Raw genomic sequence first — 57,671 nt, 5'->3', positions numbered from 1 at the left:
AACGGGGCAGCAAGGCTTTATGTAACAGAACTAGTGGATAGTTTCCGTATCTGGGCTGGGAACAATATCAGCCAAGAGGTGAGCCTGAACTCAGCACAGACCCAAGTTGGCCGCTTAATGGCTAGAGTAGGCGTTCAGGTATTGGGTAGATCTGACAGAGGGGGCGGAAAGTATTACGAGATTGACCCTAGCAAGTTGAGAGTCGGATTGGCTGAAGCTATGGGGCAGAAAGAGGGGGATCTTTTCTAGGTTTAGCTTTCGCCATAAAAACAAAAAAACATCGATGTAAATTGATATTTATGCGATGATGAAGATATCTTTATTTGTGGTAAAAATCGCTGTTTTTAGGAGAAGTGGTGTTGGAGCGTCCGATAATAAATGCTGTGGATCTGTTCTGCGGAGCTGGTGGATTAACTCACGGACTACAGAGAGCTGGCATTAATGTTGTAGCAGGTTACGATGTAGAAGAGTCCTGCCGGTTCGCTTATGAGCACAACAACCAATCTAACTTTATCAACCAAGATGTAACCGAGCTTCAAAAAGAAGAGGTTGAGGCACACCTACATGGAGCTGATTACACCTTGCTCGCGGGGTGCGCTCCTTGTCAGCCATTCTCGACGTACTCTAGAACCACCAATACTACTGGACAGAAAGATAAACGTTGGGGGCTATTGAATAGTTTTGGTCGATTAGTCTCTGAGATTCGCCCAGATTTTGTAACCATGGAGAACGTACCTGGACTAGTAAGCCAACCAGTGTTTGTTGATTTCCTTCAGCAATTATCTGGAGCTGGTTACCAATATGACTACCAAGTGGTTTTCTGTCCTGACTACGGAATGGCACAAACTCGCAAGCGCTTGATGTTGCTGGCCTCAAGAACAAAAGAGGTTCGCTTGCCAAAACCTACACATGTGCCCGATCAATACATGACGGTAGCCGATGTGATTGCTGGATTGCCGCCTTTAATTGCTGGGCAGACTCTTGCAGAGGACCGTTTGCATCGAGCTTCCATCTTAAGCCCTATCAACCTGAGACGAATTCAGGCATCCACGCCTGGAGGCTCTTGGTTGGATTGGCCGGAAGAGCTGCGAGCGTCTTGCCATCGAAAAGATAGCGGCAAGACCTTTCCGAGCGTTTATGGCAGGATGTCGTGGGACAAGCCTTCCCCTACCATTACTACGCAATGTAATGGCTATGGAAACGGTCGTTTTGGCCACCCAGAGCAAGACCGTGCCATTAGCCTTCGCGAAGCTGCCCTGTTGCAATCCTTCCCAAAGAGTTATCAGTTTGCCCCTCAGGGAGAAAAGCGCTCTATCGCCGCTCTAGCGAAAATGATTGGTAATGCAGTTCCAGTAAGGCTGGGTGAAATGGTGGGCCGAAGTGTCTGGGAAGCTTTGGCCTAGTATGACGAAAAACTACTCTTCTTCTGGATCAGTAGAAAGATAATGCCCGTTATCGATGTATTGTTCATAGGCATTCATTAAATGCTCTAGGTATTCTTTCACAATGTCGATGAGAGTGCGAAATTCACTATATACGTGTCCAGTTCCGCAATCGGCAAAGGAAATACTTCCATGGCCTAGGTTATTGCGAACTTCTTTTATATAACGTAATGGCCCTTTATCGTTTCGATAAGGGCGATTTAGTTTTTCTCTGACCGGGGCTGGTAGTGTCAGGTCCACTCCTATTCGGTTATTTAATCGATTTATTTCGATCATATCCCAATTACCGCCACCACCTCGTGGAATGGTGATTTCTACCGATTCGACACCGACGGCTTGATGTAACAGTTTCAGGGCTCGCTGAAGACGTTTCTCCGGTGTTAGGTTGTCCTCTGGTGGAATCATGTGCTTTAGGTACAAATCACGAATTTTATCTGAGAGTTTTGTTAGATCACCGCTTATCCCACTTTGGCTGTGTCGTCCTACAGCACTCAGTAATTGGTTTACTGTCGATTCCACTAGGTTGTACAGTTGTAAATACGTGCTGGAAAATAGAATTCTTTGCTGTTGAATAGTGATAGTGTAATGACTGCCATTTACTGGAAATCGAGCACCGCCGCTGCCGATAGCATCGCTGATATTTTTAATAAGCTCAAAGTGTGCCTCAATGTCACTAACCCTTTCGTCATAGGTGGCTCTGACTAATTGCAAACTAAGCGTCCTCTAACAATGCATTTTTCATCACTACAATTCTGCCAACCAGTTTACTTTTGACGTTGGCTCCATCTGAGGTGACCTTTTTCAAAAACTCTTTGCTCTTAACGATGGCTTCGGTTTGCTCTTGGGTAACGGTTAGGTTGGGGTTGACTTGCAAAGCTTCATAAGCGCCAATGGCGATAGATTCAAAGCGAGCTCGAGGAGTAGTTTTTGCTCCAGCAGACTTTCTAAATCCAAGAGTGAAGGACTGTTCAACAAAGTCCAATACCCTTGCTAATCGCTGACGATATTCGTTGGCTAGTTCTGGGCGAGCTTCAAAAGCACTATTCATATTGCGAGTGTAGGCAAACAAGAATTCTTTAACTCTATCCTTATACTCATCCAACCCATCGGTGTAGGCAAAAAAGCGCAACGCTAGTTCTTCTCGTTCTCTAGTAGCTTTCTGGCTGGTGGTTACAGTTGCGAGACGAGTAAATTGTTCGTCTTTTGCCACATCAATGATGAAGTCCATAAAGGGACCGCGCAGGGCTCCACGGCGAACCTCTGCGGGGTTGGCGACTTTGCTTCCCGTATTTATTCGTTCAAATAGGTCTATACGGGATTCAAGGTCAGTTTTGTCTGACAATACCACTGCCCGGATAGATTGGTTTTGGAACTTGCGTTGCCGAGGTAAGATTAAATCCTCAAACTTGGTGCCATTAAGTCGGCTCAGTCGGTCTAGCCCATCTAGCTGTAACCGGTTGTTCATGTATTCTTCAAGAGTTCGTAAGCGCTGCGAGCCATCAACAATTTCCAGTTGTCCCGTTTGGTCATTCATCCAAAGGAATACAAATGGGATGGGTAGCCCCATCAGCAAAGACTCAATAAATCGGCACTTTCGCTCTGGCTCCCAGGTAAATTCACGCTGGTAATCAGGAACCCCAAAATCCTCATTGGCCACTTTTTGAGCCAGTATCTCAATAGTGTATTCTGAAGTGTAAAAATCGATCTTCTTGCTAAACTCCTGTAATTGAAGTTCGGCTTGTTGTTGCTCTTCTTGCGTCATACTTTATATCCCTACGGGTCAGTTTCAGAACGGCTCAGCACGATAGATAATACTAGAAGACCGCAAGCTCTGCTATCTAGAGTAAAGCTGAAAAAACACTTAGTTAGGTAGCAGTTTGTGAATTATGACAAAGGCACTAGGTTATAATTTGTCCCATTCATAGGTGCAGATTTCTTCAGCTGTTCCTCCTTGGGAGGGCATTACTATTTCAGGGTGCTAGGCAAGATCGAGTGTGAGTTATAACTAAGGCCGTAGCTTGGTTTGTATTTCCTTATGTGCATCTGCAAATTGCATTATCACTGCGAAAATGAGAGCACCTGTACCCTTGGGTATAGATAACCGGTACAGATGGGAAAAAGTATCTATACCCCCAGAAACCTTCATAAATAAACGGTTATGAGTGAGTGGTACAGATGGTACAGGTGAAATCCCCCTTTTCTTTCAAAGCAAATCTGGAGTGACATACATCACGGTTTACTGTAATAGAGAATGATTCCTGTCCCTCCAGTCCAATAGCAAGAGCATCTTCACTTTAAACAATCTATGTTAATCGAGTAGTGCTGCTCTGACCTGACCTGACCTGACCTGACCTGACCTGACCTGACCTGACCTTTATAGGCACTTATATAAATGAGCCCGTAAGCTAAAGTAGGCACCGAACTTCGATAAAGGGATGGCATTACCCGGAACGATACTGTATTTGCGAATAAATGAGGGACGGATTTAACTACATAGTGTAATCCTTGAAAGCGGGACAGGGGGTAAAGCTAAAAATGCGATTTAGCCCACATCGAGAGCAAAGTGAGCCAGTTCACAAATAGTTAATGAAATGGTGCTGTAACATTCGATAGTATTCATAAAATTTGTAAGACCTATATCTTTTCTTTTCTCGTCATAGACATAGCTTCAAAGGGAAGTTAATCTTCTTGCCTTGTTTCATAAGAAAGGTTGATCAATGGCGCTACAATTTCATCCTAACCCAGGCACTATTTTGATGTGCGACTTTAATGGTGGTTTTAAAACACCAGAAATGGTGAAAAGGCGGCCAGTTATTGTTGTGTCCCCAAAGATGAAGAACTGTACTGGCTTGGTAACCGTTGTACCTGTTAGTACAAGAATGCCTGAGCCTGTAGAAAGTTATCACTACAAGATCCCTAACCAAAGTTTGCCTCAGACGAATTACTTTCAACGTGCTGAGTCATGGGTAAAGTGCGATATGATTTATCGAGTTGGTTTTGATCGGCTGAATTTGATTCATATTGGAAAGGATCGTGCGACAGGTAAGCGACTCTATTACAAAAATGTTTTGGGGCGTGGGCAGATGAATTCCATTAGGGCTGGCATGCTTCATTCACTTCAGATGGGTCACTTGGCTGAACATCTTTAATGTGAAGTGTATTAAAAAAGTTTGAATTTTTCTTGCTGAAAATCACTTATTAGTCATATACTAATCGTGTTCCTGCGCTGCTTCGGCATCAGGCTTTTGAGACTGTCTTCGGGCAGCTAGCTGTGGAATGGGCGATGACAAGCTATCTGCGGCTACAGATGGGCTCCTTCAAGGAGCCCTTGTCATATCTAGCGTCTGCTCACCCTCTAACCATACTCACCGGTTAGATACACCAGCTAAAGTAGCTTACCCTTGTTTTTTACTACATTGCACAGACTAGATGTGCGGTTTCTCTGAGAACCGTTGAACTTTTTATTTACTTTTGCTGCTTTAGTTAAGATTGGAAATTGCTACTAAGTTATACCCGAGTGGTTACAAAAGTGGTTACAGAAATAAATTTTCCTTTTTTTTATTAATTTAATTTGTTGATTTGAACTGATTATTTGTTTTGGTTTCGTGGCTACATGACGGACATGAAGCGCATCGCGGTAGGCGGCTAATCCCCCAACACGGCAAACATGAAAAAGCCCGGATGATAATCCGGGCTTTTTATTGGGGTTTTTAGCAAGGGAATTTATTCTTGCTCGGTATCCGCTTTTGGCGCCATTCGGCTTTCTAGCTCGTCAAGCTTCTGCTCAAGTGCTGACAGCTTCTGGCGGGTACGCAACAGCACCTGGGTCTGTACATCAAATTCTTCGCGGCTGACCACGTCCAATTTACCAAGCTGTGCTTGGATCACCTGGCGAACTTTCTGTTCAACATCATTGCCTAGCTCTTTCACTGGCTGAGGCATCGCGTCCTGGATCTGCTTGGCCACTTGCTCAAGTTTCTTTGGATCAAACATAGCTTAGTTAACTCCGTAACGGCATTTCATCTGTTGTCGTTATTTTATTCAAATATAACAGGATTGTCGTTGCTGTTGGTACAAAATAAAAGAGGCCGTTAAAAACGGCCTCTTTTTTCCTTTTTCTTAGCTATCGCTTGCTTCTTTCAGAGCATTGCGAGCCTCATCAGCACGCTTGAGCTTTTCCAGATCTTTGTCCTCAAGGAAGACCGGTAGCGGCTTGTGGATGCTGGCTAGATAAGTGTAAATCACCGGCAGCACAAACAAGGTGAACACCGTACCAATCGCCAGGCCGGCAACGATAACAATACCGATGCTGAAACGCTGGGCGGCACCGGCCCCGGTCGCGTATAGCAGCGGGATCAGACCGGCAATCATCGCAGCCGTGGTCATCAGGATCGGACGCAGACGAATTTTCGCCGCTTCCATCACTGCCGCCATGCGATCCTTCTTGTGGTGTAGCTGCTCTTCTTTGGCTACCTCACAAATCAAGATACCGTGCTTGGTAATAAGACCTATCAGGGTGATCAGGCCGACCTGCGAGTAGATATTCATCGAGGCTGCGCCCCACGCCAGGGCGATCAGGGCACCACAAATGGCAAGCGGGACCGAGACCATGATTACCAACGGATCGCGCAGCGATTCGAACTGGATAGCCAGAACCAGGAAGATGATCGCCAGTGCCAGGGCAAAGGTGGTGTACAGCGCGTTACCTTCGGTCACGAACTGGCGGGCCTCACCCATGAAGTCATACTGGTAACCGGCTGGAAGTGTACTGGCCGCTTCGCTCTGGAACCAACTGATGGCATCACCCATAGCGACACCCGGTGCCGGAACCGCACCCACTGTTGCCGAGTTTAGCTGGTTGAAGTGTGGCAGCGAGCGTGGCTCGGAGACAACTTCAATTGTTACCAGGCTGCCCAGCGGGATAGCCTTGCCGTCAGCGGCACGGACATAGTAACCCTTGAGTGATTCCGGGTTGAGGCGGTACTTACGCTCTACCTGCGGGATCACCTCGTAGGAGCGGCCGTTGAGGTCGATGCGGTTGACGTAACCGTCCGCCATCATGGTACTCAGGGTGATACCGATATCTTGCATGGTCACGCCGTAGGCGCCGGCCTTGTCCTTGTCGATCTTGATCTTCATCGTTGCCGAGTCGTAGTTCAGATCGAGATCCGAGTAGACAAACATCGGGTTGGTTTTTACCTTGCCCAGGATATCGCTACTGATCTGGAATAGGCTCTCGAAGCTGTTCGGCGTGGTGATCACGAACTGGATCGGCAGGCCTGAACCCGCCCCTGGTAGCTCTGGCATCTGGAATGCCGTTACCGCCATCTCCGGTACGTCTTTCACCAGATCGGTGACGCGCTTAACTACTTCTGCCTGGCTCGCTTCACGCTCGCTCCACGGCACCATGGAAGCAATACCGAAAGCCTGGTTGGAGTTAGGCACACCAGAGAATACCTGGGCAAAGGCTACCTCAGGCTGCTCGACCAGAATACGGTTTACCTCAGCCATGGTGTTCTCGATGTAATCAAGGTTGGCATTCGACGGCGCGGTACCCATCATCACCAGTACGCCCTTATCTTCCGACGGTGCCAGTTCACTTGGGATGAACTTAAATAGCAGCGGCAGGGTACCGAATACGATCAAGGCGAACACAATCACTACCGGACGCATTTTCATGATCCCGCCCAGCATTTTCTCGTAGCGGTTGGTCATGCGATCGAGGAAGTGGTGCACCGTGGTTTCGAACTTGCTTGGCTTTTCGTTGGCCTTGAGCATCTTCGAACACATCATCGGTGATAGCGTCAGGGCGATGATCCCCGAGACAAATACCGAACCGGCCAGGGTCAGGGCGAACTCCTTGAACAGCGAGCCGGTGATCCCGCCCATCATGGCGATAGGCGCATATACCGCACCCAGGGTCAGGGTCATGGCGATAACCGGAACCGCGATTTCACGGGTACCGATAATCGCTGCGCGGAACGGGGATTCCCCTTCTTTGATATGACGGTCAACGTTTTCCAACACCACGATGGCGTCATCCACCACCAGGCCGATGGCCAGTACCATTGCGAGCAGGGTCATCAGGTTCCACGAGAAGCCGAACGACTGCATCACCATGGCTACACCGATCAGCGATAGCGGGATGGTGACAATCGGGATGATAACCGCACGCAGCGAGCCGAGGAACAGGGTGATCACCACCAATACAATCAATGCCGCTTCGGCAATCGTCTTGATAACTTCATTGATCGACTCGTTAATCGCAATAGTCGAGTCATACATGATGTTCATCGAGATGTTACTTGGCATGTTGCGCTGAAGTTCAGGCAACAGTTCGTAGACATCGGCAGCAATGTTGATCGGGTTGGCGCTCGGTGCCGCGTTGATGGCTGCGACAACGGCCTCTTCGCCGTTGGCCGAGGCACGGTAAACATCGTGGCTCTTCTCTAGGGTGACCTTGGCAATATCCCCAAGACGGATCACCTGGCCTTTCTGGGTGGAGACCACCAGTTTTTCCAGCTCGTCGGTATTGCTCACCTGGGTGTCGGCGGTACCGTTGTAGAGCACGAACTCGCCGGTCGCCTGGCCGGTTGCCGACTGGTAGTTGTTGGCATTCAGCACGTTCATCACGTCTGCAGCGGTCAGGTTGTAAGCCGCCATCTTGGCCGGATCCAGCCATACGCGCAGGGCGTATTTCATCCCGCCGTACAGGTCAACCTTGGAGACACCGTTGACGGTAAATAGCTGCGGGTTGATCACTCGCTCGAGGTAGTCGGTGATCTGGCTCGAGGCCAGCTCGTCACTGGTAAAGCCGATGTACATGACCGCGGTGGTCGAACCGGTCGACATGGTGACGGTCGGGTCTTCGGCTTCCTTAGGCAGTTGCGAACGGACCGAGTTGGTCTTGGCCAGAATGTCGGCCAATGCCGCGTTCGGGTCGGTGTTCAGCTTCATGGTGACCGTGATGGTCGACGAGCCCAGTACCGATGACGAGGTCATGTAATCGATATTGTCAGCCTGTGCGATAGCTTGCTCCAGCGGCTGGGTAATAAAGCCCTGGATCAGATCGGCACTGGCACCGTAGTAGCTGGTCGTTACCGTGACCACGGTATTGGTCATGTCAGGGTATTCCCTGACCTGCATCTTGAAGATTGCCTGCAGGCCAAGAAGGGCGATCAAAAAGCTGATCGATACCGCTAACACAGGACGTTTAATGAAAACATCTGTAAAGCGCATGTCTCCTCCGGATCACAGCATTGGGGTTTCCGCTGGGGCTTCCAGCGAGTTGCTTTCTACCACACGGACTTTGGCATGGTTGCTCAGGCGCACCTGGCCTGAAGTGACCACGGTATCACCCGCTTTCACTCCGTCGAGGATATGGACGTTGTTCCCTTTGCGCTCACCGACCTTGACTACGGACTGCTTGACGCGCAGTACGCCGTTTTCGTCTTCGCCGGCCAAGTAGACATTGTCGCCATACAGGGTGTAGGTGATGGCGGTCTGCGGCAGGATGATCTGATCTTCCAGCGTCGGCAGGATAATATGGGCACGGGCAAACATACCGCTGCGCAGCTGGCCTTCGTTGTTCGGGATGTCAGCCTGAACCTGGACCAAGCCACTTTGGTAGTTGACCGCCGGTTCAATTGCGCTGATCTCGCCGCTAAACGGTGTTTCCGGGTAGGCATCAACGAAGATTTCGACATCCTGCCCGAGGTGGATTTCAGAGATATCGGTCTGCGGCACGGTAAAGCGCAGTTTCATCAGCGAGGTATCTTCAAGGCGCACGACATCGGTACCAGGCTGGATATACTGGCCGAGGTATACATTACGGAGGCCGACCACACCGTCAAACGGTGCTTTGATGGTGCGGCGCTCGATAGTCGCCTTCAGGCTTTCGATATCGGCAACCAGTGAGAAATACGACGCTTCGGCATCATCAAAGGCTTCTTTGGAAATCGACCCTTTCTTGAATAGGCCACGGTAGCGCTCATACTTAGCTTTGGCCGCTGGCAGGCGGGCCTGGGTGCTCTTCAAGTTGGCGATTTCCACATCTGAGTCCAGCGCCAGCAGTTGTTGGTCGGCTTTTACGGCGGCACCGGATTCAAAGTCGATGGTTTGGATCACACCAGAGACTTCGGTGGTAATGGTGACACCCTGATTAGGTTCGATAAAGCCGATCGCTTCGATGGCCGGCACCCAGTTGCTCGGATTGGCGGTGGTGACCGTAACCGGAAACTCTGGCTCTGGCATATTGGCCATGTACTCGGCGATTTTTTGTTGTTTGAAGAGATTGAAACCAATCACGCTGCCAAAGAGCAGAGTCGCGACCAGTAGCATCACTATCCATTTTTTCATGGTTGGGTGTGCTCCGAAGTTAGCTAATGTATGTTAATGCTGAATAATGGCGTCCCAAGAGGCCTGGATGGCCGCCTCTAGGGCTTCATCGCTGACCTTGTAAACGCCGTTGATATGTTTGCGAGCTAAGCAAGCACTTGGCTCAAGGCTCAGTGCGCTCAAGATTTCGTTGTCGAGGTTTTTGAATCGGCCTGACGCCTTCCCTTCCTCGAATAACGTATTCACCTTGGCGAACATTTTCTTTTCTAATAATCGTTGTTCATGGCTTTCGCGCCGTGGCAGGTTTTCGAACTGGCCGCGGTTGATCAGTGGGGCATCATCCTGGGTGGCCATGTTCCAGATGTTAAGCCACATGGTGCGAAACCTATCCTCCAATGGCATGTCATCTGACACGTTCTGGCTGATTTTGTTCGCGACGTAGGCCAAAATGTGATCATGAAGCTGGTGCAACAGATCGTCTTTGTCCTCGAAGTAGCGGTAAATGGTCCCTGCGGCTACCCCTGCCTCCTTGGCCACCATTTGCATCGATATCCCGTGAAAGCCATGTTCCGCCAGTAACGTTTCCGTTGCCTGGAGGATGCGTTTTTTCTTGTCACTCATAAACGGCAGTTGTAAAAAAAGATAGTGAATGAATGTTCATTCATAATTTTATGGTGCCTGATTAATTGTGCAAGCAGTTTTTTATGTCGTCAGGATAAGCAGGCTTGATACGGAGCCGAATAGACAATGGCGGTGAACCCGTTACAATGCGCCTGCTGACCCGAAGATCAACACAGGATAAGTCAATGAAACTGAACCCAAGGCAAAACGAAGCGGTAAAATACGTTGCTGGACCGTGTTTGGTCCTTGCCGGCGCAGGCTCGGGCAAGACCCGGGTGATCACCAATAAAATTGCCTATCTGGTTCAGCAGTGTGACTACAAAGCCCGTAACATCGCGGCGCTGACTTTTACCAACAAGGCGGCCCGGGAAATGAAGGAGCGGGTCGGCCAGACTCTGGGCAAGCAGGAAGCCAAGGGGCTGATGGTCTCAACCTTCCATACCCTGGGGCTCAACATTATCCGCCGGGAGTACAAGGCGCTGGGGCTCAAGGCGAGCTTCTCCCTGTTCGACGACCAGGACCAGATGGCGCTGCTCAAGGAGCTGACGGAAAAGCAGATCGATGGCGACAAGGATTTGCTCAAACAGCTGCTATCGACTATCTCCAATTGGAAGAATGACATGCTGTCGCCGGCAGAGGCCAAGGCTCATGCCAAGAGCGAGCGTGATCAGATGTTTGCCTACTGCTACGAGATGTACCAGCGCCAGATGAAGGCCTACAACGCCCTCGATTTCGATGACCTGATCTTGATGCCGGTGCTGCTGCTGCGAGATAACCAGGAAGTGCGTCAGCGCTGGCAGAACAAAATCCGCTACTTGCTGGTGGATGAATACCAAGACACCAACACCAGCCAGTATATTTTCGTCAAGCTGCTGGTGGGCGAGCGTGCCCGTTTTACCGTGGTTGGCGATGATGATCAGTCTATCTATTCTTGGCGCGGTGCCCAGCCGGAAAACCTGGCGCTGCTAAATAAAGATTTTCCTAGCCTGAAAGTGATCAAGCTGGAGCAGAACTACCGTTCGACCAGCCGGATCCTGCGTACCGCCAATATTCTGATTGCCAATAACCCGCACGTGTTCGAGAAGACCCTGTTCTCGGAGATCCCGGACGGCGAACTGCTCAAGGTGATCACGGCCAAGAACGAGGAGCATGAGGCGGAGAAGGTGGTCGGGGAATTGATTGCCCACCGTTTCCTCAACAATACCCAGTATAAGGACTATTCTATCCTCTACCGGGGTAACCACCAGTCGCGGTTGTTCGAAAAAGCACTGATGCAAAACCGGATCCCCTACAAGATTTCCGGCGGCACCTCTTTCTTCTCGCGCGCTGAAATCAAGGACATCATGGCGTACTTGCGCCTGTTGACCAACCTCGATGATGACAATGCATTCCTGCGTATCGTCAACACCCCCCGTCGCGAGATCGGTCCGGTGACGCTGGAGAAACTGGGTACTTACGCCAATATGCGTGGCAAGAGCCTGTTTGCGGCCAGCTTTGAGCTGGGGCTGGAGCAGCATCTGTCGGGCCGGGGGTTGGAGTCCTTGCAGCGGTTCACCCGGTGGATTGTTGAACTCTCCGATAACGCCGAGCGTGGTGATACCGTGGCGGCTGTCCGTCAGCTGGTACGCGATATCAATTACGAGGACTGGCTGTACGAAACGTCGGCCAGCCCGAAGGCGGCGGAGATGCGGATGAAGAATGTCTCGGATCTGTATAGCTGGATCACGGCTGACCTGGAAGGGGATAATTACGATCAGGAAGAGAAGACGCTCAAGGAAGTGGTCCAGCGCCTGACCTTGCGCGATATGATGGAGCGGGGCGAAGACGACGATGATGCCGATCAGGTCCAGCTGATGACTCTGCATGCCTCCAAAGGCCTGGAGTTTCCTTACGTCTATCTGGTCGGTACCGAAGAGGGGATACTGCCCCACCAGACCAGTGTCGATGAGGATAACGTCGAGGAAGAGCGCCGGTTGGCCTATGTCGGGATCACCCGGGCCCAGAAGGAGTTGACCTTCACCCTGTGCAAGGAGCGCCGTCAGTTTGGCGAGCTGATCAAACCGGAGCCGAGCCGATTCCTTTTCGAGCTGCCGCAGGATGATCTGGAGTGGGAAGCGGACAAGAAGCCGATGACCCAGCAGGAAAGAATGCAAAAGGGCCAGGCCCACATTGCTAATATCCGCGCGATGTTCAAGAAGTAATTCACGACAGGCGGATCGGAAATAAAAAAGCGAGGGCCGCATGGCACTCGCTTTTTTTGTCGCTGGGGAGGGGCTGGGATCACAGCCCGTCAATCATATGGTTGATGGCAGCAACGATTTCGTCATCGCTGCAGTCCATACAGGAGCCTTTCGCTGGCATGGCGTTGAAGCCGTTGATGGCATGGTCGGCCAAGACATCATTGCCCTTAGCAATACGCGGGCTCCAGTCTGTTGCATCACCAATCTTCGGTGCACCCATGACTCCCGTTCCATGACAGGCTGCACAGAAGGTACCGTAGACGGTATCGCCGCTACGTGGGCCCGCTGCGACAGCAGGGCCGGCAGGGGCATCGCCCTCAAGGTAAACGGAGCCTACCGGTTTGATACGTTCTGCGATAGCTTCGTCTGACATATCGGCCGCCATCGCGGTACCGGTCAATGTCAGGGCAGCAACGGCCGCTACCATAAGTTGTCGAAGAGAAAATTCCATTGAGCTCACCTTTACACTTCCAGATCATTATGTGCGATTGCCACAGTCTTATTCGTGCTTGTTGTTAGTCGAACTGTTGAGACAAGGCAGTGATTATTTACAGAATGTTTAATTTGTAAAAACATCGTGATTATATCCGCTATTTTCGCTGTGATAAACTAGGGGGCTGCTTTTGTATGATACGAATCAACAGTTATTTGCCTATATTTCCAGCGAACGAGAAAAAAACTAAAAAAAACACTTTACGACAGGGGTCGTGATCCGTAATATTCACCTCCGCCGATAGGGCACGCGCCCGTAGCTCAGCTGGATAGAGCGTTGGCCTCCGGAGCCAAAGGTCGAAGGTTCGAATCCTTTCGGGCGCGCCATTCCGGACAATGGAAAATTATTGGCAAAGAAACAATGGTGGCTATAGCTCAGTTGGTAGAGTCCCGGATTGTGATTCCGGTTGTCGCGGGTTCGAATCCCGTTAGCCACCCCATATTTTAAGATATTGATTATAATATCAGTATCTGCTTAGAAAAGAATTAAGTCGGTGAATAGCGCAGTTTGGTAGCGCATCTGGTTTGGGACCAGAGGGTCGGGGGTTCGAATCCCTCTTCACCGACCACTTACAGCGGTGGCTATAGCTCAGTTGGTAGAGTCCCGGATTGTGATTCCGGTTGTCGCGGGTTCGAATCCCGTTAGCCACCCCATTATTTCAGGTATTTTGATACCTTGGCATTAGCCTAAAACTTTGTCGGTGAATAGCGCAGTTTGGTAGCGCATCTGGTTTGGGACCAGAGGGTCGGGGGTTCGAATCCCTCTTCACCGACCACCATTGAAAGCCTCGTCAGAAATGACGGGGCTTTTTTCGTTCCCCTTCCCTCTTTCCTACTTCCCTCACGGCAAGTGAAAACGCTTCAGCAGCAAGGCACCGGCTTCGCGCATATGGTTGTAGTGTGATCTGCTGCCAATAATGTTTTGTTACAGGTTACCATTCGGCTATAAAGGCATTACTCCCTATTTCACGCCAACTGCTGTGATTCTCGTGGTGATTGTTTCTGTATTGTTAAACGGCCTAATGTTCTATTTGACTATTTATGCAATATTGAAAAGTGTTAGCTATATCAAATAAGCAGATTTCTAGTTTGTTCCACTGCTAGTTATCTGTGTTGCGTGTGGTGGTCATACCTGGATTTGCTCCTAACTTCCTATCGTTTTACCCATCCTTGTGACTATTTATTCTTTTTTTATTCGATTTGATAGTTTTTACGTGTGCGTTGTTGATTTTTTGTGAAATATTTGACAGATTGTGTCCTGAACATATATTCAGCAAATTATGCTGAAAGAAGGGATTCTATTTTTCAGACAGGGCAGAACGCTGCCAAGCAGTTGGGGTCTGGTAATGGCTTTATTGGAAGTGAAAAACCTGCGTATCGAATATCCATCACGACATGGGGTTCATGCAGCAGTGAAATCGCTCTCGTTTTCGATTGAACGAGGCGAGATTGTAGGCGTGGTCGGTGAGTCCGGTGCCGGCAAGTCGACCGTGGGTAATGCGGTGATTGACTTGCTCAGTCCGCCGGGCCGGGTAGCCAGTGGTGATGTCTATCTGGATGGTGAGTTGATTTCAGGCCTGACAGCGGAGCAGATGCGCTCGGTACGAGGCTCGAAAATCGGTTTTATCTTTCAGGATCCGATGACCTCGCTCAACCCGCTGTTTACGGTGGAGCAGCAGCTGACCGAAACTATTGTGACCAACCTGAGGGTGAGCCAGGAAGAGGCCGTCAAACGTGCTATTAGCCTGATGGAGCAAGTCGGGATCCCGCAGCCGGAATTGCGTATCAAGCAGTACCCGCATCAGTTTTCTGGCGGTATGCGCCAGCGGGTGGTGATTGCGATTGCCCTTGCCGGTGAGCCGGACCTTATTATTGCCGATGAACCGACCACGGCACTGGATGTCTCGATTCAGGATCAGATCCTTAACCTTATCCGTGAGCTGTGCCAGAAGAAAAATGTAGGCTGTATGCTGGTGACCCACGATATGGGGGTGGTTTCCAATGTCACAGATCGCGTGGCGGTGATGTACCGTGGCGACTTGGTCGAAATCGGGGAGACCGAGCAGGTATTGTGCCGTCCGAATCACCCATATACCCAGAGCCTGATCTCTGCGGTGCCGCGCTCGGATATCAAACTCAAGCGCTTCCCGCTGGTGAGCTACATTGAACAAGCGCAGGAAATGAGCCAGCTGGATGTGAAGAACCACTGGCTGGGGCAGAGCGAAGATCAGCGCAGCTATACCGGAGCCCTGTTGCAGGTCGAGAATGTCAACCTGCGTTTTGTTACCAAGGACTCTTTTTTCGAGAGTCGCCGTGAATACGTTCAGGCCAATAACGATGTCAGCTTTGAGATCTTCGAGGGTGAAACCTTTGGCCTGGTGGGTGAGTCAGGATCCGGTAAGTCGACCATTGCTCGGGCGATCACTGGCTTGTATCCGCCTAATTCCGGCAAAATCACCTTTGAAGGTGTCGATCTGACTGCCCTCAAGAATGAAGCTGAGCGCCGCCCGCTGCGTCGCCAGATGCAGATGGTATTCCAGAATCCGTACACCTCGATGAACCCGCGGATGAAGATCGCCGATATCATCGCCGAGCCAATCCGTTTCCACAAATTGACCGAAAACGAGAGCCAGACTCGCCAGGTCGTCAATGATCTGCTTGATCACGTTGGCTTGGGTAGTGCCGCTGGCGTGAAGTACCCGCATGAATTTTCCGGTGGCCAGCGCCAGCGGATCTCGATTGCCCGCGCATTGGCGACCCGTCCCCGCTTATTGATTTGTGATGAACCGACATCAGCACTGGATGTGTCGGTCCAGGCGCAAATCCTCAACTTGCTCAAAGATCTTCAGGACGAGCTCAATCTGACCATGCTGTTTATCAGCCATGACCTGCCGGTGATCCGCCAGATGTGCGACCGCATCGGGGTGATGCAGAAGGGGACTTTGCTTGAGGTGGCCCCGACCGAGCAGCTGTTCACCGCGCCGCAGCATGAGTACAGCCGTCAGTTGATTTCGTTGATGCCCGAGTTCAAGGGGATCAGCCAGGAAGGACTCAAGTTAGCTTAACCTTTTGATGCCGCTGCCTGCAGTGGCACAGGACACAACAAAAGCAAACACAACGCAAGGGAGTTATCTCCCCGCATAAAGGAGCTATGCAATGAAAACCATCAAGACCAAGTTGGCCGTTGCCCTAATGGCTGCCGGCCTGAGCTTTAGTGCCGCCGCTGCCGATATCAAAGTCGCCTACGATGCTGACCCGGTATCGCTTGACCCGCATGAGCAGCTATCGGGCGGTACGCTGCAGATGTCTCATATGGTCTTTGACCCGTTGGTACGCTACACCCAGGAGCTGGACTTCGAACCTCGCTTGGCAGAGAGCTGGAAGCGTGTCGATGACAAGACATTCCAGTTTACCCTGCGCAAGGGCGTGAAGTTCCACTCGGGCAACGAAATGACAGCCGATGACGTGGTATGGACGTTCAACCGCCTGAAAGCGTCTCCGGATTTCAAGGCGATTTTCGAACCGTACACCGAGCTGAAAAAAGTTGACGACTATACGGTAGAGCTGATTTCCAAGGGGCCTTACCCGTTGGTGCTGCAGACCGCTACCTACATCTTCCCGATGGACAGCAAGTTCTACAGCGGCAAGACGGCAGAGGGCAAAGACAAGGCCGAGCTGGTCAAGCACGGTAATTCTTTTGCCTCGACCAATGTATCGGGCACCGGTCCTTTCATCGTGACAGCCCGTGAGCAAGGCGTGAAAGTCGACTTTGAGCGTTTTGCCGATTACTGGGACAAAGACTCTAAGGGCAACGTCGACAAGCTGACGCTGGTCCCTATCAAAGAAGACGCAACCCGTGTAGCCGCGCTGCTATCTGGCGGTGTAGACATGATTGCCCCGGTTGCACCGAATGACCACAAGCGTGTGGAAAGTGCCAAGGATGTGGATCTGGTAACCCTGCCGGGTACCCGAATCATCACTTTCCAGATGAACCAGAATTCCAACGAAGCCCTAAAAGATGTGCGTGTGCGTCAGGCGATTGTCCACGCGATCAACAACGAAGGTATCGTGCAGAAAATCATGCGTGGCTTTGCGACCGCTGCCGGCCAGCAGGGTCCTGAAGGCTATGCCGGTTACGATGATGCATTGGTTCCGCGCTACGACGTGAAGAAAGCCAAGGAGCTGATGAAGGAGGCCGGTTATGAAGATGGCTTCCGCCTGACCATGATGGCGCCGAATAACCGCTACGTGAATGACGCTAAAGTGGCACAGGCCGCGGCGGCGATGCTGGCGAAAATTGGTATCAAGGTTGACTTGAAGACCCTGCCAAAAGCCCAGTACTGGCCTGAATTCGATGTCTGTGCGGCAGACATGATGATGATCGGCTGGCACTCGGATACCGAGGATTCGGCGAACTTCTCTGAATTCCTGACCATGACCCGCAACGAGGAAACCGGTAAGGGCCAGTACAACTGTGGTCACTACTCGAACGCGGAAGTGGACAAACTGGTAGAAGCCTCAAACGTGGAAACCGATCCGGCCAAGCGTGCCCAGATGCTGCAGCAGGTAGAAGCTACCCTGTACAACGATGCGGCCTTTGTTCCGCTTCACTGGCAGAACCTGGCATGGGGTGCGAGCAGCAAGCTGAACATCAAGCCAATCGTCAACGCCATGAATTTCCCGTACTTCGGCGACTTGGTGGTTGAAGAGTAATCGCAATACCGCCGCCGGGTAACCGGCTGGCTTGTCAGCACCGGCACCGGCCGGTGCTGTTTTTAAGGATGAACAAAGGGGCAGGGAATGTTTACGTTTCTGGTCAAGCGCCTGTTTCAGGCACTGATAGTGATGTTTGTGATCAGTCTGGTGGCGTTTGCCATTCAGGATAACCTTGGCGACCCGCTGCGAGAGCTGGTGGGGCAGTCGGTATCAGAAGCTGAACGTCAACAACTTCGCGACGAGCTGGGTCTTAACGATCCGTTTATTACCAAGTACAGCCGTTTTGTCGCTAATGCGGTGCAAGGCGACTTGGGTACGTCTTATTTCTTCAAGCGCCCGGCGACCGAGGTGATCCTCGACAAGTTGGTTGCCACGCTGGAATTGGTATTCGGGGCTACCCTGATCATCATCGTGGTGTCCATTCCGCTCGGGGTCTACTCGGCGATCCACCCCAACAGTTTCTTTACCAAGGTCGTGATGGCCTTCAGTAGTATTGGCATTTCGATCCCGGTATTCCTGACCGCGATTATGCTGATGTATGTGTTTTCGATAGAGCTCGGCTGGCTGCCGTCCTACGGCCGGGGCGAAACCGCCAATATTCTGGGCTGGGAGTCGGGCTACTTTACCCTTGATGGCCTGCGTCACTTGGTGCTGCCGTGTATCGCGCTGGCATCGATCATGCTGCCGCTGTTTATCCGCTTGGTACGCTCCGAGATGCTGGAGGTATTGAGCTCGGAATACATTAAGTTTGCCAAGGCCAAGGGCTTGGCGATGAACAAGATTTATTACCAGCATGCGCTGAAAAATACCATGCTGCCGGTACTGACGGTGGGGGGGGTTCAAATCGGTACCATGGTCGCCTATACCATCTTGACCGAGACGGTGTTCCAGTGGCCGGGCACCGGTTTCTTGTTCCTCGAGGCGATTAACCGGGTCGATACCCCGCTGATCACCGCCTATGTCATTTTTGTTGGTCTGATCTTCGTGGTCACCAACACCATTGTTGACCTGCTGTACGGCTTGGTTAACCCGACTGTAAACCTGACTGGCAAGGGAGAGTAAGTTATGAGTAGTACCACAGTCGCTGCCCCAAGCCGTTGGGAGCGTTTCAAGCAGTCTGATTTTCTCTATTACTTCCGTAAAGACAAAGTGGCGATGCTGAGCTTTGCGGTATTCATGGTGTTTGCGGTGTCGGCGTTGCTGGCACCGCTTATCGCCCCGACCAACCCGTATGATCTAACGTCTATCGATATCATGGACTCTGAGTTGCCGCCTTCGTGGATGGAGGATGGCGACAGCCGCTTCCTGCTCGGCACTGACGATCAGGGACGCGATATCTTCTCGACCATCCTGTACGGCTCGCGCCTGTCACTGACTATCGGCCTGCTGGCCGTAGGTTTGCAGTTGGTGCTCGGTGTGGTGATTGGCCTGAGCGCCGGTTACTACGGCGGACGTGTAGACAGTTTCCTGATGCGTTTTGCCGATGTCCAGTTGTCGTTCTCGACCATGATGGTCGCAATTATTGTCTCGGCGATCTTCCGCACGGCGCTGGGGGCGGAGCTGTTTGCCCAGTATGCGGTAGTGATGCTGGTGGTGATCATCGGTATTGCCGAATGGCCGCAGTATGCGCGGACCGTGAGGGCTTCGGTGCTGGCCGAGAAGAAGAAGGAGTACGTTGAGGCAGCCAAGGTCATGGGCTTCAAGGCTCCGCGGATCATGTTCCGCCATATCTTGCCGAATTGCCTGTCGCCAATTTTGGTTATCTCGACCGTGCAGGTGGCCAACGCCATCATGTCCGAGGCCGCCCTGTCCTTTCTTGGTCTGGGTCTGCCGGTTGACCAGCCGTCGCTGGGCTCGTTGATCAGTATCGGCTTTAACTACATCTTCTCCGGCTCATGGTGGATCACTGCCTTCCCAGGGCTGGTATTGGTCACCTTGGTGCTGGTGATCAACCTGTTGGGTGACTGGTTGCGGGATGTGTTCAACCCGAAAATTTACAAAGGGTGATAGCAATACGTATCGATATTCATTAAGTTGTTCCCATTGCTTGTAAAATGAGTGGGAACAACGATGATTGATATCGGGGTAAACCTTACTAATAGCCGGTTCGACAAAGACCGCGAAGATGTCGTGGCTCGTGCTAAAGCTGCGGGTGTCCACGGCCTTGTTCTTACCGGTACCAGTATCGAAGAAAGTCAGCAGGCCCTGGCGCTGGCTCGTCAGTGGCCGGGCTATACCTACTGTACCGCCGGGGTTCATCCCCATGATGCAAAGAGCGTTCAGGATTTGGCATTGGCTGAGATCCGTGAGTTGGCAGCCCACCCTGAAGTCGTGGCGATCGGTGAATGCGGGCTTGATTTCAACCGTGACTTCTCCCCAAGGCCACAGCAAGAAGCGGTGTTCGAGGCCCAGTTGGCATTGGCCGCTGAGCTGAACATGCCGGTGTTCATGCATTGCCGCGATGCCCATGAGCGCTTTATGGCGATCCTCAAGCCATGGCGGGATAAGATTCCTGCTGCTGTGCTGCACTGTTTCACCGGAACACGTCAGGAACTGAGCGACTGCCTGGCGCAGGATCTGCACATTGGTATCACCGGTTGGGTATGCGATGAGCGCCGTGGCACCGAGCTGCGCGAGATCGTCGGTGATATCCCGGATAACCGCCTGATGGTGGAAACTGACTGCCCTTATCTGTTGCCGCGAGATTACCGCCCCAAGCCGAAATCGAGCCGCAATGAGCCCAAGTTCCTCCCCCATATTGCCTCGGTTATCGCCGAGTGCCGCGGCCAACAGGCCGAGCAGGTGATGGCCAATGCTTATGTTACCACCCAGGCATTTTTCAAAATCGGATCACCTTCCGCACAGTGAGGGTGATATGATCCCAATAAAGCGATTTAACCCATAAAAGGAGTATGCAGTGTCTGTATCTATTCAGGGCGCGTTTCCGGCACGCCGTATGCGTCGCATGCGCAAGCATGATTTTAGCCGCCGTTTAATGGCCGAAAATCAGATTTCTGTGAATGACCTGATTTACCCGATGTTTATCCTGATGGGTAAGAACCGTCGTGAAACCGTCGATTCCATGCCGGGGATCGAGCGTCTGTCTATTGACCTGATGCTTCAGGAAGCGGAGTACCTGGCCACGTTGGGTGTCCCTGCGATAGCCTTGTTCCCGGTCGTATCGCAAGACTTCAAGTCGGTGTGTGCCGCAGAAGCGTTCAACCCAGAAGGGCTGGTCCAGCGTGCCGTACGCTTGCTCAAAGAGCATGTGCCGCAGATGGGCGTGATCACCGATGTTGCCCTCGATCCGTTCACCATCCACGGTCAGGACGGCATCATCGATGAAGACGGCTATGTGCTGAATGATGTCACCACCGAAGTGCTGATCAAACAGGCCCTGTCCCATGCCGAAGCGGGTGCTGATGTTGTTGCGCCGTCGGACATGATGGATGGCCGTATCGGTGCAATCCGTGAAGCGCTGGAAGAAGCGGGTTATGTCCATACCCAAATCATGGCTTACTCTGCCAAGTATGCGTCTAACTACTACGGCCCGTTCCGTGATGCGGTCGGCTCGGCTGGCAACCTTAAGGGCGGTGACAAGAAGACCTACCAGATGGATCCGGCCAACAGCGACGAAGCGCTGCATGAAGTGGCGATGGACGTCAACGAAGGCGCTGACATGGTGATGGTCAAGCCGGGTATGCCTTACCTGGATGTGGTACGCCGGGTGAAAGCGGAGCTGCAGGTGCCGACCTTTGCTTACCAGGTCTCGGGCGAGTATGCGATGCACATGGCAGCGATCCAGAACGGTTGGCTCAAAGAGCGCGAAACCGTCATGGAGTCCTTGCTGTGCTTCAAGCGCGCGGGGGCCGACGGCATCCTGACCTACTTCGCCAAAGTGGTTGCTGAGTGGCTGGCAGAAGATGCCGCCGCCCGCCAGGCAGCACTCGATAAGGTGAGTGAGTAGCGTGAAGTGCTAGCAGTGTAAGTTATTACTTACCCTTGAAGAATTCGAAGGCCTGTGCATTAGCACGGGCCTTTTTGTTATTTTGGCAACCGGGACGGCCGCTAGGGTTTGACGTTGCGGTTGATGGGGTTCTGGAGCGAGATCAGGGTCTCGGTCGATTGGACCTCGTCGATGGCCTGCAGTTTGTCGATCAGTACATACTGCAACTCTTCGATTGATTTGCACATCAGCTTGACGAAGATGTTGTATGCCCCGGTGGTGTAATAGGCCTCGACTACCTCGTCGAGTTCGTTGAGCTTGGTCAGGGCCGAGTGGTAGTCTCGTGCCGCATTGAGGTTAATGCCGATAAAACAGCACACATCGTAGCCGAGCAGCTTGGGGTTAATGATCACTTCGGTACCGGTAATGATTTCGGCGGCACGCATTTTTTCGACCCGGACATGGACCGTGGCCGGGCTGACATTGAACCGCTTGGCCATTTCGGCATAGGGGGTGCGGGCATCATTCATCAGGGTGTTGAGGATTTCCCGGTCGAGATCATCAATTCGAATCTGGCTGGTCATGGTAGAAGCAATCCTTGGTTTATACGTGCTTGCTCATATCTTATACTGTCGCCTCGCTATGTCGCTAAATTATATTCAAAAAATACATGCAGGCTTGCTAACGCCCCGAACCTGACAGACAGGACTCCCGATCTTTATGCGCTTGATTGCTCTTTTGTTTCTTCTCAGCTGGTTACCCCTTAAGGCATCGGCCTATGACACCTTGGTGGTCCACTCCTACCATAAGGGGATGCGTTGGACCGATGGTATCCAGGCTGGCCTGGAGTCGGTGGCCAGTGCGCAGGGGGTGTCATTGCATGTCAATTATATGGACAGCAAACGCTACCAGTCCCCGGCTTACCTCAAAGAGCTGCTGGATATTTACCGTACCAAGCTGCTGCGGGAAGAGTACCGGGCGATTGTGGTGACGGATGATAATGCCTTGTGGCTGATCAACCAGCTGTCAAATGAAGTCGGCGAGACGCCGGTCATTTTGGCTGGGATTAATGACTATCACCCCGATAAGCACAGTCGATTGAAAAATGTCATAGGCATTCTCGACCAGACCGATGCCGCCGCCAACATCAATCTGGCACTGTCGGTTCAGCCGGATCTGCAAACCATGTATGTTTTGGCTGACAAGACCGTTACCGGGCGGGTTCTGTGGAAGGGGATCAGTGACTTTCTTGCGGATAATTTTCTCAACCTTGAAGTGGTTAGGATCCAGGAGGGGAGTTTTGACTCGGTACTGGCCGCCAGTGAGGCGCTGCCTCCTCGCTCGGCTATTTTGTTTCTGAGCTACTTCCAGGACAGCCGCGGCAATTACATGGACAGCGGTGACTTCCTAGAGCAGTTAACGGCCCGTGCTTCGGCGCCGGTGTACGCCTCCTACAAATACATGCTCGAGCACGGTGTCGTCGGCGGTGTGATGCTGGGAGGCCATGAAAAGGGGCGCCAGATCGGAGCCATGCTGGTTAAGCTGCTGGATGGCAAGATCACGCGATACCCGACGTTCATCCGTAGTAACGGCAAAGAGATTTTTGATTATGCCGAGGTGGTCCGCTGGGGACTGGAAATAGATAACAATGAAACGCTCATCATCAACCAGCCCCAGAGCTGGTTCCACCGTTACCAGAATGAAATTCGGGTACTGACCGTCGCCCTGAGCGTAATGGGCGGGGTGATTGCCTTGCTGGTGATGATGATCCGAAGGCTGCGCAAAGGTGAGCGGCGCCTGCAGCAGAGCAGGGCGTTGTTCGAGGGGGTGTTTGATCAGAGCTTCCAGTTTATCGGGATTTTCGACCGGGCTGGCATGCTGGTTTCGGGCAACTTGGCTTTGCATGAGCTGGTCGGTCGTGCGGTGGTGAAATATGACCGGCCACTTTGGCGGTGGTATTGCTGGAGCCCTGAGGCTGCCCTCAAACTGAGCCGGGCGGTCGCGCAAGCCTGCAGCCAGCCGGTGCGGATGGAAATTGATATCCAGAGCCATGAAGATGGCAGCCGGATGTTGGATATTGTGATTAAGCGAATGCCGGCAGATGAAAGTGGCGAGGTGCAGCTGCTGCTCGAGGCTCGCGATGTGACGGCACGTCACCAGATGGAAGAAAAGCTGCGCGAGCGCGAGGCAAGCTACCGCCTGCTCTACGAGCAGCAGCCGGTCATGTTGCTGACCGTCGATCGCCAGTCCCGTATCCAATCGGTCAATCAGTTTGCCGCCGATCTGCTGGGCTACAGCAAGCGTGATTTGCTCGGTCACAAGATTGCCAGCTTCTATGAGGGGGATGAGCCTGTCCCGCAATGCTATATCAGCTCGGCACTGGACAGTGCGGGCCATCGGGTATGGCGGCGCCAGCTGCGCTACTGCTGTGCCGATGGTCGCACGGTATGGATCCGCGAGACGATTCGCCAGGCGCAAAATCGCCAGTTGCTGGTGGTCGGTGAAGACATTTCCTCGACCCGTGAGCTGGAAGAGCAACTCGCCTACCAGGCTTGCCATGATTACTTGACCGATCTGTACAACCGCAACCACTTCGAGCAGTCGCTTGAGAAGGCACTGGCAGAGTCCCGAGAACGCCAGGCCCAGCATGCTATGCTGTATATTGATTTGGACCAGTTCAAGATCATCAATGATACCGCCGGCCATGAAGCGGGTGATGAGGCGCTCAAGCAGGTTGCATTGATGCTCCAGGAGATCACCCCCGCGCGGGCGGTCCTGGCCCGCCTCGGCGGCGATGAATTTGCTGTGATCCTGACCGATTGTCAGTTGGCCGAAGCTGTTGCCTTTGGCCGTGAGATCTTACAGCTGCTCGAAGAGAGTGAGTTTTACTGGCAGACTGCCCGCTTTAGCTTCAGCGCCTCGATTGGCCTGCGGATGATTGATGAGACGGCCGGATCGACCCAGCAGGTCCATGCCCAGGCCGATACCGCGTGCTATGCCGCCAAGGATGAAGGTCGCAACCGGCTGCATGTCTACCATCCGGATGACGAGGAGTTGCGTCGGCGAGAGTTGGAAATGGAGTGTGTCAGCCTGCTCCGGCGGGCGCTGTCCGAGCAGCGGCTGGAGCTCTACGCCCAGCCGATTGCCCCACTGTGTTCGAGCAGCCAGGGCCACCACTATGAAATTTTGGTGCGGATCCGCAACGATGATGGCGAAATGATTTCGCCGGGCTTATTTATGCCAGCGGCCGAGCGCTACAACCTGGCCCACCGCATTGACCGCTATGTGGTCTGCGCGGTGATTGACTGGCTGGAGGCCAACCCGGGGGCGGTGAATGCCTTGGATATGTGCGCCGTCAACTTGTCAGGGCAGTCAATCGGCGATCGCGATTTTGTCCATTTTCTACAGGATAAAATCCGTCACTCCTCCATACCGGCGCACAAGCTGTGTTTGGAAATTACCGAAACGGCGGCGATTGGCAACATGAGCGAAGCGATCCGCTCATTTACCCTGCTCAAGGAGCTGGGGTGCCGGATTTCGCTCGATGACTTTGGCTCTGGGCTGTCATCGTTTGGTTACTTGAAGAGAATGCCGGTCGATATCATCAAGATCGATGGCATGTTCGTCCGTGATATTGCCGACGATGAAGTGGATTTCGCCATGGTAAAAGCGATCAACGAGCTGGCCAAGAAGATGGGTAAACAGACGGTGGCGGAGTTTGTCGAGAACGAGGCCATCCTTGCCAAGCTCGGCGAGCTGGGGGTGGATTACGCCCAGGGCTATTTATTCGGCCGTCCCCTGCCACTTCCCCAGTTGGTGGCTCAATTGAGCCGGCGTGAAGAGGTGGTATAATCCGCCGCTTAATGCCTGTCGTGTTTGGCCGGCAGGCAATGTTTTTTCCGGAGTGTGCGTGTGCAACTAGCTTTAATTTGTGAGTCCCCTGAACGTCAACCTGAACTTGATTTGCTGGCTGAACGCTGGGGGCTATCCCATGATCCAGATAGCCTGTTTGCGTTGGTACTGACGGCTGAGCGGTTGGAGCTGCGCAAGCTTGACGAGCCTAAGCTGGGGGCGGTGTATGTTGACCTGGCTGGTGGCGCGGTGGCGCACCGGCGCAAGTTTGGCGGCGGCCGCGGCCAGGCGATCGCCAAAGCGGTCGGCCTCAAGGGCGGTGTCACGCCAACGGTGGTTGACGGTACCGCAGGCTTGGGGCGTGATGCGTTTGTCTTGGCCTCGCTGGGCTGTAAGGTACAGATGGTTGAGCGCCACCCGGTGGTGGCGGCGTTGCTGGATGATGGTTTATCCCGTGCCAAGGCCGATAGCGAAATTGGCGACTGGATCAGCGAGCGGATGACCTTGCTACATGCCTCGAGCCATAATGCCCTGGAGCAGCTGGCGGCTGATCCTGATTTTGTGGCACCGGACGTGGTCTATCTGGACCCTATGTATCCGCACAAAAAGAAATCGGCTTTGGTCAAAAAGGAAATGCGGGTGTTCCAGACCCTGGTCGGTGCCGACCTCGATGCCGATGATCTGCTTGCGCCGGCATTGGCGCTGGCCACTAAGCGGGTGGTCGTCAAGCGTCCCGATTATGCTGAATTTTTGGCAGGGCAAAAGCCTTCAACGGCGATTGAAACCAAGAAAAACCGCTTCGATGTGTATGTGAAGGCGGCGATGAAGTAGCGATCCTCAGACGACGACGGTATATTGTAAATGAGAATAATTACCCCGGCTGGGTGAGGCCGGACTGCTGGAGGCGAGGGAATGGCAAAGTCGTTATGTAAATACCGCCGGGTTGAGATCGCGGCGCAGTTTTCTACCATCAGCCGGATGGTCAGCACCGCCAACTATATGTGCAGTAGCTGCGCTCGCGTTGCTTCCGAGAAAAGTTACCTCTGTAAGCCTAGTGCCTTGAAGCGGCCGACCGAGATGACCCACGTCGTGAAGCCGAGCCTGACGTCGGTGGAGACGGCCACCGTATCCAAGCTGCCGAAAGCGGGGCCGCTGCCATCAGGAGCGGTACAGGCGGCAGCCTTGGTAACCGAGCTAGATACGCCAGCCCTTGTCGTTGCCGCGCACCCGGCGGTGGCTGCGAGCCGCAAAGAGGCTAGGAAAAAAGCCAAGCAGTTGAAAAAAATTAAGAAACTGGCGAAAAAACAGAAGAAGCAGTTGAACAAGGCGATGAAGACGGCCCGCCGTTACCAAAAAGCACTGGAAAAGGCCCAAGCGTCGAGCTAGCCGGTAAATACACGGGCATAAAAAAACCTCCTGGCGGAGGTTTTTTTGTTCTGGGCAATTATGATTCTTTGATCAGTACCGCTGTCATCAGGCAGGTGATCACAGAAACAATGATGCCAGAAACGATTAACGCAGGAAGCAGTTCCATAGTTAAGTATCCATCTGTTGAGCAACGTGAACCCCTATTGAAACCTGTTTACAAAATGCTAGCAATGGGATGGATATAGGTTGAAACGCCTGTTAACAAATGGAAACAATTATCCGAAATAGGACACATAATCTATTGCTTTTAGGTATAAAAAAGCACCCTTTCGGGTGCTTTTTGATTGCTAAATGTTATGTTGCCTCTGTGTTAACTTTTGGCGGGCAGCGCTAAGGTCAGAGCTTGGCGCGACAACTCGGCGGCGCCTTGCTTGTCATCGAGCTGCTCCATCACTTCCACCAGGTAGCCATAGTCAGCCACATCGCTGCGTAGGGCGATTGCTTTCTCGAAATGCTCCTTGGCCTGTTCTAGCTTGCCTTCACGCATGAACAGCTGGCCCAGTGCACTGTGGGTGCTCGGGTTGCTGCTGTCGTAGCGCAGCAAATCCTGCAGGCGAACGATGGCCGGGTGGTTGTCTGCCAGTTTTAGGGCAGGGACAAGGTTGATCAGCGACTCGTCATTGTTCTTCTTCAGTGCATCACGCAGCACGGTGTACGCTTCGCTGTCGGCGTTGTACTGGCTCATCAGCTTGACGAAACAGGCAATGAGATCCGGGCGAGCCTTGGTTTTGCGGCTCAGGCTGTTCCAGTGGCCCATCAGGCCTTCGCTGCCTTGCTGCTTGGCAATGTGGTGCATGATACCGCACTCTGCCTTGGCTTCGAGTTTGGCGGCTTCCTCGATATCGACGATCCCGGCTTTTTCTAGCTGAGGCAGCAGGGCCAGCAGAGGTTTCCAGTCTTCCAGGCGAATGTAGCAGTCTTTGAGCAGGGTCAGCAGCACTGGGTTGCGGCCGTGGTCGCGCTTGATATCCTGCAGGGTTGCGACGGCCTGCTCGAACTGCTGCTGGCGGAACTGGAGCTTGGCTCGGGTCAGGGCGACAGCCAGGCTCTGGCCGTCGATTTCAGAAGCTAGCTTCAGGTATTCGTCACGCTGGCTGGCATCGCCTTGGCCTTGTGCGGCTTCGGCGGCGGCCAGGTAGTTCAGCAGCGGGGCGTCGCTGTGCTTGGCTGACTTGACCACCAATTTCTCGGCCTGTTTCCAGTCGCCCTCGATGACCTTGGTCAGGCCTTCAGAAGTCTGCAGGCGGGCCTTACGGGTCTTGCGGCCCGAGAACCAGCCGCGGGTCGAGCTACCCAGCGAGAACAGGCGCTTGAGGATGTTCTCCAGCAGGAAAAAAGCCCCGAACAAGACCACCACGAGGATGATAAGGGTCGTCAGGCTCATTTCCACCGTTTGGTTAGCCGCTGAAATCAGCACATAGCCTTGGTTTCCGGCCAGCATCGGGCCGACCACGATACCGGCGATCAGGGCGGCAACCAGCAATAGCAGTTTGATCATGCCGGATTCTCCTCTGTGCTAAGCGGTTTTACCTGCTGGCGTAGGCGTTCACTGATGGTGTCGGTGATCAGTGCCTGTGACTGCAGCTTGCTCGGATAGTCGGCCTCGATGTTTTCCTGGCCGAGGGCCTCTAGCGTGCTGATGAAGCTCTGAACCGCAGGATCTTCCATATCATAGAACTGCTCCGCCCAGTCTTTGGCCATCGCCAGTGACGTGGTGTACAGCTCGCCCTGCTCGCGGTAAACCGATTTGATCGCGGTTTCCAGCTTGGACTTGATGTTTTCCTGTAGGTAGAAATCCTGCTTAGGCGTGAGCAGTGGGATCACGCTGCCATCACGCTTGCGGTAGGTGATGAAGTGGTCACTGAAGTTTTTCAGTGAGGTCATCAGGTTCTGTTTCCAGTCGTCGATAGATGCCGAGACCTCGGTGGTCTCAACCGCCTCGGCCTCAGGTAGGACAGCATTGGCCAGCGGTAGCTTGCCAATTTCTTGCTGGAGGCTGGTCAGGCGCAAGACAAGGCCATCGCGATCAACCCGGGCGACGGCTTTCAGGGCCGTGATATCGGTGTGCATTGCCTGGCGGATCGGGGTTAGGCTTGGGTCGTTGAGTTCAGCGATACGGTGATCGGCGGATTCGAGCAGAATAGTGGCACTGACCGTGTCATGCTCAAGCCACAGCTTGCGGCCTGCCATCTTGACCAGATAATCCGCTTCCGCCAGGAGCCAGTCGTTCGGACGGCGGCCTTTCATTTCAGCCAGTGCCATCTGCAAGCCGGTGATCGACTTTTCCTGCTGATCGAGCGAGGTTTCGGTACGCTGCAGGCTGGAGTTGACCTGGCTCAGGGTTTCTTGCTGGGACGCTTTGAGAGATGACTGAAGCTGTGATTGAAGCTGGGAGATTTCTTGCTGCAGGGCCGCCATTTGGCTGTTCTGGGTCTGGGTCTGTTGGTGGCCGTGGTAGTAAAGGCCGGCACCAAGTGCAATGACCAAGGCGATAGCTACAGCGCCGGTTTTGCTGCCACCCTGTTTTTCGGTTGGCTGATTGGCTGGTGCGGCTGCCGCTGGTTCCGGCTGCTCTGCGTTAGCTTGTTTGGCAGGGGCTGGTTTTGGCGCCTGTGCCTTGGCACTGGCTCGTCCTTGCTTGTTAGTATTGTTTGCTGCGGATTGTTGCTTATCTGCAGGGGTCTCATTATTGGTTTTTTTATCAGTCATCCGATTTTCCCATCGTGCCTATTTTGCTTAGGGTCGTGAATAGTGGACCATTGGCCGCACTTCCCACATTGGAAATTAAACGAAAACCAAGCCCGAGGGCTTGATCGGCGATTCGCTGGCTTGGTACGAATAGCTGGCAGTTAAGAAACCAAGCCTTGGCGTTGTCTGGTATGAGCTTGACTAACTGGTCAAGTTGCTCACCACTGGTCACCACCAGGGTGTCAACATCGGCCTGTTGCCAAGACTGGCTCAGGGCCGGGCCATCAAGCGGCAACCAGCAGCGCTGGTAAGTCTCGCAATAGGAGACCTCGGCCCCGCCGTGGCACAGGCGCTGGTAGATCAACTCGCGCCCGCCATTGCCGCGCAGGATAAGCACTCGCCGCCCTGCCACATCAGATAAGACGGGCAAGGCTAACAGCCCCTCACTGTCGCAGCGCTCGGACGGGGTCAGGACCGCTTGTCCGGTATAGCCTTGCAACGCTGCGGCGGTTTTTTGGCCGACTGCTATATAATGCACGTTTTTTGGCCAGCTGGCACCTACCGACATCATGTAATTGTGCGCTAGGTTGGCTGCGTGAACACTGACGGCAATCAGGAAATCACCATTTTGTAGCTGTGAGAGGGCGTTGGGTAAGGCTTGCAGTTGCTGCCCCGGCTGAATTTCCAGCAGGGGCTGGGCAATGGCGCTGATCCCCGCGGCATTGAGCTGCTGGGTTAATTGATGGCATTCCGGTGCCGGGCGGGTGATCAGTACCGTCATCAGGCGTTGCCGTATAGCTCGTCGAGGATAGCCTTGGCGCCATCAGCCAAGAGCTGATCGGCCAACTGGATACCCAATTGCTCGGCATCTTCGCGGTGGCCGCGGATTTCGCCACGGACAATTTCGCTGCCGTCTGGCTCACCGACCAGGGCGCGAAGCCAGATTTGATCGCCTTCTAGCACGGAGTAGCTGCCGATTGGCACCTGGCAGCCACCCTGCAGGCGGTTGTTCATGGCGCGTTCGCACAACACGCGGGTGGCGGTATCCTGGTGGTTCAATGCATCGAGTAACTGGCGGACTCGTTCGTCATCAAGGCGGCATTCAATGCCGACCGCCCCTTGCCCGACAGCTGGCAGGCTGGTTTCCGGTGCGATGGCATCACGGATACGGTCTTCCATCTCCAGGCGTTTGAGGCCCGCGCAAGCTAGGATAATGGCATCATACTCGCCGTCATCAAGCTTGCGCAGGCGGGTGTTGACGTTGCCGCGCAGATCTTTGACCACCAGATCTGGGCGCTGGGCACGAAGCTGGCACTGGCGGCGCAGGCTCGAGGTACCGACGACTGCGCCTGCTGGCAGCTGCGCGAGGTTGTCATAACGGTTGGACACGAAGGCATCGCGTGGGTCCTCACGTTCACAGATGGTGACAAGCCCCAGCCCCTCAGGGAATTCTACCGGGACATCTTTCATCGAATGCACCGCGATATCGGCACGGCCTTCGAGCATGGCGACTTCCAGCTCTTTGACAAATAGCCCCTTGCCACCCACTTTGGCGAGCGGGGTATCGAGGATCACATCGCCTTTGGTGACCATAGGTACCAGTTCGACTTGCAGGCCCGGGTGGGCTTGCTCCAGGGCAGCTTTGACAAATTCGGCTTGCCACATAGCCAATGGGCTTTTACGCGTGGCAATACGGATTGGGGTATCGGTCATAGGGTCGGATCCACATATTCAGTTGGCACTATCATTATTGCACCTAATCCTACCATTACTCGGCAGGGATGGTAATTGATGTGTCGCGGCGAGTGCGTTGAGGCAGTATTGTCTTGATATAAACTGCAATTAATGTGATATTAGTCACATAACCCCTCGGCGAAATGCAGATGCTTGCCAGTAAATTGGCGGATCGGTGAACTTGTACTAGTTTGAGGGAAGGTGACTACGGAAAGGTCAGCTGGCAACATTTCAGTCCATTCATAACTTGTCATAAAACGGCATTATCTTTACGGTTAATACAAAAACTGTTAGATTGATCACGTTTTTACTCCTAGGTCGAGCCATCTCAACCGCTTTAATGACAAGATTTGGGCCGCTCTCAAGCTGGTAGCTCTTGGAAGAGTAATTTGCAAAATTATATCGAAACGCTTAAAGGTAGATTGGATCAGCTCAACGAGCTAAGACTCGAGCGTGCGCGTGCCGCCATGACTCCGCAGTCAGTGCAGGTTTTTAACCTGCTGCCGGTTCTACTTCACTATAATCACCCTGCGGTACCTGGTTATCTCGATCAGGACGTGCCGGTGGGGATTGCGTCCTTCACTGCCACCGAGCAGCAGCAACAGTTGATCGATGACTGTGGCTTGGCTTGTGCTACCCCAATTTCTCCTCCTGCTGTTGATATTTTCCCTATCCAAGGGCTCTATGCGATGGGCAGTACCGCCTCACTGGGCCAGAGCCTGACCAGCGATCTTGATATCTGGGTCTGTATCCGGACTGATCTGCCGGCTGAAAGCCGCCAGCCTCTGGAAGCCAAGTGTGCGGTGATCTCCGAGTGGGCGCTGTCCCAGGGGGTCGAGGCAAACTTCTTCCTGATCGACGAAAACCGATTCCGTGACAATTTCTCCGAGCAGATGACCGGTGAAAACTGTGGCTCGAGCCAGCATTTGTTGCTGCTTGACGAGTTCTACCGCTCGGCGGTCAACTTGGCTGGCCAGCGCCTGCTGTGGTTTATGGTGCCGCCGGAAATGGAGGAGTGTTACGATGACTACATCTGCTATCTCGAAAATGGCGGGTATATCCATCGTGATGAGTGGATTGATTTCGGCGGTCTGTCGCGCATTCCTGCCGAGGAGTACTTTGGCTCTAGTTTGTGGCAGCTCTACAAAAGTATCGATTCGCCTTACAAGTCGGTATTGAAAGCGATTCTGCTTGAAGCCTATTCCTGGGAATACCCGCATACCCAGCTGCTCAGCGTAGACGGTAAACGGCGCTTTTTTGCCATAGACCGCACCGAGTTCTGCATGGATGCCTATTACCTGATGCTGGAGAAGGTGACCCGTTACCTTGAGCGTATCGACGATCACCGCCGCCTGGATTTGGTCCGCCGCTGCTTCTACCTCAAGACCCATGAAAAGCTGACCCGCGAGCCGGCTTCGGGCTCGGTGCCGTGGCGACGCAAGGTGTTGCAGGAATTGACCAGCGAATGGCAGTGGCCGCAAGAAGTGCTGCTTGAGCTCGATCGCCGCCGCGACTGGAAGGTCGAGCAGGTCAAGAGCGCGCACAACGAGCTGCTCGATGCGTTGATGCTGAGTTACCGTAACCTGATCCGTTTTGCCCGCCGCAATAACATTACTTCGGCGATCAGCCCGGAAGACATCAGTATTCTGGCTCGCAAGCTGTATGCGGCTTTCGAGGTGCTGCCGGGTAAGGTGACCCTGCTCAACCCGCAGTTGTCTCCGGACTTGCACGAGCAGGATTTGAGCCTGATCCAGGTGCCTGCCGGCCGGACCAATACCGCGGGCTGGTACCTCTACAAGCAGTCACTGGATCCGTTCGCCATTATGGGCCGCCCGGCATTGGAGCATAACCGCTATCTCAGCAAGCTAGTGGCCTGGGCCTACTTCAACGGCCTGCTGACCGAATCGACCTGTTTGCACAGTGTGGTGCGCAATTCGGCGGTGGACATCGACAAGCTCTACCAACTGGTCAGTGACATCCGTAACACGTTCCCGATCCGCCGCCCGCAACCAAGCTTGCAGGCGCTGTCGAGCCCGTGTGAAATTCGCCAGCTGGGGTTGTTCATCAACCTGGAAAACGATCCGACTACCCGGCTCCGCAACCGCTCGGTGAAATTCGATTTCAAGAACACCGACATTTTCAGCTATGGCCCGGACCAGATGTGTCTGGTCGGCAGTGTCGATCTGGTATACCGCAACTCGTGGAACGAAGTTCGTACCCTTAACTTCACCGGTGACAGCGCCATGCTCGACGCGTTGAAGACGGTATTGGGTAAGATGCACCAGGATGCGCTGCCGCCGGAGTCGGTGGACGTATTTTGTTACAGCAAGCATATGCGTGGCTTGATCCGTAACTTGGTATACCAGCTGGTGGCCGAATGTATCGAGATGCGCCTCAAGCCGGTTGAGCAGGAGAAGCGCCGCCGCTTCAAGGCGATCCGGATTGCCCGCCAGACCCACGGTCTGTTCTTCGAGCGCCGCGGCGTATCGGTGCAGAAGCTGGAAAACTCGGTTGATTTCTACAGCTGTATCTCGACCAACAAGCTGCTCGGCTCGGCCAACCTGGTGATGGGCAAGACCGATGAGCCGCATCCGCCGGAAATTGTTGATGCCTACGCCAGCGAAGGCCTGATCCAGTTCTTCTTCGAGGACTGCGATTCGGGTTTCAATATCTATATCCTGGATGAGTCGAACCGGATTGAGGTATACCGCCAGTGCAGCGGCGACAAGGACGAAATGGTCCATGGGGTGAACCGCTTTTATACCTCGGCCCACGATCGTTTCAGCTATAGTGCTAACTTTATCAACTTTAACCTGCCGCAGTTCTACGACATTGTTCACAGTGAGAAAGGCGAGCCGCAGGTGCTGCCGTACAAGAGCGGCCAGCAGCCGTCGCGCCGTCCGGTGGTGACACCGCAGCCGCTGATGAACGCCAATATGACGCGCTAAGACATCGGCAATAAAACACAGAAAAACAAAGCGGAAGCCTAGGCTTCCGCTTTTTGTTGGGGCTATCTGCTGGTCTCGATTACCAGTCGACAGCTTCGCCGGCGTGCAGTGAGCATTCTTGCTTGACCAGGGCGATCAGCTCGTTACCGCTGCGGGTGCAGCGCCACTCGCCATCTTGGTATTTGAAGTGGTAGCCACCAGATTTCGACGCCAGCCAGATCTCGTGCAGTGGCTCTTGGCGGTTGATAACGATTTGGCTGCGGTTTTCAAACTCCAGCGTCAGTACGTTGCCAGTGGTCTCGTATTCGATATCGGCACCGGATTCGTCGATGCCTTCTTCGATGCTCATCAGCACTTCATCTGCTAACTTATGAAATTCTGTATCATTCATCCCCGATCGTCCTATTGCTTTTCCTAGTGTGGGTGCGATTATAGAGGGCAATGAAATGATAATCACTGGCTTTCAAAAATGCGTAAAGGTTTATTAGCAATTTTGGTGTTGGGCGTACTGGCCCTCACCGGCTGTGGTCAGAGTGGGCCACTGTACATGCCTGATGGTAGCGAGCAGCGACAGCAAAACGATCAATAAACGGTTCAGACAGGGAAGAGACTACATTGGATTACTTTAATTATCAGCAAGATGGCCAGCTATGGGCCGAAGAAGTTCCACTGGCCGAATTGGCTGACCGTTTTGGTACACCGCTCTATGTGTATTCGCGTGCAACGCTGGAGCGTCACTGGCATGCCTTTGATCAGGCGGTGGCCGACCATCCCCACTTGATCTGCTATGCCGTCAAGGCCAACTCCAACATCGGTGTGCTCAATGTGCTGGCACGCTTGGGATCGGGCTTCGATATTGTCTCGGGCGGCGAGCTGGAGCGGGTGGTCGCCGCTGGCGGTGATCCGGCCAAGGTGGTGTTCTCCGGTGTCGGCAAGACGGCGGCAGAAATGAAACGGGCCCTGGAGCTGGGTATCAAGTGCTTCAATGTAGAATCCGAGCCTGAGCTGGAGCGCCTCAACCAAGTGGCGGGCGAGCTGGGCAAAGTGGCTCCGGTATCGCTGCGGATCAACCCGGATGTCGATGCCCAGACCCACCCGTACATTTCGACCGGCCTGCGCGACAACAAATTCGGGATTGCCTTTGACCGGGCGGCGGAAGTATACCGCTTGGCCCACGCCTTGCCGCACCTGGAAGTCACCGGTATGGATTGCCATATCGGTTCGCAGCTGACAGCGATTGCGCCGTTTATCGATGCTACCGACCGGCTGCTGGCACTGATTGACACCCTCAAGGCGGAAGGTATAGCCATCCACCACCTCGATGTCGGTGGCGGTCTGGGCGTGACCTACAGCGATGAGCGCCCGCCGCAGCCATCGGAATATGCCAAGGCGTTGATGGACCGCCTGACGGCGCACCGTGATTTGGAGCTGGTCTTCGAGCCGGGCCGTGCCATTGCTGCCAACGCCGGGGTGATGTTGACGCGGGTGGAATACCTCAAGCATACCGAACACAAGAACTTTGCCATTGTCGATGCGGCGATGAACGACATGATCCGCCCGACCCTCTACCAGGCGTGGCAGGATATCGTGCCGGTTGTGCCTCGCGACGGTGATAAGGTGACCTATGACTTGGTCGGCCCGATTTGCGAAACCGGTGACTTTATCGGTAAAGAGCGCCCATTGTGTCTGGAGACCGGTGACTTGCTGGCCGTCCGCTCAGCGGGGGCCTATGGTTTCGTGATGTCATCGAACTATAACACCCGTGTGCGTGCGGCGGAGATCATGGTTGATGGTACCCAGGCTCATGTGGTGCGCGAGCGTGAAGAGTTGGCGCAGCTGTGGCAGTCTGAGCATCTGCTGCCGGAATAATGAGAAGGAACAACATGCAGGTTAATTTTTCGAAAATGCATGGGCTGGGTAACGATTTCATGGTCGTCGACTGTGTGACCCAGAACGTGTTCTTCTCGCCGGATGCGATCCGGCGCCTGGCTGATCGCCACCGCGGGGTGGGGTTCGATCAGCTGCTGGTGGTGGAGCCGCCCTATGATCCGGAAACGGATTTCCACTACCGGATCTTCAATGCCGATGGCAGCGAGGTCGAACAGTGCGGCAACGGCGCGCGCTGCTTTGCCCGGTTTGTCTGGATGAAGGGGCTGACCAACAAGTACCACATTTCGGTCAGCACCAAGGCGGGCAAGATGGTGCTCAAGCTGGAAAACGACAACCAGGTCACGGTGAACATGGGCGTGCCTGAGTTCGACCCGGCCAAAATTCCTTTCCGTGCCAAGCAAAGCGAGAAAACCTATATTCTGCGGGCCGGCGACAAAACCGTGTTCTGCGGTGCCGTCAGTATGGGCAACCCGCACTGTGTCACCGTGGTGGACGATGTCGAGACGGCTGATGTCGAGACCCTGGGGCCGCTGCTGGAATCCCACGAGCGCTTTCCTGAGCGGGTCAATGCCGGCTTTATGCAGGTAATTAGCCGCAATGAGGTCAAGCTGCGGGTGTATGAGCGCGGTGCCGGTGAGACCCAGGCGTGTGGCAGTGGGGCCTGTGCCGCAGTGGCGATTGGTCGGGCGCAGGGGCTGCTGGAAGACAATGTGAAGGTGTCGCTGCCGGGTGGTGATTTGCAGATCCGCTGGCCCGGTGAAGGCAAACCTTTGTATATGACAGGTGCGGCAGCGCACGTGTTTGATGGACAAATTGTATTATGACCGATTTATCTCAGCTTGACGTGTCCACTCCCGAGGAGGGAGCCGTCTCGTTGAACGAGCAGGAGGTGGCGGACTTTTTGTTGGCCAATCCGGATTTCTTTGTTCGCCACCCGGAGCTGCTGAGCCGGATCCAGGTCCACCATGCCGATCGCGGGGTGGTGTCGTTGGTTGATATCCAGCTCGAACGCCTGCGCAGCAATGTCGGCGAGCTGGAAGAGAAAATCACCGGCTTGGTTGGCGCGGCCACCCAAAACAGCCAGCTGTTCCATACCTTTGCCAAGGCGCAACAGCAGCTGTTTCAGACCCACAATATCTACCAGGCACTGTGTGTGCTGGAAACTCTGGCCGAGGAGCTCTGCCTCGATGTCAGCCTGCGCTTGTTTGATAGCCTGGACGATAACCTGTTTCTCGAGCGCCGCAGCTTCGACAGTTTCAGCCGCTCTCGCTTGTCATCCCGGCCAGTATATCTGGGTCGCCTGCGCAAGCACGAAGCAGAGCTCTTGTTCGCCCAGCCGCCGCAGCTGGGATCTTTCCTGGTACTGCCGCTTGGCAATGACAGGCCGTTCGGGGTCTTGAGCTTTGCCAGCGTTGATGGCGGCCACTTCCAGCCGGAGATGGATACCTTGTTCGTCGAACAGTTGGCAATGGTACTGGCCAAGCTGATCCACCACTGGGAATATACCCGCGAGGTGATTGAATGAGCCTGCCTGTTGGCCTGGAAAAGCCGTTGCAGCGCTTCTACGAGTACTTGCGTAGCGAGCGGGAGCTTAGCCTCCATACCCAGCAAAATTACAAGCGCCAGCTGACGACGCTGGCCGAGCAGTTGGTGACTCTTGGTGTGGATAACTGGCAGGCGGTGGATGCCGGCTGGGTGCGCCAGCTCGCCTCCAAGGGGATGCGAGATGGCCTCAAGGCCAGCAGTCTGTCGATGCGCCTGTCTGCGCTGCGTAGCTTTTTCGACTATCTGGTTCAGCAAGGCGTGCTCAAGGCCAACCCGGCCAAGGGGGTATCGGCCCCGCGCAAGGCGAGGCCGTTGCCGAAGAACCTCGATGTCGATGAAATGGATCAGTTGCTCAGTGTCGATGAGGATGATCCGCTGGCTATTCGCGATCGGGCCATGATGGAGCTGATGTACGGCGCCGGCTTGCGTCTGTCGGAGCTGGTGAGCCTGAATGTCAAGGATGTCAGCCTGCGCAAAGGCGACTTGCGGGTGATCGGTAAGGGTGACAAAGAGCGGGTGGTACCGTTTGCCGGACTGGCCCGCGAGTGGGTTGGCCATTGGCTCAAGGTCCGTGGCCAGCTGGCAGCCGCCGGAGAGCCGGGGCTGTTTGTCTCCAAGCTGGGCCAGCGAATTTCCAACCGTAATGTCCAGAAACGGATGGCAGAGTGGGGGCAGAAGCAGGCGGTATCAAGCCATATCAACCCGCACAAGCTGCGCCATAGTTTTGCGACCCATATGCTCGAGTCTTCGGGGGATCTGCGGGCGGTTCAGGAATTGCTGGGCCATGCCAACCTCTCGACCACCCAGATCTATACCCACTTGGACTTCCAGCACCTGGCGCAGGTGTACGATGAAGCCCACCCCCGTGCCAAGCGCAACAAGCGCTGAGGGGCTACCAAGAGTAACCGCTGATGCAGTTTTACCGCCGTTTTTCCACGCCCAAGGCGCTGACGTTTGATCTTGACGATACCCTCTACGACAACCGGCCGGTGATCCGCCGCGCCGAGCAGGCGATGCATGACTGGCTGGCAACTCACCACCCGCGCACGCAAGGTGTCGGGACGGCGGATTGGCTGCAGCTTAAAATGCGTCTGGCTAAGGCCGATCCCATGCTGCGCCACGATGTAACTCTGTGGCGGCTGGAATTGCTCAAAATTGGCTTTATGCAGCTCGGCTACTCCTTGTCGGCCGCCGCGCAGGCGGCGAGCGAGGGTGTGGCGGTGGTACTTGAGGTCAGAAATCAAGTCGATGTCCCTGAAGAGACCCACCACGTGCTGGCCTTGCTCCAGCAGCAGCTGCCGCTGGTGGCGATCACCAATGGCAATGTTGATGCCGAAAAAATTGGGCTGGCACAGTATTTCGATGGGGTACTGATGGCGGGCCGTGATGGGTTGTCGAAGCCCGAGCCGGATTTGTTTGCCAGTGCGGCAAGCGGGCTCGGTCTGGCTCCGGGCGATATCCTCCATGTCGGTGATCACCTGGTGACCGATGTCGGCGGGGCCAAGCGAAATGGCTTCAAGGCCTGCTGGTTCAACGACCAGCAACGGGTGCTGAGCCAAGAGCCGCGCGCCAAGTGGCTGCCGGATGTGGAGATCAGCCGGCTTTCACAGTTGTTGCCATTGGTATCGGAGTGACAAGCAACGATTTCTGCTTATGTCATCGGGATGAGCAACCATCAGGTAATAAAAAGGGCTGCAGATCATGCAGCCCTTTTTTCAGAGGGTGAGGTATTACTGCAACAGGGATTGCTTGGGCTTGCTGCTGATCAGGTGGTCGATGGATATCATCCCGGCCCCCCAGAATAGGTTGACCAGCATCATCATGCCCCACAGTTGGTGGTCGAAGAAGCCCTTCTCCCACAGCAGCGGGTAGGATGCCACGGCAATGGTATTGAACACGAACAGTGCCAGTGCCACCGGCCGGGTCAACAAGCCCAGCGCCAGGAAGACTGGCAGGATCAGCTCGGCAGCCGTGCCCGCGTAGGCGGCGATTTGCCAAGGCAGCAGCGGGACCTGGTATTCATATTCGAATAGGTAGAGGGTACTGTCCCAGCTGTTGTATTTCACCATGCCGGACTTGAAGAACACCCAGGCCACCCAAAGCCGGGTGAACAGCAGGAATAACGGGAGCAGTGGCTCGGTGATCCGTTGGGCCGTGATGTCGATTTGTTTGACAAAATTCAGCATGCGCACTCTCCCTCGGGCAAGCCATGGATACGGCTGAAAAGTTGCTGTTGGATAAGCTCGCCGAGTATCGCCACCATCGCATCGTCGGCCTCGGCGAGCGGCTGCCCCTGCTGGCACAGCCGCAGCAGGGCGGTGGCTGGCGGGGTAGTTGCCAATACCAGCATGCCTTGCGGGCGGTGTTGGATAATGGCTGATTCCGGCTGGCTCAGGTCAATCTGCTCAATCTGGTTATGGGTGATCATCTGCCACAGGCTCGCCACCGGGTGCTGGGCGTCGAAACTGTAGACGGGCTCGGCAACGTCCAGTACCAATTGACCTAGGTTGTCCTCGGTGATGAGTGCCAGCTGCTCGAACGGAAAGTGACTGCTGACCGGCACATGCTGGCTGGCGCGATCAACCAGCCATTCAAGACGGGCCAGATCCGCTAAATACGGTACGGCCTCTACCAGTGCCGGTTGGCTACTGATGGTGTCGCACAACCCGTCACCGTAGTCGGTGACATTGCCTTCGCCAAGCGGATGGGCGAGGACATGCTGGCGGGCAAGCTGGGCAAAGCATTCGTCTCCCACCACGGCCTGACAGCATGGGTAGGTCGCTTCCAGCACTTCCGACAAACTGATGATGAAGTTATTGCGGTAGATCTGTATCAGTTGCTCTGGGGAAAACTGGCTGGTGGCAATGGCTTGGCTAGCTGCGCTCGGCCTGTAATGCAGTGCCTCGGCAAAGTCCTGCTGAAGTTGATGTAAACGGTTAGGCTGCTGAGATCCCATTGCCGGCCTCCTTGGCAATAATCTGTTGCGCTTGTTCTGCCTCCCCAAGCAGTACGTCGAGAGCGGGAATATCGAGATCCCACTCAATCAGAGTGGGTACCCCGCCAAGCTTACTGAAGTGCTGGCGCACCCACTGGCGGTAGAGTTGCCACACCGGCTCGCTGACGGGCTTGCTGTGGGTGTCTATCCAGATCTCCCCTTGTTCGAATTGCTTGACCGTAAAACCGGCCAAGTGAATTTCCTTGACGGTGCGCGGGTCGACGGCATCGAGGTAGGTTTGGCAGTCAAAATCATGGTTGAAGCTGCTGACATAGATGTTGTTGAGATCAAGCAGCAAACCACAGCCGGTCCGTTGCTGGACAGCCCGCAGGAACTCCCATTCCGGAATAGTCGAATGATTGAAGCTCAGGTAGCTGGACGGGTTTTCGACCAGCATCTGGCGACCGAGGGCATCCTGTACCTGTTCGACTTTGCAGCAGAAATGGGCCAGCGCTTCTTCGGTATAGGGCAGTGGTAGCAGGTCGTTGAAATACCGCCCATCGACGGAGCTCCAGCTCAGGTGATCGGAGACAGCAATCGGGTTGATGTCGTTGACCAGCTGTTTGAGTTGGGACAGGTGCTGCCTGTCCAGTTCGTCGGCGGAGCCGAGTGACATCCCGATCCCGTGGCAGCTGATGGGATAGTGGTCGGCGATAGCCCGGAGCTGCTGGCGGGCGGGTGAGTTGACTGTGAAGTAATTCTCGCTGTGGATTTCCAGCCAGCCGATATCCGGCCGTTCAGAAAGAATTTGATGGATGTGGGGGGAGCGAAGCCCCACCCCTACCATCTTGCCAGGAGACAGGCCGCCCAATTACTTGGCCTCTTTTGAGCTACCGACCAAGCGATCACAAAGGCCTTTAGGCACCATCACGAAAGCATCTTTCTGGCCATCGGTTTTTGATGTGCCGGCACAGGAGCTGGTTTTGGTTGCACAGTCATTCTTGCCTGCTTTTACCACGCCGTAGCATTTTTCCTTTTCCTCGGCGGCAACTGCGGTTGTCGTCGTCATGGCGGTACCGGCTAGGGCAATCAGGCCTGTTACTGCTGTTGCGAGTGCAATGTTGGTGGTCTTCTTCATGTTGATTCCTCTTAAATACGCTGACTGTTATAGGAAAATGCAACGTTTCCTTTTGGATGAACTGGCACTTCTCGGTGCTCTCGGTAGATAAGAAAGGGTGAATCGGGAATATCTTTCACGCCTTTTTGTGTTTTTTAACTTTCTGTTAACGCGGCGTAATTTCAAGCATAGAACAAAACATTTTGGCAAGCGCTTGAGATGGCGAAATTATTTCCCTCACAGGGGGGGCGAGATAGGGCTGAAGGGGAGGGTTCTCGCATCACGGGGGGCTTTGTGGTTATAATTACCACCATTGTATAAATAACCAGTAGAGAGCGATGGACGTTTCACTTCTGTTAGATGGCCTGAATGACAAACAACGCGAGGCGGTGGCAGCACCGTTGGGTAACCACCTGGTTTTGGCCGGTGCCGGGAGTGGTAAGACCCGGGTCTTGGTCCATCGCATTGCTTGGTTGATGACGATAGAGCAGGCTTCGCCGTACTCCATTATGTCGGTCACCTTCACCAACAAGGCGGCCGCCGAGATGCGTGGCCGGATCAATGAGCTGATGCATGGCTCGTCGGCCGGGATGTGGAATGGCACCTTTCACGGCCTGTGCCACCGCATGTTGCGTGCCCACTACCTTGATGCCGGCCTGCCGGAGGATTTCAATATCCTCGATTCCGAAGATCAGATGCGCCTGCTGCGCCGTTTGATCAAGGCCCAGAACCTGGACGAGAAACAGTGGCCGGCGCGCCAGGCGGCGTGGTATATCAACGCCAAGAAAGATGAGGGGCTGCGCCCGCAGCACATTGATTCGTTCAATGATCCGGTCGAGCAGACCTGGTTGCGCCTTTACAGCGCCTACCAGGAAGCCTGTGACCGTGCCGGCCTGGTCGATTTTGCCGAGCTGTTGCTGCGCTCGTTTGAATTGCTGCAGCGCAGCAAGCATATCCGCGAGCATTACCAGGCTCGCTTCAAGCATATCCTGGTGGACGAGTTCCAGGATACCAACAACATCCAGTTTGCTTGGCTGCGCCTGATGGCCGGCCCGGACTGTAACGTCATGATCGTAGGCGATGACGATCAGTCGATCTATGGCTGGCGTGGTGCCAAGGTGGAAAACATCCAGCGTTTCTTGAATGACTTCAAGGGAGCCAGCTCGATTTTCCTGGAGCAGAACTACCGCTCGACTGGCAATATTCTTAAAGCAGCCAATGGCCTGATCGCCAACAACAACGAGCGGATGGGCAAGAACCTGTGGACCGAAGGAGCCGAAGGTGAGCTGATCTCAATTTACTCGGCCTTCAACGAGCTGGACGAGGCCCGTTTCGTGGTCGGTAAAATCCGAGAGCTGCGCGATCAGGGCGGCGCACTGAGCGAGGCAGCCCTGTTATACCGTAGCAATGCCCAGTCGCGGGTGTTGGAAGAAGCCCTGATCCAGGCGGGGATGCCGTACCGCATATACGGCGGTATGCGCTTCTTCGAGCGCCAGGAAATCAAGGATGCCCTGTCCTACCTGCGCCTGATTGCCAATCGTAACGATGATGCCTCGTTCGAGCGGGTGGTCAACACCCCGACCCGGGGCCTGGGTGATCGTACCCTGGAAACCATCCGCATGGCGGCCCGTGACCGCGGTGCGACAATGTGGCAGGCCAGTATTGCCCTGCTGGAAGAGCAAGTGCTGGCTGGCCGTGCGGCTAACTCGCTGCGCCGCTTTATCGAGCTGATCAATGCATTGGAAGACGATACCCGCGAGCTGCCGCTGTACCAGCAGACCGACGAGGTGATCCGCAACTCCGGTTTGCGGGCGATGTACGAGCAGGAAAAAGGCGAAAAGGCGCAGGCAAGGATTGAGAACCTTGAGGAATTGGTAACCGCTACCCGCCAGTTCGAGATCCCTGAAGAAGCCGAGGAAATGAGCCCGCTGTCGGCGTTCTTGTCCCATGCGGCGTTGGAAGCGGGTGAAGGTCAGGCTGACGATTTCGAAGATGCGGTTCAGCTGATGACCATGCACAGCGCCAAGGGGCTAGAGTTCCCGGTGGTGTTCATGGTGGGTGTTGAAGAGGGCATGTTCCCGAGCTCGCGTACGACTGAGGAGGTGGGCCGCCTGGAGGAGGAGCGCCGCCTGTGTTATGTGGGCATGACCCGAGCGATGCAGAAGCTTTATATCTCCTATGCGGAAATGCGCCGTCTCTATGGTAAGGATAACTTCCACAAGCCGTCGCGCTTTATTCGCGAGATCCCGGAAGAGTTTATCGAAGAGGTGCGAATGAAGGCCAAGGTCTCCCGCCCAGCCAGCAGCGGCCGCTTTAGCCAGAGCCAGGTCAACGAGAACTTCAACCAGACCGGTTATAGCCTCGGCCAGCGGGTCCAGCACCCGAAATTTGGCGAGGGGACTATCATCAACTTCGAAGGGAGCGGTGCCCAGAGCCGGGTGCAGGTTGCCTTCAATGGCGAGGGGATCAAATGGCTGGTCACCCAGTACGCTAAGCTGCAGCCGATGTAATCGGTCGCAGCAGAGCGGTGTAGCCGGTAAACAAACCGTGGCAGCAGCCACGGTTTTTTTATGCCGCTGATTATTGCGCGATGACTTTGCCTTCGCGGCGCGGATCGGCGGCACCGAGCAGGGACTTGTTGCCGATCTGGATGGCTTGAACGCCGGAGTTGAGCTCCTTGATCTGTACCTTGAAGCCGAGGGTTTCCAGTTTCGGGGCCCATTGCTCTGCGCCGGTGCCAGCTTCGAGCTCGAACGGGCCGAAGCGGTTGTTCATGTTCGGCAGGTTGATAGCCTGCTGCAGCTCCATGCCCCAGTCGAGATGGGCCACCAGGGTTTTGGCGACATAGCCGATGATCTGGCTGCCGCCCGGTGAGCCGATGGCCAAGTAGGGTTTGCCATTTTGCATCACGATAGTCGGTGCCATTGACGAGCGCGGCCGCTTGCCCGGCTCGACCCGGTTGGCGATCGGTTTGCCGTCGTGATGGCTGCGGAAGGAAAAGTCGGTCAGCTCGTTGTTGAGCAGGAAGCCGCGTACCATCACCCGAGAGCCAAAGCCGTTCTCGATGGTGGTGGTCATCGAAATCACGTTGCGGCCTTTATCGACAATCGAGAAATGGCTGGTCGAGGGTAGCTCGAGCGACTCGTCCCGGGCGTAGCGCAGGGCGTGATCCCATGGCGGGTTGCCTGCCTCAGCCTTGGTCAGGGCCTTTTCGCTGTTGAGCATGGAGGCCCGTTGCTGCAGGTAGTCACCGGCCAGCAATCCTTTGGTCGGCATCGGTACATAGTCGCTATCGGCCATGTAGCGCCCGCGGTCGGCGAAGGCGAGGCGCGAGGCATCGCCGAGCAGGCGCCAACTGGTGAGACTATCCGGCCCCAATTCGCCAAGCGGGTAGTGGCTGAGCATGCCCATGATCTGGCCCAGCGTCAGGGCGCCGGAGCTCGGCGGTCCCATGCCGCAGACCTCATACTGGTGGTAAGGGGCGCAGACGGCAGGGCGTTCCTTGACCTGGTAGGTGGCGAGATCCATGGTGCTGAGCACGCCCGGGTTACCGGGGGCGGAGCGCACCGCCTTGACGATATCCTTGGCGATATCGCCGGTGTAGAAGGCGCTGGCACCGCGCTCGGCAATTTGCCGCAGGGTATCGGCATATTCCGGGTTTTTCAGGGTTTGCCCGGCCTGAACAGGCGTGCCATCGTCATTGAAGAAATAGGCCTTGGTGGTGTCGAAACGCTGCAAGTGGGCTCTGTCCTTTTCCACCAGGGCGGCGAGTCTTGGGCTGACGGTGAAGCCCTCTTTGGCCAGCGTGATAGCCGGGTCGAATAGCCTCTTCCAGTCCAGCTTGCCGTGGCGCTGGTGGGTGTACCACATCAGTCTGACGGTCCCCGGGGTACCGACCGAGCGGCCGCCGACCACGGCATCAAAGAATGTCAGCGGCTGGCCTTTGTCGTCCTGGAACAGCAGGGGAGTGACCGCAAACGGCGCGGTTTCGCGGCCATCGAAGGTGGTCAGTTTTTTTTTCTTTTGATCCCAGTAGACCATGAATGCGCCGCCGCCAATGCCGGAGGATTGCGGTTCGGTCAATCCCAGTACCAACTGGGTGGCAACCATGGCATCAATGGCGTTGCCGCCTTGGCGCAGGATTTCAGCGCCGGCTTCACTGGCATACGGGTTGGCAGAGGCAACCATCCAGTCATTGCCGGTCACGGCTTGTTGCTCGGTCAGTCCCGTTGCGGCTTCCGGGGCAAGCTGATCAGCACTTTGCTGGCTGTTCTTGGCAAGGCTGGAGACAGGCAGGGTCAGCAGGCAGGCTGACAATAAGGCAACCTGTGGGCGGTAGTTCCATTCCATGGTCAATATACTCCTTACTTAGGCTGTCGATAGCCTAAGTAAGGACCGGGGGCGATGTCTAACCGTTGGTTGTTTTTTGTGCTGCGGGTCAACCTGTGCGGGAGATAGTGCCTGTCATTAAGGTGTGATGATACTGATCCAAATTAGGCTGCCGATCACGGTGAACAAGGCACCGCAAGTTGCATCAATCCAAGGTGTCCAGCGTTGCAACTTTTGCTGCAGGCGAGCACCGGTCAGTAGCCAGGCCAGCAGGGCGAACCACAGGAAAGAGGTGATCCACAGCAGGCCGATAGCCGTGGCCTTGCCGCCGAGGGACATACTGGCAGGCACCAGGGTCGATAGCAGGCTGACAAAAAACACGAGCGCTTTAGGATTGAGGATATTGGTGGTAAACCCTTTGGCCAGAGCTTGCTTACGGTTGGCAAGTACTCGCTGAGGCGGCTTGGCCGGCTGGCCGGTGTCGGCCAGGTAGCGCTGCTGCCAGTGTTGCCATATGCCTTTGAGGGCGCCGATCCCCAGCCACAGCAGGTAACTGCCGCCAGCAGCTTGCAGTAGGGCAAACAGCATCGGGTGTTGCTGGATCAGCAGGCTGGCCCCGGTCAGGCTGAGAATGGAATGAAGCAGGATCCCCAGTGACAGGCCAAGGGCGATCATGATGCCGGTTTGGCGGCCGTAGCGTCCGGCATTTTGTACCACCAGGGCGAAGTCAGGCCCCGGGCTCATCAAGGCGACGATATGAACGGTGACGAGGGTGGCAAGGGTGGTTACTTCGTTGATCATAGTGTGTACAGCATCCTTCAAACATCAGGGCACAATGCCCAACAAGGTGTAGCATGCCTCAGCCGCTGAGCGGATGCTTGTAAAAAAGTGACAATTAATCCCAAGACTGCTTATTTGATTTGCGAGGGGGCGACGCCGAAGGTTTGCTTGAAGGCATGGGTGAAGTGGGCCTGGTCGTAAAAACCGACGTGGTATGCCACCTCGGTACTGGTATAACCCGCTTTCAGCAGCGCCATCGCATGCTCCAGCCGTAGCCGGGCCAGCCAGGCATAGGGGGTCATACCGGTGGCTTTCTTGAATTGGCGCAGTAGTTGTGACGGGCTCAGATCGCACAGGCCGGCCAGCTGCTCGAGGCTGATTTTTTGATCCAGATGGGCCATCACATAGTCGCGCAGCTGGTGGAGATCTTTGCCTCCCAGTGCCGCGACGCTGGTTTCGCGGACCTGGCCGTAACGGGTCAGCAAGTAGGAAAAGGACTCGATCGGCAAGCTATCTTTGGCAAGCTGCGAAGCCATCGGGTTGTCCAGTTGCAGGTGTAACTGGGTCAGCTGCCGGAACAGCGCGTGATCGGCGATCTTGTTTTGTGGGAAGCGGTAATGGCCCTGGCCTGAGACTTCCTCGGCTTGCTGGCTGAGCCAGCCGGGGGTGATGCTGAAGACCTTGACTTGGTATCCCGTTTGCTCTTTGGGTTGCCCGTCGTGGATTTCGTCTGGCGGCATGATCACCAGTTGCCCCGCACCGGCGATGTGCTTGCTGCCGTTGTAGAAATACTGCTGCTGGCCTTGGGTGATCAGCCCCAAATGATAATCCAGGTGGTAGTGGCGCTTGAACGCAAAACTCTGGTAATGGGCATCAATCAGGTTGATGTCGTCAATGGGGCTCTTGCGATGGCTGATCTTATTCATGACTCGCTCCCCCTTTGCGGTTCAGTGCTAGATAGTGGTGATAAATGACTGGAGACAGTCACGGCTGCTATGAGTACACCATAGCCAGAGCGGTGACGCTTGTAAAAAATCAACGGGGCTGTTGGTCATCAACCCGCAGCCCCACTTTTTTCGCTGCCAACCTAGCTGACGGCGGCTTGCCTTTTATTGCTGCGGTGGTTGCGCAGGCCTTCGAAGCTGAAAATGATCAGTGCCGCCCAGATAAAGGCAAAGGTATAGCCCTTGTCGGCCGTAAAGCTTTCGCCGTAAATAGTGATCGCCAACAGGAACATCAGGCTCGGGCCGATGTACTGGAAAAAGCCCAGGGTTGAGAGCTTGAGTTTGGTCGCGGCACCGGTAAAACACAGCAGTGGCAGGGTGGTGACAATGCCTGCTGCCATCAGCAGCAAGTTGGTATTCATCGGGTTGGCTGACCAGTCCGAGGTCGGGCTGTTGGCAAACAAAAAGACATAACCGAGCGCCAGAGGTAGCAACAGGCTGGTTTCCATGAACAGTCCGGTCGCGGCATCGAGGTTGACCTTCTTGCGCAGCAGGCCGTAGAGGCCGAAGCTGGCGGCCAGCGCGAGGGCAATCCATGGCAATGAGCCGAACTGGATCAGCTGGACCGCAACACCGGTGGCTGCCAGTGCCACCGCAACCCATTGCAGCGGGCGCAGGCGCTCCCCGAGAAACATCATTCCGAGCAGGACATTGAGCAGTGGGTTGATGTAATAGCCCAGGCTAGCATCCAGCATGTAGTTGTTGTTGACCGCCCAGATGAAAATCAGCCAGTTGCCTCCGACCAGCAGCGAGGTCGCCAGCAGTAGTATCAAGACTTTCGGCCGACCCAATACGGCACGGACTTGCCCCCAGCCCTTGCTGAGTATCAGCAACAAGGCAAGAAAGCCAAACGACCAGATCACCCGGTGGCTGAGAATTTCCATCGCACCGACATGCTGGAGGGATTTGAAATAGATAGGGGCGATCCCCCACATGGTGTAGGCCGATAGGGCGAGTATGACGCCACGCTGGGTCTGGGTATTTTGCGCTTCCATGGTTACCTGAAAAGTTGGTGCCGAGCAGGCTGGGGAGAAATAAATATTCAGTTGTCTATGCAAGGGCAGTATAAATCGTGATCGATCTCAATACTATTGCCTTTTTCCTCTACAGCCATGGTGCGAAGGCGGGCTAATGTATCGGGCTGGGGAGTGACTCCCATCGGCGATTTGAATGGTATAGAATAGCCAGCCTTGTCCATATTCAGGTGCCCCGCTTTGGGCCACCAGTGCCAATGAGAACGTTATGCCAGCAAGCCAGCCGAGCCAGACCGATAGCCCAATGACCTGTGACCAGGTACTGCAGGAGGTCTTTGGCTATCAGGAATTCCGGGAGGGCCAGCAGCCTGTTATCGAGGCGGCGGTATCCGGCCAGGATTGTCTGGTGATCATGCCGACCGGCGGCGGTAAGTCGCTGTGCTACCAGATCCCGGCTTTGCTGCGAGACGGCCTGAGCTTAGTGGTGTCCCCATTGATTTCCTTGATGAAAGATCAAGTTGACCAGCTTAAGGCCAACGGGGTGGCCGCGGCCTGTATTAACTCCACCATGTCGTGGGAAGCGATGCAGGAGACTTTTCAGGCGATGGCTCAAGATCAGTTGAAGCTGGTCTATGTTTCTCCTGAGCGTTTGCTCAGCCGCGACTTTTCCGAACGTCTGGCTTGTTTGCCGCTCAGCATGATTGCGGTGGATGAAGCGCACTGCATTTCGCAGTGGGGCCATGACTTCAGGCCGGAATATGCGGCCATCGGCAGTTTGCGCCAGGCCTTCCCTGATGTCCCGGTGATTGCCCTGACAGCGACCGCGGATGACACCACGCGCCAGGATATCGTTGCCCGTTTGGCACTTCAGGAGCAGCATACCTATCTCGGCAGCTTCGACCGGCCGAATATCCGCTACACCCTGCAGGAAAAATACAAGCCGATGGCCCAGCTGACTCGCTACCTGTCCGGGATGCGCGGCCAGTGTGGGATTGTCTACTGCAACAGCCGCAAGCGGGTGGAGCAAATCAGCGAAAAGCTCAACGAGAGCGGGATCCGTGCGGCGGCCTACCACGCCGGGCTGGAGCATGACGAGCGGGCATGGGTACAGGAAGCGTTCCAGCGTGATGATGTGCAGATCGTGGTGGCGACCGTGGCCTTTGGTATGGGGATCAACAAGCCCAACGTGCGCTTTGTGGTCCATTATGATATTCCGCGCAATATCGAGTCCTACTATCAGGAAACCGGGCGGGCTGGACGGGACGGTCTGCCCGCCGAGGCCATCCTGTTCTACGACCCATCCGATTTGGCCTGGTTGCGCCGCTGCCTGGATGAAAAGGAAGAGGGTCCGCAGAAGCTGGTGGAGAGCCACAAGCTCAATGCCATGGGGGCATTTGCCGAGGCTCAGACCTGCCGCCGCCAGGTACTGCTCAACTATTTTGGTGAAGCGCGGGAAGAGCCCTGCGGCAACTGCGATGTCTGCCTCGACCCACCCAAGCACTTCGATGCCCTTGAGGTGGCGCAGAAGGCGCTGTCCTGCGTGTACCGGGTCAACCAGAGCTTTGGTATTACCCATGTGGTGGAAGTGCTGCGCGGTATGCAGAACCAGCGTATCCGCGAGCATGGCCACGATAAGCTGAGCACCTATGGGATCGGCCGCGAACACAGCCACGAGTTTTGGGTCAGCATCTTGCGCCAGCTTATCCACCGCGGCTTCTTGACCCAGAATATCGTCCGCAGCTCGATACTGCAGCTGACCGCCAAGGCGCGGGATGTCCTGCGTGGCGAGGTGCCACTCGAGCTGGCGGTTCCAAGGCTGGATATTGCGGCCCGCAGTGCCAAGAGCGATAAGCTGGCCAATCGTCAGTACGACAAGAAGCTGTTTGCCAAGCTGCGCAAACTGCGCAAGGCCATTGCTGACGAAGAGGATTTACCACCTTATGTGGTCTTCAATGATGCCAGTCTGATGGAGATGGCTGAGCGCCTGCCGACCTCAGCGGGCGAACTGCTGGCGGTCAACGGGGTGGGGCATCGTAAGCTGGAGAAATACGGCAATGCTTTCCTGGGGTTGATCGAAGATCACCTGACGGCGGGAGAAGACGTCGGATTTGGGATCGGGTAGGCAAATCGGCGAGATAAAAAAATACCGGACAATCCGCGTCCGGTACAAAATGCGTTTTAGATACAGACAGGGGCTTGGCCCCGGCATGCACTGTTCGCTACAAAACAGCTTGCGTATTTGGTGAGAATGTTAAATTCACCGGTTGCCGATAGGGTCTCCCCCGCCGGCAACCACTTCATAAAACCACGAACCTCGCCCCTTGGCTAGAGGCTGGTTATTGGTTGATACTCACAGAAACAATTGGTTACAGGAAAATTTCTGCAGCCTCCCATTACTGAAAGGAATACAGTGCCATGACAGGAATCCCGCTCTATGGGTGCCGCCATATGGATCATGCCGCTAGGCTGCTTGAGATCGACGGGCCCGATTTCGACTATGATAATTTCGCAATCGTTGCTGAGACGTTGTTGCAGCAGCTTGGAATGACGGTGGTGGAAAAGGAGGCCAACGCCGACTTGCATGTATGGCTGGTGGATTTTGAAGGCTGCCGGATGTTGCTAAAGGGCGAGCACTACAGTGGCCAGATGTGGCTGGAAGGGCTCGACAGTGAAGCGGAAGAAACAATGCGTTTTCTCGCCGGGCTACTCGGAAAAGGCTGAGGCGCCAGGCAAAGCGTTGGCGCGCTGTATTTCCTAGCCACAATATATGGCTTGGGTATATAATCGCCGGCTTCGGTTGCTACCGGCAGTGTGAGAGCTGGCGGTGGTGTTTTGGGTTCCCTCTCCCCCAATGACAAAAAGGTCTGACAATGACGACTTCTCAATTTTCGCCTGCGCAGCAGCGTAAGGCCCTTTCTTTCTTGGTGGTTTTCCACCTGCTGATCATCGCATCGAGCAACTACCTGGTTCAGCTTCCTTTTACCGTGATGGGTTTCCATACGACATGGGGCGCCTTTACCTTCCCGTTTATCTTTTTGGCGACTGACTTGACGGTGCGCATCTTCGGGGCGGCCATGGCTAGGCAGATCATCTTGCGGGTCATGTTGCCGGCGCTGCTGATTTCCTATGTCCTGTCGGTGCTCTTCTATCAGGGCGAGTATCAGGGGATCGGCCACCTCGGTGAGTTCAACCTGTTCGTCGCGCGGATCGCGATTGCCAGCTTCATGGCTTACTTGCTGGGCCAGATCATGGATGTGTCGGTGTTTAACCGCTTGCGCCAGACCAAGCAGTGGTGGGTGGCCCCGAGCTGCTCGACCTTGTTTGGGAATGCCCTCGATACCCTGGCCTTCTTCTCGATTGCGTTCTACAACAGCCCGGATCCGTTTATGGCGGCGAACTGGGTTGAGATCGCGCTGGTGGACTACGGCTTTAAACTGCTGATCAGCCTTGGCCTGTTTGTCCCGATGTATGGTGTGCTGCTCAACTACCTGATCCGTAAACTGACGACCCTGCCAGCCGTGCAGCCGGACAGTGAACGCCAAGCGCCCAATACTCAGAGGGCCTAGCTTTCCCTTCATCGGGTTTCGCACCATAATAAGCTCAGTCTAAGGCCAGCATTGCTGGCCTTATTAATTTCAAGCTAATTGATATGCCAGACCGCTATCCAGCTTGGTATACAGGAGGAAGTATGCATATCCGTGAGGCCAGTATTGAAGAAGCGGCCACAGTGTTGGCCGCCATTACTGAGTTTGCCCGCCCTGCATCAGAGGAAGACATCAAGGAAAGACTCCGTGGCCACCGAGTCCTGATTTTGGTGGCCGAGATTAATGACGAAATGGTCGGGGTAAAAATCGGCTATCAGCTGTCGGAAGACTGCTTTTACAGCTGGCTGGGCGGTGTGGCGCCGGCAGGCCGCCGTGGTGGGGTGGCTCAGGCCCTGCTCGAAGCGCAGGAAGAGTGGGTGGTAGCACAAGGCTACCAGCAGCTGAGGGTGAAATCCCGTAACCGTTTCCCCGCCATGCTGCGTTTGCTATTGAGAAATGGCTACCAGGTTGAGCATCTGGAGAAGAAAGAGGGAATAGAAGATTATCGTCTGCATTTCGTCAAACAACTAAATGACAATAACTCTCAATAAAATGCTTGCATCTCAAATGAGAATGGTTATTATTAACCTGCACTCAGCAAGAACAGCCCAGAACGGCGACGGTTCTTGCCTGAAGGCACGACATTGCTCACATTGCTTCCAGTGTACTTTAGCTAGGGTGGGTTTTTAGTGTAGGGCTAGAATCCTTTTCCCCCTTGTGCTGAGCGGCAACTACTTCCGGGTATTGATTACGGAAAGTAGTGCCGCTTTTTCTTTGCCTATGGCTTGGTGGCGGTGGTAAACCGGCTCAGGCAATCTTGACTAACTCTTTGACCAGTTTGTTGATCCCCTCAGCGGCTTCGGAAATACTGCCGGCCAGCATATAGGCAGGGGTTGTCAGCAAGCGGCGTTTTTGATCCAGTACGTAGTCGCTGACCGGGCACTTGATGTGTTCACCGCCCATTTGGTTGAAGGCCTTGGCGGTATCCGGATCGGTCCCAATCGTCCCTTTGGCTCCAGGGCCATAGATCAGCGGGATCATGGCTGGGGCGATGCACAGGTAACCGGCGGGCTTTTCTTCTTCGGCAAACTGCTGGCATACCCGTTTGACTTCGGGGTGGACGGCACATTCGGGCCCCTTGAAGGCAAAGGTCGACAGGTTTTTGGCCGCCCCGAAGCCGCCGGGGATCAGCAGGGCATCATAGTGGCTCGGATCCAGAGTCGCCAGATCGGCAACTTGGCCGCGGGCGATCCGGGCAGCTTCGATCAAAACATTCCGTGACTCTGCCATTTCTTCGCCGGTTAGGTGGTTAATCACATGGTGCTGATCCATATTCGGAGCAAAGCAATGCCAGCTGGCTCCTTCCTGCTCAATCGCCAGCAGGGAAAGGACGGCTTCGTGGATTTCTGTACCGTCAAACACTCCCGACCCGCTCAAAATAACCGCGATTTTCTTCATAATGGCTCCCTTTATCATCAGATTTGTCTACTTTTACTCTCAGTTCATCTTATTTCAGTACGAGCTGTTAACTTTTTCCACAATTAATGATCATTGTAGGATCGTGGATCAATTGAGCAATATTAAATTAAGTCTTTGTTATGTATGGTGTTTTTTGCTGTGTTTTTTGCTGTTTTAAACATTGATTAAAGCTTTAAAATGAACTACCAACAAACTTATCCACAGATTTGGGGCGCGAAATGGAAAACAGCAGTTAACAGTTGATGGTAGTCATGGCATCCTAGTGACCTAACTCTTTCATCCCCCGGATATAAGAATATCTTTATGGCAACTATCCCAGAAAATCCACTTATTCTGATTGATGGATCATCTTATCTTTATCGTGCCTACCATGCTGCGCCTAACTTCACTAATTCAGACGGTGAGCCTACCGGTGCGGTTTATGGTGTGGTGAACATGCTGCGCAGTATGTTGCGTCAGTTTTCCACCGAGCACATTGCCGTCATCTTTGATGCGAAAGGAAAAACATTCCGAGATGAGATGTATCCGGAATATAAGGCTAACCGTCCGCCGATGCCGGATGATCTTCGCTCGCAGATCGAGCCGCTTCATGCCGTTATCAAGGCCATGGGCCTGCCGCTGATTTCGATTTCCGGGGTTGAAGCTGATGACGTGATTGGTACCTTGGCCTGCCAGGCTTCAAAAGCCGGCATGCCGGTGTTGATCAGTACCGGTGATAAAGATATGGCCCAGCTGGTTGATCAGAACATTACCTTGATCAACACCATGACCGACGTGGTGATGGATCCGGCTGGGGTGGTTGATAAGTTTGGTATCGGCCCTGAGCTGATCATCGACTACCTTGCCCTGATGGGGGATAAGGTGGATAACATCCCGGGCGTGCCGGGTGTCGGCGAGAAGACGGCCAAGGCCCTGCTGACCGGGATCGGCGGCCTGGATGCCCTGTATGCCAATCTTGACGATATTCCGGCGCTGGGTTTCCGTGGCTCGAAAACCATGCCGAAAAAGCTGCTTGAGCATAAAGACGCGGCGTACCTGTCTTACGAGCTGGCCACCATCAAACTCGATGTCGAGCTCGATGTGACCCCGGATCAGCTGGTGAAGACCATCCCTGACACCGACGAGCTGACCAAGCTGTTTGGCCAGTTGCAGTTCCGTCGCTGGCTGGCGGAAATGCTCGATGGCAGTGACGGCCGTATTGTAGCCGATGAAAAATCTGCCGTGCCGGCGGCGGCAGCCAAACCGGTTGCTCCTGTGATTGACCGCAGTGGCTATGAAACTGTGCTGGATGAAGCGGCATTCAACCAGTGGCTGGAACAGCTGAGTACAGCAGATGTGGTGGCGTTCGATACCGAGACCGACGGTTTGGATTATATGACTGCCAACCTGGTCGGCGTGTCGTTTGCTGTGGAAGAGGGTAAAGCGGCCTATGTGCCGGTCGCCCATGATTACTTGGATGCCCCAGCCCAGCTTGACCGTGATTGGGTACTGGCCCAGCTCAAGCCATTGCTGGAAGATCCTGAGCGTGCCAAGGTTGGCCAGAACCTCAAGTTCGATGCCAGCATTCTTGCCCGCTACGGTATTGAGATGCAGGGGATCCGTTTTGATACCATGCTAGAGTCTTACGTGTTCAACAGTGTGGTGGGGCGCCATGACATGGATAGCCTGTCGCTGCGTTACCTCGAACACAAAACCATCAGCTTCGAAGATATTGCTGGTAAGGGCAAGAAACAGCTGACCTTTAACCAGATTGATCTGGAGCAGGCTGGCCCTTATGCGGCAGAGGATGCCGACATTACCCTGCGCCTGCATAACGTACTGGTTGAAAAAGTAAATGCTGATGAGAAGCTGAAGTCGGTATTCGAAGATATTGAAATGCCGCTGGTGCCGGTCTTGTCGCGCATGGAACGTACCGGGGTGCTGATTGACAGCATGCTGCTTGGTGCGCAGTCGACCGAGATTGCCGCGCGCCTTGATGAACTCGAAAAGCAAGCTTTTGAAGTTGCAGGCGAGGAGTTCAACTTGAGCTCGCCGAAGCAGCTTCAGGCTATATTGTTTGAGAAAATGGGCCTGCCGGTTCTGAAGAAGACCCCGTCGGGTACCCCGTCGACTAATGAAGAAGTCCTGCAGGAGCTGGCGTTGGATTACCCGCTGCCGAAGCTGATTTTGGAATACCGTAGTCTGGCGAAACTGAAGTCGACCTATACTGACAAGCTGCCTAAAATGGTGAATCCGGCAACCGGTCGCGTCCATACCTCTTACCACCAGGCCGTGACAGCAACCGGCCGTTTGTCGTCAAGCGATCCTAACCTGCAGAACATCCCGGTTCGGAACGAAGAGGGACGTCGTATTCGTCAGGCGTTCATTGCGCCGACCGGCTACAAGGTACTGGCGGTCGATTACTCGCAGATCGAACTGCGTATTATGGCGCACCTGTCGGGTGATCAGGCTCTGCTGGACGCCTTCCGCCATGGTAAGGATATCCACGCCGCAACCGCCGCTGAAATCCTGGGGATCCCGCTGGAATCGGTATCCAGCGAGCAGCGCCGCCGTGCCAAGGCGATCAACTTCGGTCTGATCTACGGCATGAGTGCCTTTGGTCTGGCCAAGCAGCTGGACATGGGGCGTAACGAAGCGCAGGATTACATGAATGTGTACTTCGAGCGTTACCCGGGGGTGCTGGAATACATGGAAAGCACCCGCAACCAGGCCAGCGAGCAGGGCTATGTCGAGACCTTGTTCGGCCGTCGCCTGCACCTGCCTGATATCAAGTCGCGAAACGGTATGCGCCGCAAAGCGGCAGAGCGTGCAGCGATTAATGCCCCGATGCAGGGGACCGCTGCCGATATTATCAAGCGTGCGATGGTGATGGTCGATGAGTGGGTTGGCCAGCAGCCGGAAGGTCGGGTCCGTCTGCTGATGCAAGTTCATGACGAACTTGTATTTGAGGTACAGGAGTCGGAGGTTGACAACGTTTCTGCCGAAGTCCGCCGCTTGATGGAATCTGCTGCCGAATTGGCTGTTCCGCTGATTGCGGATGCCGGGATCGGGGATAACTGGGATCAGGCGCACTAATTCAGCCCGTGAATCGTTAAACAGCAAAAAATAGCCAGCAATGCTGGCTATTTTTTTGCTGAAATTATCCGCTCAGCCACTTACGGAATTTAGAAATTACTTACGAGCTTCTGAAAAAAAACTACAAAAAGACTTTTCAATGCTGAGCAATTGATATACAGTTAGAGGCGTAGGGTACAGAGGTAAGATGTTCTATCTTTCAGACCTTTTGTTTCACGTTATTGGATTTGGCTGATTCAGCCGCCCTGGTCATTTGACCAGGGCGTTTTTTATTGTGGTGCCGAAAATCCATTCTTCCGAATATCCCCGTTCATATTTTGATCATATTGGCGTTGATTGCCTGTCAACTCATCTATTTATATACCGAATGTTTGTACTGGAAGGTTTTGTTGCCAGGGTTTGATCTGTTTGCTGAATTTTTCTGCACGAAAATTTTAGAGTAATTACTTTAATTTTCTTATTCGTCTCGCTATACTCTTGTTTGCTTCTTGTTCATATTTGTTTTCGGTAGTGGG

General features: G+C 54.4%; 48 protein-coding genes and 5 tRNA genes (1 of these 53 cut by a window edge). 31 read left to right on the top strand and 22 right to left on the bottom strand.

Annotation, left to right across the window (positions count from 1 at the left end):
• Positions 1-249, top strand: the end of a protein-coding gene (locus PTW35_RS17350) for a primase-helicase family protein (RefSeq protein WP_281025988.1). 1,092 nt of this gene lie to the left of the window's left edge; the window shows 249 of its 1,341 coding nt (coding positions 1,093-1,341); its start codon lies beyond the left edge, outside the window; its stop codon occupies positions 247-249.
• A gap of 107 nt (positions 250-356) precedes the next feature.
• Positions 357-1,403, top strand: a complete 1,047-nt coding sequence (locus PTW35_RS17345) for a DNA cytosine methyltransferase (protein ID WP_281025987.1) — start codon at positions 357-359, stop codon at positions 1,401-1,403.
• Positions 1,404-1,415: 12 nt separating this feature from the next.
• Here PTW35_RS17345 and PTW35_RS17340 read toward each other — a convergent pair whose 3' ends face one another.
• Both PTW35_RS17340 and PTW35_RS17335 read right to left on the bottom strand, forming a co-directional pair.
• Positions 1,416-2,153 (bottom strand): MAE_28990/MAE_18760 family HEPN-like nuclease, encoded by a 738-nt coding sequence (locus PTW35_RS17340; protein ID WP_281025986.1) that lies wholly within the window; start codon positions 2,151-2,153, stop codon positions 1,416-1,418.
• A gap of 1 nt (position 2,154) precedes the next feature.
• Positions 2,155-3,204 carry a DUF262 domain-containing protein gene (locus PTW35_RS17335; RefSeq protein WP_281025985.1) on the bottom strand — a complete coding sequence of 350 codons (1,050 nt, stop codon included), beginning with the start codon at positions 3,202-3,204 and terminating at the stop codon, positions 2,155-2,157.
• Between the two features lie 955 nt (positions 3,205-4,159).
• On the opposite strand from PTW35_RS17335, the gene PTW35_RS17330 reads away from it, so the two are divergent.
• On the top strand, positions 4,160-4,591 hold the full coding sequence (locus PTW35_RS17330; RefSeq protein WP_281025984.1) for a type II toxin-antitoxin system PemK/MazF family toxin: 432 nt from the start codon (positions 4,160-4,162) through the stop codon (positions 4,589-4,591).
• 574 nt (positions 4,592-5,165) lie between these two features.
• Here PTW35_RS17330 and PTW35_RS17325 read toward each other — a convergent pair.
• The 4 genes from PTW35_RS17325 to PTW35_RS17310 form a co-directional block, all read right to left on the bottom strand.
• A complete protein-coding gene (locus PTW35_RS17325) occupies positions 5,166-5,435 on the bottom strand; it encodes an accessory factor UbiK family protein (protein WP_039467063.1) in 270 nt (89 codons plus the stop codon).
• A gap of 126 nt (positions 5,436-5,561) precedes the next feature.
• A complete protein-coding gene (locus PTW35_RS17320) occupies positions 5,562-8,681 on the bottom strand; it encodes a multidrug efflux RND transporter permease subunit (protein ID WP_281025983.1) in 3,120 nt (1,039 codons plus the stop codon).
• Between the two features lie 12 nt (positions 8,682-8,693).
• Positions 8,694-9,800 (bottom strand): efflux RND transporter periplasmic adaptor subunit, encoded by a 1,107-nt coding sequence (locus PTW35_RS17315; protein ID WP_281025982.1) that lies wholly within the window; start codon positions 9,798-9,800, stop codon positions 8,694-8,696.
• Positions 9,801-9,833: 33 nt separating this feature from the next.
• A complete protein-coding gene (locus PTW35_RS17310; RefSeq protein ID WP_044622170.1) occupies positions 9,834-10,400 on the bottom strand; it encodes a TetR/AcrR family transcriptional regulator in 567 nt (188 codons plus the stop codon).
• A 185-nt stretch (positions 10,401-10,585) separates the two neighbouring features.
• On the opposite strand from PTW35_RS17310, the gene rep reads away from it, so the two are divergent.
• The gene (gene rep, locus PTW35_RS17305; protein ID WP_044622169.1) at positions 10,586-12,601 is read left to right on the top strand and encodes a DNA helicase Rep; all 2,016 of its coding nucleotides are present in this window, start codon (positions 10,586-10,588) and stop codon (positions 12,599-12,601) included.
• A 79-nt stretch (positions 12,602-12,680) separates the two neighbouring features.
• On the opposite strand, the gene PTW35_RS17300 is transcribed toward rep, so the two are convergent.
• Positions 12,681-13,091 (bottom strand): cytochrome c5 family protein, encoded by a 411-nt coding sequence (locus tag PTW35_RS17300; RefSeq protein ID WP_281025981.1) that lies wholly within the window; start codon positions 13,089-13,091, stop codon positions 12,681-12,683.
• 291 nt (positions 13,092-13,382) lie between these two features.
• Between PTW35_RS17300 and PTW35_RS17295 the strand changes: the two genes are divergently transcribed.
• From PTW35_RS17295 to hemB, 11 genes are all read left to right on the top strand, one after another.
• A tRNA-Arg gene (locus PTW35_RS17295) sits at positions 13,383-13,459 on the top strand.
• 37 nt (positions 13,460-13,496) lie between these two features.
• Positions 13,497-13,572, top strand: a tRNA-His gene (locus PTW35_RS17290).
• 52 nt (positions 13,573-13,624) lie between these two features.
• Positions 13,625-13,701: transfer RNA gene (locus tag PTW35_RS17285), tRNA-Pro, on the top strand.
• Positions 13,702-13,710: 9 nt separating this feature from the next.
• Positions 13,711-13,786: transfer RNA gene (locus PTW35_RS17280), tRNA-His, on the top strand.
• A 45-nt stretch (positions 13,787-13,831) separates the two neighbouring features.
• Positions 13,832-13,908, top strand: a tRNA-Pro gene (locus PTW35_RS17275).
• Between the two features lie 570 nt (positions 13,909-14,478).
• On the top strand, positions 14,479-16,197 hold the full coding sequence (locus PTW35_RS17270) for an ABC transporter ATP-binding protein (RefSeq protein ID WP_281025980.1): 1,719 nt from the start codon (positions 14,479-14,481) through the stop codon (positions 16,195-16,197).
• A 91-nt stretch (positions 16,198-16,288) separates the two neighbouring features.
• A complete protein-coding gene (locus PTW35_RS17265) occupies positions 16,289-17,845 on the top strand; it encodes an ABC transporter substrate-binding protein (protein ID WP_281025979.1) in 1,557 nt (518 codons plus the stop codon).
• A gap of 87 nt (positions 17,846-17,932) precedes the next feature.
• A complete protein-coding gene (locus tag PTW35_RS17260; RefSeq protein ID WP_281025978.1) occupies positions 17,933-18,910 on the top strand; it encodes an ABC transporter permease in 978 nt (325 codons plus the stop codon).
• Positions 18,911-18,913: 3 nt separating this feature from the next.
• Positions 18,914-19,855 carry an ABC transporter permease gene (locus PTW35_RS17255; protein WP_281025977.1) on the top strand — a complete coding sequence of 314 codons (942 nt, stop codon included), beginning with the start codon at positions 18,914-18,916 and terminating at the stop codon, positions 19,853-19,855.
• A 63-nt stretch (positions 19,856-19,918) separates the two neighbouring features.
• Positions 19,919-20,716, top strand: a complete 798-nt coding sequence (gene tatD / locus PTW35_RS17250; protein WP_281025976.1) for a 3'-5' ssDNA/RNA exonuclease TatD — start codon at positions 19,919-19,921, stop codon at positions 20,714-20,716.
• A 49-nt stretch (positions 20,717-20,765) separates the two neighbouring features.
• The gene (gene hemB / locus PTW35_RS17245) at positions 20,766-21,815 is read left to right on the top strand and encodes a porphobilinogen synthase (protein ID WP_281025975.1); all 1,050 of its coding nucleotides are present in this window, start codon (positions 20,766-20,768) and stop codon (positions 21,813-21,815) included.
• 101 nt (positions 21,816-21,916) lie between these two features.
• Here hemB and asnC read toward each other — a convergent pair whose 3' ends face one another.
• On the bottom strand, positions 21,917-22,378 hold the full coding sequence (gene asnC / locus PTW35_RS17240) for a transcriptional regulator AsnC (protein ID WP_039467038.1): 462 nt from the start codon (positions 22,376-22,378) through the stop codon (positions 21,917-21,919).
• A gap of 136 nt (positions 22,379-22,514) precedes the next feature.
• On the opposite strand from asnC, the gene PTW35_RS17235 reads away from it, so the two are divergent.
• The 3 genes from PTW35_RS17235 to PTW35_RS17225 all read left to right on the top strand — a co-directional run bounded on the left by PTW35_RS17235 (position 22,515) and on the right by PTW35_RS17225 (position 27,032).
• Positions 22,515-25,646: an EAL domain-containing protein gene (locus PTW35_RS17235; RefSeq protein WP_281025974.1), complete on the top strand. Its 3,132-nt coding sequence runs from the start codon at positions 22,515-22,517 to the stop codon at positions 25,644-25,646.
• 60 nt (positions 25,647-25,706) lie between these two features.
• Entirely contained in the window at positions 25,707-26,477 is a 771-nt protein-coding gene (locus tag PTW35_RS17230; RefSeq protein ID WP_281025973.1) for a class I SAM-dependent methyltransferase, read from the top strand.
• 81 nt (positions 26,478-26,558) lie between these two features.
• Positions 26,559-27,032, top strand: coding sequence for a hypothetical protein (locus PTW35_RS17225; protein WP_281025972.1), 474 nt, complete (start codon positions 26,559-26,561; stop codon positions 27,030-27,032).
• 352 nt (positions 27,033-27,384) lie between these two features.
• On the opposite strand, the gene PTW35_RS17220 is transcribed toward PTW35_RS17225, so the two are convergent.
• From PTW35_RS17220 to hemC, 4 genes are read right to left on the bottom strand one after another with little or no spacing between them, the layout of a single operon-like run.
• A complete protein-coding gene (locus PTW35_RS17220) occupies positions 27,385-28,572 on the bottom strand; it encodes a heme biosynthesis HemY N-terminal domain-containing protein (protein WP_281025971.1) in 1,188 nt (395 codons plus the stop codon).
• Positions 28,569-29,783 (bottom strand): uroporphyrinogen-III C-methyltransferase, encoded by a 1,215-nt coding sequence (gene hemX / locus PTW35_RS17215; RefSeq protein ID WP_281025970.1) that lies wholly within the window; start codon positions 29,781-29,783, stop codon positions 28,569-28,571. Before hemX ends, PTW35_RS17220 begins: the two co-directional genes overlap by 4 nt.
• Positions 29,776-30,543, bottom strand: coding sequence for a uroporphyrinogen-III synthase (locus PTW35_RS17210; protein WP_281025969.1), 768 nt, complete (start codon positions 30,541-30,543; stop codon positions 29,776-29,778). The genes hemX and PTW35_RS17210 overlap by 8 nt, the downstream gene beginning before the upstream one ends.
• Positions 30,543-31,475, bottom strand: a complete 933-nt coding sequence (hemC, locus tag PTW35_RS17205) for a hydroxymethylbilane synthase (protein WP_281025968.1) — start codon at positions 31,473-31,475, stop codon at positions 30,543-30,545. Before hemC ends, PTW35_RS17210 begins: the two co-directional genes overlap by 1 nt.
• 410 nt (positions 31,476-31,885) lie before the next feature.
• On the opposite strand from hemC, the gene PTW35_RS17200 reads away from it, so the two are divergent.
• The gene (locus tag PTW35_RS17200; protein ID WP_281025967.1) at positions 31,886-34,444 is read left to right on the top strand and encodes a class I adenylate cyclase; all 2,559 of its coding nucleotides are present in this window, start codon (positions 31,886-31,888) and stop codon (positions 34,442-34,444) included.
• 79 nt (positions 34,445-34,523) lie between these two features.
• On the opposite strand, the gene cyaY is transcribed toward PTW35_RS17200, so the two are convergent.
• Positions 34,524-34,835, bottom strand: coding sequence for an iron donor protein CyaY (gene cyaY / locus PTW35_RS17195; protein WP_281025966.1), 312 nt, complete (start codon positions 34,833-34,835; stop codon positions 34,524-34,526).
• 78 nt (positions 34,836-34,913) lie between these two features.
• Between cyaY and PTW35_RS17190 the strand changes: the two genes are divergently transcribed.
• Genes PTW35_RS17190 through yigB form a run of 6 tightly spaced genes read left to right on the top strand, consistent with a single transcriptional unit; the run spans position 34,914 to position 39,513 of the window.
• Positions 34,914-35,033 (top strand): lipoprotein, encoded by a 120-nt coding sequence (locus tag PTW35_RS17190; protein ID WP_281025965.1) that lies wholly within the window; start codon positions 34,914-34,916, stop codon positions 35,031-35,033.
• Positions 35,034-35,059: 26 nt separating this feature from the next.
• The gene (gene lysA, locus PTW35_RS17185) at positions 35,060-36,313 is read left to right on the top strand and encodes a diaminopimelate decarboxylase (RefSeq protein ID WP_281025964.1); all 1,254 of its coding nucleotides are present in this window, start codon (positions 35,060-35,062) and stop codon (positions 36,311-36,313) included.
• Between the two features lie 14 nt (positions 36,314-36,327).
• Complete coding sequence (dapF, locus tag PTW35_RS17180) at positions 36,328-37,158, top strand: diaminopimelate epimerase (RefSeq protein WP_281025963.1); 831 nt, start codon at positions 36,328-36,330, stop codon at positions 37,156-37,158.
• The gene (locus PTW35_RS17175) at positions 37,155-37,859 is read left to right on the top strand and encodes a DUF484 family protein (RefSeq protein ID WP_281025962.1); all 705 of its coding nucleotides are present in this window, start codon (positions 37,155-37,157) and stop codon (positions 37,857-37,859) included. The genes dapF and PTW35_RS17175 overlap by 4 nt, the downstream gene beginning before the upstream one ends.
• Positions 37,856-38,767 carry a tyrosine recombinase XerC gene (gene xerC, locus PTW35_RS17170; protein WP_281025961.1) on the top strand — a complete coding sequence of 304 codons (912 nt, stop codon included), beginning with the start codon at positions 37,856-37,858 and terminating at the stop codon, positions 38,765-38,767. Before PTW35_RS17175 ends, xerC begins: the two co-directional genes overlap by 4 nt.
• A 23-nt stretch (positions 38,768-38,790) precedes the next feature.
• Entirely contained in the window at positions 38,791-39,513 is a 723-nt protein-coding gene (gene yigB, locus PTW35_RS17165; RefSeq protein WP_281025960.1) for a 5-amino-6-(5-phospho-D-ribitylamino)uracil phosphatase YigB, read from the top strand.
• Between the two features lie 96 nt (positions 39,514-39,609).
• Here yigB and PTW35_RS17160 read toward each other — a convergent pair whose 3' ends face one another.
• Genes PTW35_RS17160 through PTW35_RS17145 form a run of 4 tightly spaced genes read right to left on the bottom strand, consistent with a single transcriptional unit; the run spans position 39,610 to position 41,952 of the window.
• Positions 39,610-40,065, bottom strand: a complete 456-nt coding sequence (locus tag PTW35_RS17160; protein ID WP_281025959.1) for a DoxX family protein — start codon at positions 40,063-40,065, stop codon at positions 39,610-39,612.
• Positions 40,059-40,835 (bottom strand): DNA-binding domain-containing protein, encoded by a 777-nt coding sequence (locus tag PTW35_RS17155; RefSeq protein ID WP_281025958.1) that lies wholly within the window; start codon positions 40,833-40,835, stop codon positions 40,059-40,061. Before PTW35_RS17155 ends, PTW35_RS17160 begins: the two co-directional genes overlap by 7 nt.
• Positions 40,816-41,661, bottom strand: coding sequence for a DUF692 domain-containing protein (locus PTW35_RS17150; RefSeq protein ID WP_281027551.1), 846 nt, complete (start codon positions 41,659-41,661; stop codon positions 40,816-40,818). The genes PTW35_RS17155 and PTW35_RS17150 overlap by 20 nt, the downstream gene beginning before the upstream one ends.
• 24 nt (positions 41,662-41,685) lie before the next feature.
• Positions 41,686-41,952, bottom strand: coding sequence for a DUF2282 domain-containing protein (locus tag PTW35_RS17145; RefSeq protein WP_281025957.1), 267 nt, complete (start codon positions 41,950-41,952; stop codon positions 41,686-41,688).
• A 317-nt stretch (positions 41,953-42,269) separates the two neighbouring features.
• Here PTW35_RS17145 and uvrD point away from each other — a divergent pair, with 317 nt between their 5' ends.
• Complete coding sequence (gene uvrD / locus PTW35_RS17140; RefSeq protein WP_281025956.1) at positions 42,270-44,441, top strand: DNA helicase II; 2,172 nt, start codon at positions 42,270-42,272, stop codon at positions 44,439-44,441.
• Between the two features lie 70 nt (positions 44,442-44,511).
• On the opposite strand, the gene ggt is transcribed toward uvrD, so the two are convergent.
• The 4 genes from ggt to rarD all read right to left on the bottom strand — a co-directional run bounded on the left by ggt (position 44,512) and on the right by rarD (position 49,039).
• Positions 44,512-46,281 carry a gamma-glutamyltransferase gene (gene ggt / locus PTW35_RS17135; protein WP_281025955.1) on the bottom strand — a complete coding sequence of 590 codons (1,770 nt, stop codon included), beginning with the start codon at positions 46,279-46,281 and terminating at the stop codon, positions 44,512-44,514.
• Between the two features lie 117 nt (positions 46,282-46,398).
• The gene (locus PTW35_RS17130; RefSeq protein WP_281027550.1) at positions 46,399-47,058 is read right to left on the bottom strand and encodes a LysE family translocator; all 660 of its coding nucleotides are present in this window, start codon (positions 47,056-47,058) and stop codon (positions 46,399-46,401) included.
• Positions 47,059-47,171: 113 nt separating this feature from the next.
• Positions 47,172-47,966 carry an AraC family transcriptional regulator gene (locus PTW35_RS17125; protein ID WP_281025954.1) on the bottom strand — a complete coding sequence of 265 codons (795 nt, stop codon included), beginning with the start codon at positions 47,964-47,966 and terminating at the stop codon, positions 47,172-47,174.
• Positions 47,967-48,127: 161 nt separating this feature from the next.
• Positions 48,128-49,039: an EamA family transporter RarD gene (gene rarD, locus PTW35_RS17120; protein ID WP_281025953.1), complete on the bottom strand. Its 912-nt coding sequence runs from the start codon at positions 49,037-49,039 to the stop codon at positions 48,128-48,130.
• Positions 49,040-49,286: 247 nt separating this feature from the next.
• On the opposite strand from rarD, the gene recQ reads away from it, so the two are divergent.
• The 4 genes from recQ to PTW35_RS17100 all read left to right on the top strand — a co-directional run bounded on the left by recQ (position 49,287) and on the right by PTW35_RS17100 (position 53,153).
• Entirely contained in the window at positions 49,287-51,140 is a 1,854-nt protein-coding gene (gene recQ, locus PTW35_RS17115) for an ATP-dependent DNA helicase RecQ (protein ID WP_281025952.1), read from the top strand.
• A gap of 293 nt (positions 51,141-51,433) precedes the next feature.
• Positions 51,434-51,739 carry a DUF3630 family protein gene (locus PTW35_RS17110; RefSeq protein WP_281025951.1) on the top strand — a complete coding sequence of 102 codons (306 nt, stop codon included), beginning with the start codon at positions 51,434-51,436 and terminating at the stop codon, positions 51,737-51,739.
• Between the two features lie 149 nt (positions 51,740-51,888).
• Complete coding sequence (locus PTW35_RS17105) at positions 51,889-52,584, top strand: 7-cyano-7-deazaguanine/7-aminomethyl-7-deazaguanine transporter (RefSeq protein WP_044622142.1); 696 nt, start codon at positions 51,889-51,891, stop codon at positions 52,582-52,584.
• A gap of 122 nt (positions 52,585-52,706) precedes the next feature.
• The gene (locus PTW35_RS17100) at positions 52,707-53,153 is read left to right on the top strand and encodes a GNAT family N-acetyltransferase (protein ID WP_044622141.1); all 447 of its coding nucleotides are present in this window, start codon (positions 52,707-52,709) and stop codon (positions 53,151-53,153) included.
• Between the two features lie 256 nt (positions 53,154-53,409).
• On the opposite strand, the gene elbB is transcribed toward PTW35_RS17100, so the two are convergent.
• The gene (elbB, locus tag PTW35_RS17095; RefSeq protein WP_281025950.1) at positions 53,410-54,060 is read right to left on the bottom strand and encodes an isoprenoid biosynthesis glyoxalase ElbB; all 651 of its coding nucleotides are present in this window, start codon (positions 54,058-54,060) and stop codon (positions 53,410-53,412) included.
• A 324-nt stretch (positions 54,061-54,384) separates the two neighbouring features.
• Between elbB and polA the strand changes: the two genes are divergently transcribed.
• The gene (gene polA, locus PTW35_RS17090; protein ID WP_281025949.1) at positions 54,385-57,156 is read left to right on the top strand and encodes a DNA polymerase I; all 2,772 of its coding nucleotides are present in this window, start codon (positions 54,385-54,387) and stop codon (positions 57,154-57,156) included.
• Positions 57,157-57,671 lie beyond the last annotated feature (515 nt).

It is taken from the genome of Photobacterium sp. DA100 (assembly GCF_029223585.1).
Taxonomy (GTDB): Bacteria; Pseudomonadota; Gammaproteobacteria; order Enterobacterales; family Vibrionaceae; genus Photobacterium.
This window is presented reverse-complemented; position numbering and strand designations above follow the sequence as displayed.

Coding starts and splice junctions, on each gene's coding strand:
- PTW35_RS17160 (WP_281025959.1), bottom strand. CDS start 40,065: ATGCTGAATTTTGTCAAACAAATCGACATCACGGCCCAACGGATCACC.
- PTW35_RS17330 (WP_281025984.1), top strand. CDS start 4,160: ATGGCGCTACAATTTCATCCTAACCCAGGCACTATTTTGATGTGCGAC.
- PTW35_RS17320 (WP_281025983.1), bottom strand. CDS start 8,681: ATGCGCTTTACAGATGTTTTCATTAAACGTCCTGTGTTAGCGGTATCG.
- hemC (WP_281025968.1), bottom strand. CDS start 31,475: ATGACCGATACCCCAATCCGTATTGCCACGCGTAAAAGCCCATTGGCT.
- PTW35_RS17220 (WP_281025971.1), bottom strand. CDS start 28,572: ATGATCAAACTGCTATTGCTGGTTGCCGCCCTGATCGCCGGTATCGTG.
- PTW35_RS17175 (WP_281025962.1), top strand. CDS start 37,155: ATGACCGATTTATCTCAGCTTGACGTGTCCACTCCCGAGGAGGGAGCC.
- xerC (WP_281025961.1), top strand. CDS start 37,856: ATGAGCCTGCCTGTTGGCCTGGAAAAGCCGTTGCAGCGCTTCTACGAG.
- PTW35_RS17235 (WP_281025974.1), top strand. CDS start 22,515: ATGCGCTTGATTGCTCTTTTGTTTCTTCTCAGCTGGTTACCCCTTAAG.
- PTW35_RS17225 (WP_281025972.1), top strand. CDS start 26,559: ATGGCAAAGTCGTTATGTAAATACCGCCGGGTTGAGATCGCGGCGCAG.
- polA (WP_281025949.1), top strand. CDS start 54,385: ATGGCAACTATCCCAGAAAATCCACTTATTCTGATTGATGGATCATCT.
- PTW35_RS17315 (WP_281025982.1), bottom strand. CDS start 9,800: ATGAAAAAATGGATAGTGATGCTACTGGTCGCGACTCTGCTCTTTGGC.
- dapF (WP_281025963.1), top strand. CDS start 36,328: ATGCAGGTTAATTTTTCGAAAATGCATGGGCTGGGTAACGATTTCATG.
- hemX (WP_281025970.1), bottom strand. CDS start 29,783: ATGACTGATAAAAAAACCAATAATGAGACCCCTGCAGATAAGCAACAA.
- PTW35_RS17325 (WP_039467063.1), bottom strand. CDS start 5,435: ATGTTTGATCCAAAGAAACTTGAGCAAGTGGCCAAGCAGATCCAGGAC.
- PTW35_RS17150 (WP_281027551.1), bottom strand. CDS start 41,661: ATGGTAGGGGTGGGGCTTCGCTCCCCCCACATCCATCAAATTCTTTCT.
- PTW35_RS17190 (WP_281025965.1), top strand. CDS start 34,914: ATGCGTAAAGGTTTATTAGCAATTTTGGTGTTGGGCGTACTGGCCCTC.
- PTW35_RS17125 (WP_281025954.1), bottom strand. CDS start 47,966: ATGAATAAGATCAGCCATCGCAAGAGCCCCATTGACGACATCAACCTG.
- tatD (WP_281025976.1), top strand. CDS start 19,919: ATGATTGATATCGGGGTAAACCTTACTAATAGCCGGTTCGACAAAGAC.
- PTW35_RS17335 (WP_281025985.1), bottom strand. CDS start 3,204: ATGACGCAAGAAGAGCAACAACAAGCCGAACTTCAATTACAGGAGTTT.
- PTW35_RS17100 (WP_044622141.1), top strand. CDS start 52,707: ATGCATATCCGTGAGGCCAGTATTGAAGAAGCGGCCACAGTGTTGGCC.
- PTW35_RS17105 (WP_044622142.1), top strand. CDS start 51,889: ATGACGACTTCTCAATTTTCGCCTGCGCAGCAGCGTAAGGCCCTTTCT.
- PTW35_RS17145 (WP_281025957.1), bottom strand. CDS start 41,952: ATGAAGAAGACCACCAACATTGCACTCGCAACAGCAGTAACAGGCCTG.
- recQ (WP_281025952.1), top strand. CDS start 49,287: ATGCCAGCAAGCCAGCCGAGCCAGACCGATAGCCCAATGACCTGTGAC.
- PTW35_RS17270 (WP_281025980.1), top strand. CDS start 14,479: ATGGCTTTATTGGAAGTGAAAAACCTGCGTATCGAATATCCATCACGA.
- elbB (WP_281025950.1), bottom strand. CDS start 54,060: ATGAAGAAAATCGCGGTTATTTTGAGCGGGTCGGGAGTGTTTGACGGT.
- PTW35_RS17155 (WP_281025958.1), bottom strand. CDS start 40,835: ATGGGATCTCAGCAGCCTAACCGTTTACATCAACTTCAGCAGGACTTT.
- PTW35_RS17265 (WP_281025979.1), top strand. CDS start 16,289: ATGAAAACCATCAAGACCAAGTTGGCCGTTGCCCTAATGGCTGCCGGC.
- PTW35_RS17110 (WP_281025951.1), top strand. CDS start 51,434: ATGACAGGAATCCCGCTCTATGGGTGCCGCCATATGGATCATGCCGCT.
- asnC (WP_039467038.1), bottom strand. CDS start 22,378: ATGACCAGCCAGATTCGAATTGATGATCTCGACCGGGAAATCCTCAAC.
- cyaY (WP_281025966.1), bottom strand. CDS start 34,835: ATGAATGATACAGAATTTCATAAGTTAGCAGATGAAGTGCTGATGAGC.
- PTW35_RS17300 (WP_281025981.1), bottom strand. CDS start 13,091: ATGGAATTTTCTCTTCGACAACTTATGGTAGCGGCCGTTGCTGCCCTG.
- rarD (WP_281025953.1), bottom strand. CDS start 49,039: ATGGAAGCGCAAAATACCCAGACCCAGCGTGGCGTCATACTCGCCCTA.
- PTW35_RS17210 (WP_281025969.1), bottom strand. CDS start 30,543: ATGACGGTACTGATCACCCGCCCGGCACCGGAATGCCATCAATTAACC.
- PTW35_RS17260 (WP_281025978.1), top strand. CDS start 17,933: ATGTTTACGTTTCTGGTCAAGCGCCTGTTTCAGGCACTGATAGTGATG.
- PTW35_RS17255 (WP_281025977.1), top strand. CDS start 18,914: ATGAGTAGTACCACAGTCGCTGCCCCAAGCCGTTGGGAGCGTTTCAAG.
- yigB (WP_281025960.1), top strand. CDS start 38,791: ATGCAGTTTTACCGCCGTTTTTCCACGCCCAAGGCGCTGACGTTTGAT.
- ggt (WP_281025955.1), bottom strand. CDS start 46,281: ATGGAATGGAACTACCGCCCACAGGTTGCCTTATTGTCAGCCTGCCTG.
- PTW35_RS17310 (WP_044622170.1), bottom strand. CDS start 10,400: ATGAGTGACAAGAAAAAACGCATCCTCCAGGCAACGGAAACGTTACTG.
- uvrD (WP_281025956.1), top strand. CDS start 42,270: ATGGACGTTTCACTTCTGTTAGATGGCCTGAATGACAAACAACGCGAG.
- rep (WP_044622169.1), top strand. CDS start 10,586: ATGAAACTGAACCCAAGGCAAAACGAAGCGGTAAAATACGTTGCTGGA.